This is a genomic window from Amycolatopsis sp. NPDC004625, from assembly GCF_040609695.1.
Classification (GTDB): Bacteria; Actinomycetota; Actinomycetes; order Mycobacteriales; family Pseudonocardiaceae; genus Amycolatopsis.
On sequence record NZ_JBEXKX010000009.1, the window covers coordinates 57,547 to 114,323 of the forward strand.

Consider the following 56,777-nt stretch of genomic DNA (forward strand, 5'->3'; position numbering starts at 1 on the left):
CGGCGGCGACATCACCGCCCGGGTCGGCGTGACGACCGCCCCGCCGTGGCGGGTCGCCGTCGAAGATCCCACGGACAAGACGGCGTTCCTGGCGATCCTCGAGCTGCGCACCGGCGGCGTCGCGACGTCCGGCACGGCCGCCCGCGGCCACCACATCGTCGACCCGCACACCGGCGCCCACCCGGGCGACCTGCTCGCCGTCACGGTCACCGGCCCCACCCTGCTGTGGGCCGACGTGTTCGCCACGGCCGCGTTCGCCCGCGGCGGCGACGACGTCGAGACCTGGGTGGCCACCCGGGCCCCCGGTTACGAGGTCGCCACGCTCGCCCGCGCCCCCTGACGCCGGGCCCGCCCCGGACCCCGCACCCTCCACAAAGGACACCATGACCACCGTCAACGGCCTGCCCGCCCACATCCTCCTCGTGCACGCCATCGTCGTGCTGCTGCCGCTTTCCGCCCTCCTGCTGGTGCTCAGCGCCCTGTGGCCGGCCGCGCGCGCCAAGCTCGCCCTGCCCAACGCGATCCTGTCGGTCGTCGTCGTCATCCTGGTCCCGATCACCACCGACGCCGGCGAATGGCTCGAACGGCGGGTCGCGCGGACGCCGCTGGTGCGCACCCACACCGAGCTCGGCGACACCGCGATCTGGGTGGCGATCCCGGTGGCCGTGCTGGCGCTGCTGGTGTGGTGGCGCGCGCGGGAGACCACGGCGAAGGCCCGCCGCACCTTCCTCGCCCCGGCGTCGACGGCGGTCACCGTGGTGCTCGCGGCGCTGTCCGTCGCGGCCGCCGGCGCGGCGGTCTTCGACGTCTACCGCATCGGCGACTCCGGCGCCCAGGCCACCTGGCAGGGGCAGGTCGGCACCGCGCCGGCGCCGGGCGGGCACTGAGCCCGTAACGGCCGTCGCGTCCCGCGCGACCCATGAGTGCCGGGGCGGATCCGCTGCCGAACGGACGGCCGGCGGGCTGGAGGCACGACCATGCGGAGCCGCGTTACGGCCGATTCGTTGCAGGTCCACGTCGTGGCCGGATCCGCCGTCGTGCTCTTCGGGATCGACCTGCCCAAGCGGGCCACGAAGGGGCTGCTCGGGTTCGCCATCGAGCGCACCGATCCGGCCAAGAAGGAACGCTACTGGCTCCGCGGCATGAAGGTGTTCGAGGAAACGTCACACGGAATTCCCCCGGGCACCTCGGTGAGCCTGCGCGAGCACCCGGTGCAGGGCTTCCAGTGGGGCGACTACACCGCCGAGCCGGACCACGAGTACACCTACCGCGTCGTCGCGCTCTACGGGAAACCGAAGAACCTGGAGGTGCGCCGCGAAGTCTCGGTGACCATCCGCACCGAGCCGGTCGACACGGGAACGCACGCGATCCACTTCAACCGCGGGGTCGCCGCCAGCCAGGCGTACGCGCAGCGGTTCGGGCGGCCGCCGCGGCCCGGCGACCGCAGCGATCCGGCGTACACCTGGCTGTCCCGCGGGCTCGAGGAAGCCCTCGTGAAGTTCGTCGCGTCGGCCACCGGCCCCGGGTTCGCGCTGCGCGGCTCGGTCTACGAGTTCTCCTACCCGCGCGTCCTCGACGCCCTGAAGGCCGCCGCGGACCGCGGGGCCGACGTCAAGATCGTCTACGACCGGCGCGGCCGGGCGAGCACCGACCCGAAGCGCGCCAAGGTGTGGCAGCAGTCGGAGCCGGCCATCGCCGCCGCCGGGCTCGGCGCGTGCATGATCCCGCGGAAGACCAACAGCGCCATCTCGCACAACAAGTTCCTGGTGCTGCTGCGGGACGGCGAACCGCAGGCCGTCTGGACCGGGTCGACCAACATCACCTGGGGCGGCCTGTTCGGCCAGTCCAACGTCGGGCACCTCCTCCGCGACCCCGCGATCGCCGCCGGGTACCTCGACTACTGGACCCGCCTGGCCGCCGACCCGGACTACGACGGGATCCGGCCGGCCGACACCACCGCCACACCCACCCCGGCCACACCGCCCCCGGCCGGGATCTCGCCCGTGTTCAGCCCGCGGACCACCCTGGACCTGATCGACTGGTACGCCGCCCAGGCCGGGCGCGCGCGGAAGTCGTTCTTCATGACCGCGGCGTTCGGCGTGCACGACAAGATCGCCGAAGCGATCGCCGCCGAGTCCGACGTGCTGCGCTACCTCGTCCTCGAAGAGCCGCCCGACAGCGGCGACGTCGAGTTCACCCGCGACCACGACGTCAAGGTCGCCGTCGGCTCGCTGCTGAGCACCGACATCCTCGACCGCTGGACCAAGGAACAGCTGACCGGCCTGAACGTCCACGTCCGCTACACCCACACGAAGTTCATGCTCGTCGACCCGCTCGGCGACGATCCGCTGGTCGTCACCGGCTCCGGCAACTTCAGCGACGCCTCGGTGCACGAGAACGACGAGAACATGCTCGTGATCCGCGGCGACACCCGGGTGGCCGACACCTACCTCGGCGAGTTCATGCGGCTGTTCAACCACTTCTACTTCCGCTACCTGCAGCAGAAGTTCCGCGACGACGACCCCGCGAAGGTCGTCTACCTCGCCCCCGACGACAGCTGGGTCCCGCGCTACTACAAGCGTGACACGCCCAGCTACCGCCAACGGCTGTTGTTCCGCTGACCCGAGGAGGAACCGATGCCGCTGCCCGGCTACGGCGTCCTGATCGGCACGCTGGTCTCGTTCACCCGGGAGGATCCGAACGACTTCGGGTCCTGGTACCACGGCAAGCTGACCGTGCAGGCCCCGCCGGGTGAGTACGAGTGCGCGGTCGACGTGTCGACACCGAGCGGTGTTCCGGTGCAGTACCGCGAAGTCCGCGCGCTCGATGCCGGGCTGTTCTCGGCTGTTTCGGGCCTCGGCCCCGGCTGGCACCCCCTGGCCCGCGACGCGGCTTCCGGCGCGCTGGACTACCTCCGCTCGCCGTTGCTGCGCGGCCGCGGCTGTGTGACGCTGGTCGCGAACCCCGTGGCGGCGCTGGTCAACGCGATCCTGCGCTCGCCGCGGTTCGGCTGGGTCGAGAGCACCGCGGACAACGCGCTGAACCTGCTGGAGCAGCGGCTGAGCGGCTGCCGCCGGGTTTACGTGTTCGGGGCGCCCTACAGCCACGGCCTCGGTGTCCACGACATCCACTACAACCAGGGTGACCCGCCCGGGCAGTTCCAGCACCTCGACGGCATCTGGCAGGACGGCGGCACCGTGATCGAGTCGGCGGCCGGCGAGCTTTCGGCGTTCCTGACGAAGTTCAAGACCCAGGTGCTGGAGACCGACGACAACGGCCTGCCCGCCTGAGCGGGTCGCTCCCTCCTTTTTGGACCGTTTCGGCGACAATGGGTGGTATGAACCTGCTGCTGCTCGCCGCCGCGGTCGCGATGGTCGTCCGCTCGCTGGCGGCGGCCCGGCTCGACCGGTGGAACCTCGGGGCGCCGGTCGTGATGGTGCTGGCCGGGGCGGTGGTCGGGCTGGTGAACGAGGACTCGATCGCGGCCGTGCTGAACACCGACGCGGTGCAGCACGCGGCCGAGATCATCCTGGCGGTGCTGCTGTTCGTCGACGCCACCGAAGTCCGCGGCGGCCGCCTGTGGGGCGGCTACCCCGGGCTCGTCGCCCGGGTCCTGCTGATCGCGCTCCCGGTCAGCCTCGCGCTGGCGGCGGTGCTGGGCTGGCTGCTGTTCCCGGATCTGCCGTGGGCGGTGCTGCTGCTGATCGCGGGCGTCACCGTGCCGACCGACTTCGCCCCGGCGGAACGCCTGGTGCGCGACCGGGCGCTGTCGATGCGGGTCCGCAGCGTGCTCAACGTGGAAAGCGGCTACAACGACGGAATCGTCTCCCCGCTGTTCCTGTTCGCCCTCATCCTGGCCGGCGACCGCACCCAGGAACGGTCCCCGCTCGACGCACTGGCGACGGCCCTGCCCTTCGCGGTCAAGGCCGTCGTGGCCGGGGTCGTGCTCGGGTCGGTCCTGGCGTGGCTGCTGGACCGCGCCCACCACGCGGGCTGGATCACCCCGCAGTCCGGCCGCATCGCGGTCCTGCTCGCGCCCCTGCTGACGTACACGGCCACGGTGGCGATCGACGGCAACGGGTTCGTCGCCTCGTTCGTCTGCGGCATCGCCTTCCGCTACGTGCACCGGCTCCGCAAGGCCCGCCGCGTCCACGAAGGCCACGGCGACCGCGCGGAGGTCCGGGCCGACGCGCTGAGCAAGGACCTGCACCTGCTGGAGGACGTCACCACCCTGCTGACCACGACGATGTGGTTCGTCGTGGGCATCGCGACGGTCCTGGCGTTCTCGGTGGGGGTCACGTGGCAGGTGGTGGTGTTCTGCGCGGGCGTGCTGACGGTGGTCCGGGTGGGACCGGTGGTCCTGTCCCTGCTCGGCTCGAGGCTGTCCGCCCGGGAGCGGCTGCTGGTGGGAGCGTTGGGCCCGCGCGGCACGACGACGATCGTGTTCGGCCTGCTGGCGTTCAACCGCCTGCCGGAGGGGCCCGCGGCGGACACGATCCTGGTGATCACGGTGGTGTGCGTACTGGGCAGCGTGGTGCTGCACGGCATGGGCGCGAAGCCGGTGATGGTCCTGGCGAACCGGCGTTAGCGGCGGGGTCCGCCTTCGAAGACCTCCGCCGCGAACGCCAGCAGGTACGGCAGCGACACCCGCGCCGTCCGCCAGGTGTGCCCCAGCCCTTCCTCCACGCGCACCTCCGCCCGCTGGCCGCGCGCCCGGAAGCCCTCCGCGAGCCGCCGGATCCCTTCGACGTCGCCGGGCGCCTCCGCCCCCGCCGTCAGGATCGCCGACACCGGGCTCGGGAACCGCATCGTGCGCAGGTAGTCCCGAGGCGTGTTCGCCGCCAGCAGGGCCGGGTCCTCCCCCAGCCGGTGGCGGTTGTCCGGGACGTCGTACGGCATCGCCAGCAGCAGCGCGCCGAACTCGTCCCCGTGGTGCAGGCCGATGTTCAACGCCGCGAACGCGCCGCCCGACATGCCACCGAGGGCTCGGTGGGCGCGGTCGGGCCGGGTCCGGTAGCGCCGGTCGATCACCGGGACCACGCTGCGGGTCAGGTAGCTCTCCAGCTTCGGGCCGCCCGGGACGTCGAGGCCCTCCCAGTCGCGGCGGGCGCGGCCGGCGGTGAGGTCGACGCTCACCACGATCATCGGCGGCAGGGCCCCGAGGCGGGCGAACTGCCGCAGCGTGCCCGGTGCGTCGCCGGCCGCCAGCCAGTCCTCCGGGCCGCCGGGGTTGCCGTGCACCAGGTACACCACCGGGTACCGCCGGTTCGCGTTCGCCGCGTCCGCGTAGCCCGGCGGGAGCAGGACGTAGTTGCGGCCGCCCGGCACCGCGTTCGCCGGGTCGGCGACCACCATCCGCTCGACCGCCGGGCCGTCCGGGCCGCCCAGCCGGATCTGGCGGGTGCCCGGCATCGAGCCGTCCTCCTCGAACACCCGGCCCAGGTCGCGCAGCGGGCCGCCGCCGCGCTGGAGCAGCAGCACCAGGTCCGTGCCCGACCGCACGTAGCCGACGTGGCCGTTGACCGCGGTGAGGGTGGCGAGCAGGACGCACACCGTGGTCACCGCGATCCCGCACCGGCGGGCGGCCCGGCGCCGGCGCACCAGGAAGGTGACCGCCACGCACGCGACCGCCAGCGCCGCGCACGCAAGCCAGATCCAGGGCGATTCGAGCGGGCCCGGCTCCCGGGCGTGCCGGACCACCTCGTCGGGGACCGGCACGCTCAGCACCGCGACCCGCTCACCACTGCTCGCCGTCGTCCCAGCCGACCGGGTCCCCCCAGCCGTCGCCGTGCTGCTCCTCATGCCCGCCGAACGCCTCGTTCAGGCCCTGGAACAGCAGCGCGCCGCCGGCCACCCCGACGGCCGCGGCCGCGGCCGTCTTCAGGAAGCCGCCGCCGGAGCGGCCCGGCGGCCCCTCGGCCGGCGCGGCCTGGTCGCGGTGCTGCCCGAACGCCCGGGACAGGAAGCCGCCACCCGCGGCCGGAGCGGGCGGCGGGGTGGCGGCCGGCGCCGCCTGCAGCGCGGCGATCCGCGCCTGGGCCGTCCGCAGTGCGTCCTCCTGCACCAGCACGGCCTGCACGAGCAGGTACAGCGCGTCCGGCTGGGCGCCGACATGGTGCGCGATCAGTTCGGCGGCCTGCGGGTCCTTCGGCACCGGCTGGGCCTGCCGCAGCCGCTGCGCCAGGCCGAGGATCAGCTCGCGGTCCTGGTTCTCCATCGGGAACTCCTTTCCTCGCCGTCCATGCTCGGCGCGGGGCACCCCCGCCGGACACCGGTGACCCGGCCCGAACTCCCCGCCACCCGGCTGCCGATGTCCAGCCGGTCGGCGGGCCCCCGGTCGCCGGGTCCCGGCTGGCGCGGCCCGGCCGGTCCCGGTGAGACTGGGCGCATGGTTCGAGTGATCGTCGTCGACGACGAGGAGCTGGTGCGCTCCGGATTCCGCCTCATCCTGGAGGCGGCGGGCGACATCGAGGTCGTGGCGACCGTGACCGGCGCGGACGCGGTCAAGGAGGTCGGCCTGCACGCCCCCGGCGTCGTCCTGCTCGACATCCGGATGCCCGACGTCGACGGCCTCACCGTGCTGCGGCAGCTGCGCGGCCTGCCGAACCCGCCGGTCGTGGCGATGCTCACCACGTTCGACTCCGACGAGTACATCGCGACGGCGCTGCGTTCGGGCGCGGCCGGGTTCATCCTCAAGGACACCGCACCCGAGCAGCTGGCCCAGCTCGTCCGCACGCTGGCCGCCGGCGGCGTGGTGCTCTCGCCGAAGGTCACCCGCACGGTGGTGGACGGCTACCTCGACTCGGGCGCGGGGTCCGCCGCGGCGGCGCAGACCGGCCGGCTGTCCGAGCGCGAACAGGCCGTCCTCGTGCTCATCGCGGACGGACTGTCCAATGCGGACATCGCGAAGAAGGTCCACGTCAGCGTCGGCACGGTCAAGGACCACGTGTCCGCCATCCTCACCAAGCTCGGCGTCGGCAGCCGGGTGCAGGCGGCGCTCGTCGCCCAGCGCGCCGGGTTGCTCGAGAACCGGCCGTCGTGACGCGGTGGCAGGCGCTGCTCGCCGACGCCGGCCTGATCGCCGTCGCCGCGCTCGACGCCGCGTTCAACCAGCCCGGCGAGCCGGTGACCGTCGGCGCCGCGGTCCTGGCCGTCGGGGCCCTGCTGGTCCGGCGCCGCCTGCCCATCCCCGCGTTCGTGCTCACCCTGCCCGCGCTCGTCCTGGTCGGCTCGATGATCGCGGCGCTCGTCGCGCTCTACAGCGTCGCCGTCCGGTACTCCTCCCGGCCCCTGCTCGCGGCCTGCGGCACGGTCGCCGCGGTCGGCTACTTCTTCCCCGGCCTGGAGCTGCCGTATTCGCAGTCCGACGCGGTGCTCACCGCCATCTACGCGACGATGACCGCGGCCGCGCCGATCTTCTTCGGCCGGCTGGTCCACGCGCGCCAGGAGCTCGCGCTGCGGCTGGCCGACATCCGGGCGGCGCGCGAGCACGAACGCGAGCTCGACGCGCAGGCGATCCTGGCCAAGGAACGCAACCAGCTGGCCCGCGAGATGCACGACGTCGTCTCCCACCAGGTCAGCCTGATCGCCGTGCAGGCCGGCGCGCTCGGCGTCTCCACCGCCGACCCGCGGGTGAAGGCGGCGGCCGAGAACGTCCGGCAGCTGTCGGTCGGCACGCTCGACGAGCTGCGGCACATGGTGAACCTGCTGCGCGCGTCCGGCAGCCGGACCACCGGGCTGACGCCGCAGCCGACACTGTCCGATCTGGACCGGCTGATCGCCGGCAGCGGCATCGAAACGCGGCTGACCGGCGCCGCGCCCGAGGGCATCGACACGGCGGTCCAGCGGACCATCTACCGGACCATCCAGGAGGCCCTCACCAACGTCCGCAAGCACGCCCCGGGCAGCACGGCGACGGTGGCGTTCGCGCACGACGACACCGATCTGGCGGTCACCGTCACCAACACCCCGCCGACCCGCCCGACGCTGGCGCTGCCCAGCGCCCGCCACGGGCTCGTCGGGCTCCAGGAGCGCGCCGCGCTGCTGGGCGGGACGGTCCGGGCGGCCCCGGCGGGCGACGGCGGGTTCCGGCTCGAGCTCCGGCTGCCCCGCGCGCAGCCCGGCCGTTAACATGCGCCGTGATCACGGCGGTGGCCGTGCCGATCGGAAGGCCGGGATGACGGGCGAACGCGAAGTCGAAGCCGCCGAGCAGTGGTTCCGGCGGCGCGGGCTGCCCGCCGTCGTCCGGGGCCGCCCGGCGCGGCTGCTCGTGCGCACCACCCCGGCCGTCGCGTTCATCGCGGCCTGGCAGCTGCTGACCGCGGTGCTGTCCGCAGTGGACGGTGAGACGGACGCGGAGTTCGACCGGCTGCTGGAGAGCGACGTCTTCGCGCTCGGCTACACCGCCCTGCTGGTGGGCTTGGTGGTGCTGCCCGCCCTGGGTTCCTGGCTCACCGCCCGGTGGGTGCGGCGCAAGCTGGCCGGCCGCGGCGGCGCGGTACCGGCCGCGGTGCTGGCGGGCGGGTTCGTGTTCGCCGTGCCGGTCGCGGACGGGATCATCGCGGGCGACTCGGTCCCGCTCGGCCTGGTGACCCAGCTGGCCATCCTGGCCGGCCTGTTCGCGGCGGCGTTCGCCGGCGTGGGTTCGATCGTCGGCTGGGCGCTGCGGGCGGCGTTCCGCCAGACGCAGCTGCTGGGCGAGCTGACGAGCCGGGCCCTCCCGCTGCTCCTGCTGTTCACCGTGTTCGGCTTCTTCACCACCGAGATCTGGCAGGTCGGCGCGGCCCTGCCGCGGCAGCGGATGTGGCTGGTGGTCGGGCTGTTCGCCCTCGTGGCGGTGGTGTTCCTGCTGGCGATGCTGAAGGACGAGGTCTCCCGGCTCACGCAGTCGCGGACGGTCCCGGTCGGCCTGGAGAAGCTGCGCGACACCCCGCTCGCGTCCTTCACGGCGGACGGCGAGCGGGTCCCGCTGACGAAGCTGGAACAGGCGAACATGATCCTCGTCCTGGTGCTGACCCAGGTGCTGCAGACGCTCGTGCTGGCGACGCTGGTGTTCGTGTTCTTCGTGGTGTTCGGGATCATCGCGGTGCAGCACTCGGTGATCAAGGCGTGGATCGGCCGCGACCCCACGAGCGGGACGCTGTTCGGCATCCAGCTGCCGATCCCGCAGGAGCTGCTGCAGGTTTCGCTGTTCATCGCGGCGTTTTCGGGCCTGTACTTCGCGGCGTCGACGGTGACGGACGCGAAGTACCGCAGCGCGTTCTTCGACCCGCTGGCCGACCACCTGGCGGTGAGCCTGGTGGCCCGGGACCGCTACCTGGCCCGGCTCGCTCAGGCGTGACTGTGCGCTCCTCCCCCGTGCGGCAGCGGCGGCGCCTGCCGGGCGGGCGCCGGTTGCTCGCCCGGGACCGTGAACGTGCGCTCGAACTGCAGGAACGGCCGTGTCGGCGGGGCCGGAGCCACCTGCGGGCGGCCGGAGCGGAACGGGTAGGTCCGCAGCTCCGGGTTCGTCCGCGGTGACGGCGCCTTCTGCTCCTTCGTCGGCACCCCCGCGTACCGCAACCGCGGCAGCAGGCGCTCCTGCTTCATGATCACGCTGTGCGGTGCCACATACGCGTATTCGCCGATTTCCGCGCCGTACAACGGAACCGTGCCGTGGGACAGCGTCGAATGCGCGCCGACGTACACGTGGTCGATCTTGAGCACGCGGTCCTCGAACGTGTGGGCCTGGAACATCGCGCTGACCGTCGCCCCGTCGCCGAAGTGCAGCATGTCCGGGTCGACGACCTGGGCGAATCCCTCGCCGAGGACCACGCGCTTGCCGATGCGCATGCCCGTGCGGCGCAGGTACAGGGGCAGCATCAGGGTGCCCTCCAGCGCCGAAAGCACGCCGCTCGCGATGACGCCCCAAGCGACGTACAGGAAGTCCCAGCGGCTGCACCAGCACGACCACAGCGGGTGCACCCCCGGTTTGACCCGGCCGAGCAGCCCCCACTTGAGGGCCAGGACGATCAGGCACGGCAGGATCGCCGTCAGCACCGCCACGATCGCCGCGCCCGGGAAGACGAACGCGGCCAGCGGCAGCACCCGCACCGCGTAGGCGGTGAGCGCGAACCACGCCGTCAGCACGGCCAGCGGCACGACCGGCAGGGCGAACCGCAGCCACTCCCAGAACACCCGGGTGACCACGCGGGCGAACGACGGGTCGTGGGTCAGGCTGCGGTCGGTTTCGACGATTTCGCGGCGCGGCAACAGGATCGGCGAGTGGCCGAACCACGACGTGCCGGGCCGCATGATGCGGTCGTCGGCGACGGTGCAGACGCCGATCAGGATGTCCGGTGGCAGCCGCTGCCCGCCGGGGATGACCGCGTGGTTGCCGAGGAACGTGTCGTGCCCGAGGCGCACCCGGGCCAGCGTCACCGTGCCCTGCTGGATGCGGGGGCCGCCCAGGTAGATGCCGTCGGCGAAGAACGTGTCCGGCCCGATCTCGACCAGCTCCGGGACGACGTCGATGATCGTGCTGATCTCGCAGCCGCGGCCCACCTCCATCCCGGCCCAGCGCAGCCACACCGGCCAGAACAGCCCGCCCGAGAGCCAGTTCCCGGCCGTGGTGACCAGCCCGGTCTTGAGCGACACCCGGATGTAGGCGAGGCTCCACCGGCTGATCACGCCTTCGCGGACCTGGCCGAGCAGCCGCGCGCTGATCGCCTCCAGCCACACCCCGGCCAGCAGCGAAAGGCAGGCCGACAGCGCGAACACGGCCATGAACTGCCCGTGCGCCCACGGCTGCGTGAACGCCGCGAGCACGTCCGGGTAGGTGATGCCGAAGGCCAGCACCAGGGCGATCGTGACGGCCGAGAACGGCAGGGCGAACAGCCAGCCGAACGCCGCCCGGGCCGCGATGGTCGCCAGGCCGTGGGCGAACGGCGAGAGCAGGCTGCCCGCGACGACCGGGACCGGTGCCCGCGGCGCGGGCCCGGCGTCGTGCGCGGGGACGCCGTCCCAGCGGCGGCCGTCGGGCACCGCGGTGCCCGGCGGCAGCGAAGACAACGCGGTGAGCCAGGCGCCCCGGCCGAGCCGGGTGTTCGGGGACATCCCCGCGCGGACGTCCACCGTGGCCCCGCCGGCCACGGTGATCCGGCCGATCGTGAGGTGCCCCTCGGCCAGCTGGACCGTGCCCAGCGAGGCGTCCTGGCCGATGGTGGCGTCGTCGCCGATGTCGAGCAGGTCCCAGCCGCCCTGCACGACGTCGACGCCGCGGTGGATGTGCACGCGCTTGCCGATGCGCGCGCCGAGCGAGCGCAGGGCCATGTTCTGGAACTCGGTGCCGGCGATGGTCCCCCACGGCACGAACCGCAGCAGGTGCCGCACGATCCACAGCCGCAGGTGGAAGCCGCTCCACACCGGCACCCGCATGGGTTCGAACCTGCCGATGAGCAGCCGTTTCGCCCGCACGGCGAAGAACACCGCCACCGGCGTCCAGCCGAAGCCGGCCACCAGCAGCGCCACCGGGGCCAGCACGATCAGCGGGACCAGCCCGATCCGCTCGGCCAGCCAGGGCAGCACGACGAACGCGGCGAACCAGCCCAGCGGCGCGGCGATCGCCAGCTCGGCGAGCAGCCACGCCGCCTGCGCGAGCGTGATGGCGACGGCGCTGCGCGCGGGCGCCGCGACCGCGTCCAGCTCGTCGTGGGTCACCGGCGCGGCGAGCTTCGCCAGCCCGGACACCGTTCGCGCGCTGTAGACGTCGCGGACCGCGATGGCCTCGGTGAGCGGGTTGCCGCGCAGCTTGGAGATGAGCATCGCGGCCTGCAGCGAGCTGCCGCCCAGGTCGTCGAAGAAGTCGTCCTCGAACCCGACGTCGGTGGTCTCGAACACCTCGCCCAGGGCACCGGCGATGAACTGCTCGAGCTCGGTGCCGGTGGTGGTCTCGGCCGCGTGGCGCCGGGCGGTGGCGAGCACGGGCAGGTCGGTGCGGCGCAGCTTGCCCCCGGCGCTGCGCGGCAGCGTCTCCACCTCGCCGAAGACGGCGGGGATCATGTATACCGGCAGGGCTTTCCGCAGGTGGTCCTTGAGCTCGGCGGGGTCCGGCAGGGCGCCGGGACGCTCCGGCACGAGGTGCGCGGCGATCACCTGGCCCGCGCCTTCGCCCTGGACCCGGCAGGCGGCCTCGCGCACGCCGGGGTGGCGCGCGAGGGACGCCTCGATCGCCTCCAGCTCGATGCGGTAGCCGCGCAGCTTGACCTGCGAGTCGATCCGGCCGTGGTAGAAGAGCGTGCCGTCCGGCCCGGCCGACACGAGGTCGCCGGTCCGGTAGAGCCGGCCGAGCCGCGGGTGCTGCGGGAACTTCTCGGCGGTGAGCTCCGGCTTGCCGTGGTAGCCGAGCGCCAGCCCGGCGCCGGTCATGCACAGCTCGCCCTTTTCGCCGGGGCCGACCGGTTCGAGCCGGTCGTCGAGCACCAGGGCCCGCATGCCGGGCACCGGACGGCCGATCGCGACCGGCTTGCCCGGTTCGACGTCCGCGCGCAGGCACGTCACGGTGCACTCGGTCGGCCCGTAGCCGTTGACCATCCGGCGGCCCGGCGCCCAGCGCTCGGCGACGTCGGGGGGCAGCGCCTCCCCGCCGACGTAGAGCAGCCGCAACTGCGGCAGTTCACGCCGAGGGTCCTCGCACGCGGCCGCGCGCAGCAGCGTCGGGGGCGGGCAGAGGACGGTGATCCGTTCGTCGCGCAGCCACGGCACGAGGTCGGGGCCGAGGCGGGCCGTTTCGTCGTCCATCACGACGGCGGTGGCCCCGCACGCCCACGCCATCCACGCTTCCTCCACGGAGGAGTCGTAGGCGGGCGACGAGCCCTGGGCCACCCGGTCGCCGGGCCCGAGGCCGAACTCGGCGACGTCGGAGCGGATCAGGTTGACCACGCCCTGGTGCCCGACGAGCACGCCCTTCGGCTTGCCGGTGGTCCCCGAGGTGTAGATGACGTAGGCCAGGCCGGCCGGTGCCGCCGGGGCGATCACCGGCTGCGCCGCGGGCTCGGCGGTGCCGTCGATGCGCTGCACCGCGCCGCCGTACCCGGCCCGGACGGCCCGCTCGTGCCCGGCGCGGTCGGTGATCAGCAGCGCGGGCGCGGCGTCGGTGAGGATGTGCCCGAGCTGTTCGTCCGGGAAGGACGGATCGACGCAGACGTAGGCGGAGCCGGCCCGGAGCACGCCGAGCTGGGCGAGGTAGAGGTCTTCGGTGGTGCGGGACAGCAGGATCGCGACGATGCCGGGGCGCCGGACGGCCCGGTGCACCGCGCGCGCCACGATCGCGGACCGGCGGTGCAGGTCGCGGTAGGTGGCGGTGCGCCGCGGCCGCCCGCCCGAGGGCGGGACGTCCACGGCGACCGCGTCCGGCCACCGCCGGGCCGACTCCTCGAAAAAGCGGTGGAGCAGGGCCGGGCCGGCGTCGCGCGGGTGGGGCGCCTGGCTCACGGGCACACCCCGGCGGGTTCGGCGATCCGGCCGTCCAGCACCGCGAGCAGGTACGGCGAAAGCAGCGCGCGGAGGCTTTCGCGGCGTTCGGGCAGCAGGTGGCGGAAGCCCTGGATCGTCCCGTCGCAGCCTGCGGACCCGCACTGGCAGGAGAACGGCTCGGCCATGTCGTACTCGGTGCTGGCGTAGTGGAAGGTGATCTCCGACCACGCCGGGATCGGCCGCAGGCTCAGCACCGACCGGCCGCGGATCACGGCCGTCGGCTCGCAGGCGTGGTTCATGAACCGCCAGTAGTACCGGTCCAGCACCTCCTCGAGCGGACAGCCGGCCGGCATGTCGACGTGGCTGGCCGCGTCGAGCTGGACGGTGAAGCGCGTCGGCGTGGCCGTGATGTCGCCTTCGAGGGTGAACAGCAGCGCGCGGGCGGGCACCGCCTGGTTGGTGACCAGCCGGTACTCGCGGTCGTTGCGGACGACGGCTGCCCGTCGCGTGTCCTCAGCCATCCGTGACCTCCTGGGAAGTTGACCCGAACACCGGAGGCCACGTCGGCCGCGCCCGGAGAGTTCAGCTCCCCCACCCGGCCCGCTCTCAGGATCTTCTCAACGACGCTCTGGTAGCTGCGGCCCGGCCGACCCCGGCGTGCGAGGATCGCGGGGTGTCTGCGACTTCCTCCCGTGCCCGCTCGTTCTGGGACGACGCGGTCGTCTACCAGCTCTACGTCCGTTCCTTCGCCGACAGCGACGGCGACGGCGTCGGCGACCTCGGCGGGGTGATCGGGCGGCTGGACCACATCGCCGGGCTCGGCGCCGACGCGATCTGGCTCAACCCCTGCTACCCCTCGCCGCAGGCCGACCACGGCTACGACATCGCCGACTACCGCGGCGTCAACCCCGAGTACGGCACCCTCGAGACGTTCGACCGCCTGGTCGCCGAGGTTCACGCGCGCGGGCTGCGGATCCTGATGGACCTGGTCCCGAACCACTGCTCGGAGCGGCACCCCTGGTTCACCGCGGCGCTCGCCGCCGGGCCCGGCTCGCCCGAGCGCGCGCGGTTCGTCTTCCGCGACGGCCGGGGCGACGGGCCGCCGAACAACTGGCAGTCGGTGTTCGGCGGGCCGGCCTGGACCCGCGTCACCGAACCCGACGGCACGCCCGGCCAGTGGTACCTGCACCTGTTCACCCGCGAGCAGCCCGACTTCGACTGGCGCAACCCGGAGGTCCGGGCCGAGTTCGACGACATCCTGCGGTTCTGGTTCGACCGCGGCGTGGACGGGTTCCGCATCGACGTCTGCCACGGGCTGATCAAGGACGCGGCGCTGCGCGACTGGGAGGGCGGCGGCTACAACGCCCACAGCTGGAACCAGCCGGAGGTGCACGAGATCTTCCGCCGCTGGCGCGCGCTCACCGCGGGCTACGACCGCGACCTGCTGCTGGTCGGCGAGGTCTGGGTGCCCGACCCGGGAGACCTCGACGCCTACCTGCGCCCGGACGAGCTGCACCAGGCGTTCTCGTTCGACCTGCTCGTCCAGCCGTGGGACGCGGGGGCCCTGCGGGGCGCCGTCGAGCGCGCGGCGGCCCGGACCGCGGTGCACGGCGCCCCGGCGGCGTGGACGCTGGCCAACCACGACGTGCACCGGGCGGTCACGCGCTACGGCATCGTCCGTCCCGAGCCCGCGCCCCCGAGCAACGACGCGTTCGCCGCCCTGATGCGCCCCCGCGGCGAGGTCGACGCCAAGCTGGGCGAGCGGCGCGCCCGGGCCGCGCTGCTGCTGGTACTGGCCCTGCCCGGCTCGGTGTTCCTGTACCAGGGCGAGGAACTCGGCCTGCCGGAGGTCCAGGACCTCCCCGACGAGGCCCGCCAGGACCCGGTGTTCCACCGCAGCGGCGGCCGCGAGAAGGGCCGCGACGGCTGCCGGGTCCCGCTGCCCTGGTCGGCGGCCGCCCCGGCGTTCGGGTTCAGCACGGGCACGCCGTGGCTGCCGCAGCCGGCGTGGTTCGCCGGCTACGCGGCGGACGTCCAGGACGAGACGTCGACGCTGCACCTGTACCGCCGCGCGATCCGGGCGCGGCGCGAACTCGGCCTCGGCGGGCCGGGCGCGGTGGAGTGGCTCGGGACGGGCGAGGACACCGTGCTCGCGTTCCGGCGCGGGGACGTGGTGTGCGTGGTCAACACCGGGGCGACGGACTTCACGCCGCCCGCGGAGTGGGGTGACACCGTGCTGCACAGCGGCGAACCCGGCGTCGTGGCCGCGGACACGGCGGCTTGGCTGGTGACCGCCCGGTCGTAGGGCGGCAGGTCAGGACAGGAAGCCGCCGTACGGGCCCGTGCCGATCGCCGCCTTCTGCCGGGCGTCGAAGTGCGTGTCCGGACAGCGGTAGAACGACGCCGACATCGGGGCGCCGTCCGTTCCGGCGGCGTCCGGCAGGCCGAACGCGTGCCCGAGTTCGTGCACCATGCCGCCGTACCACCGGTTCAGCGGGCCGCCGAGGCCCGCGGCGCCGTCGGCGTCGTGGCCCGGCAGGAGCACCCAGCCGTTGCCGCCGCCCCCGCCGCCGGGTCCCTGCGCGCTGATCTCGGCGACGTTCGGCCACCGGCCGTCCGGGGCGTCCAGGTCGAGCCGGCGGCGGAGTTCGTCCTGCATGTTCGTCACCTCCCACCAGTACCGGTCGGGCCCGGCGGGCGTGGTCTCGTACCACCGGCGGGGGTGGTCGCCGGTGACCACCTCGACGACGGGGTCGCCGAGCCGGAACGTCCGGCCCGGCTCGTGCCGGTAGTACGCCTGCGCTTCCCGCACCACGGCCGCGATGCCGTCGGGTGGCGCCGGTCGAACGGCACGTCGGCGGGCCGCAGCCAGAAGACCCGCACGGTCTGCGGCGGCGGTGCCGCGGAGGGCGCGGACAGGACCGCCGTGGCGAGCAGCACCGGCCCGAGGAACGCACGCAGCATGACACCCCCACCGAAGGCTAGAGAAAGCGCTTCCCGTGGAGACCGGCAAGAGCGGATGCCCACTGCACGTAGATCGGCCGCCCCCGCCGGGCAAGCACGGGAAGATGGCCGGCCCGGGGCGGAGAACCTGGCCGGCGGTCACCCACAGGAGTGGTCTTCGGTCCGCGGCCGCGGACCGCGCTCACCCGGCGGGCGCGGGCTTCCCCGGCTCGAGGCCGAGCGCCGCGACGAGGTCGGCCACCCGGTGGTGCGCTTCCAGCGGGTGGCGCAGCCGGCCTTCCGGGTGGATCTTGTAGTGGTTGCGCCGCCCGACGCGCTCGCGTTCGAGGTAGCCGCCGGCGATGAGGTCGGCGAGGATGAGCTGCACGCCGCGTTCGGTGATCCCCACCCGCGCGGCGATGTCGTGCAGCGTCCGGTCCGGATCCGCGGCCACGCACAGCAGGACGTGCGCGTGGTTGCTGAGGAACGTCCACGAAGCCATACCGGCCACAGTAGACGTCCGAACTTGACAGACGAAGTGGAGTTCGTCATTCTGGTGGCAGCGGAGGGGAGTACCCGCCCGGTCCGGCATCGTCAGTACGGCTGCTCCAGAGCAGCCCGGTGCCGGCGTCACCTTCGGGTGACCGGGGAGACCTCCGGTTCGTCACCGAACCGGAGGAGTGTGTCGTGACTGTCCCGCTGTGGGCCTGGGCCGCCGTGCTCGGCGTCATCCTGGCCATGCTCGCCATCGACCTCGCCGCCCACCGGAAGACCTCCGTGGTCGGCGTCCGCGAAGCGCTCGCCTGGTCCGCCGTCTGGGTCGCGCTGGGGCTCGCCTTCGGCGCGGTGGTCTGGTGGGTCTGGGGCGCGGAGTTCGCGGGCCAGTACTTCGCCGGCTACGTCATCGAAAAGTCGCTGGCGGTCGACAACGTCTTCGTGTTCGCGATCATCTTCGGCTACTTCGCCGTCCCCCGCGAGTACCAGCACCGCATCCTGTTCTACGGCGTCATCGGCGCGCTGGTGTTCCGCGCGGTGTTCATCGCCGCGGGTTCGGTCCTGATCGCGAGCTTCGCCTGGATCCTGTACGTGTTCGGCGCGTTCCTCGTCATCACCGGCATCCGGATGGCGCTGCACCGCGACGAAACGGTCGACTACGGCAACAACCCGGTGCTGCGGGTGTTCCGCCGCCTCGTCCCGACCACCGACGGCGACCACGGCGGCCGGTTCCTGGTGCGCCAGGCCGGCCGCTGGGTGGCGACGCCGCTGCTCGCGGTGCTGGTGCTGATCGAAGTGATCGACGTCGTCTTCGCGGTCGACTCGATCCCGGCGATCTTCGCGGTGACCCAGGAGCCGTTCCTCGTGTTCACGTCGAACGCGTTCGCGGTACTGGGCCTGCGGGCGATGTACTTCCTGCTCGCCGACGTCATGCACCGGTTCGTGTACCTGAAGCTCGGACTGGCCATGGTGCTCGTCTGGGTGGGCGTGAAGATGCTGCTGCTGGACGTCTGGAAGATCCCGACGGCCCTGTCCCTGGGCGTGGTCGCGGCCATCCTCGCGACGGCGATCGGCGCCAGCCTGCTTCGCACCCGGAATGCGCTGGCACAGAAGGAAACGAGCTGAGCGGCAGGCCGGTCGCCACGGTGCGATACCGGCCGCCCCGCCCCCGGGCCCGTCCGGAAAGGACCCCATGACCCACCCCGCCGCCCCATCCGCCTCCGGAGAGCTCACCGAGGGGCTCACCGGGGTGGCCGGGTGGGCCGTCGGGCTGATGGAATCGCTCGGGGGGCCCGGGGCCGCCCTCGTCGTCGGGCTCGACAACCTCTTCCCGCCCCTGCCCAGCGAACTCGTCCTCCCCCTCGCCGGCTTCGCCGCCGGGCGGGGTGTCTTCGGCTTCGGCGCCGCCGTCTTCTGGACCACCCTCGGGTCCGTCGCCGGCGCCGTCGTCGTCTACCTGCTCGGGCGGCGGCTCGGGCACGAGCGCACCCGGCGGCTCGTGAGCCGGCTGCCGCTGGTCCGGGCCGCCGATTTCGACCGGACCGCCGCCTGGTTCGCGCGGCACGGCGGCAAGGCCGTCTTCCTCGGCCGCCTGGTTCCCGTGTTCCGCAGCTTCGTCTCCGTGCCCGCCGGCGTCGAACGGATGCCGTTCGGGCGGTTCCTGCTCTTCACCACGGCCGGCAGCCTGATCTGGAACACCGGGCTCGTCGGCGCGGGCTATCTGCTCGGCGGGCACTGGCCGCGGGTCGAGCGGTACGCGGCGTTCTTCCAGTACGCCGTCTTCGCCGGGATCGCCGTCGCCGCCGCGGTTTTCGTGGTCCGCCGGGTCCGCGCACGACGGCGCGTCTAGGGTTCCGGCATGACCGAAGCCCGGCCCGCGGGATCCGTGTCCGCCCTGCGGGAACGCGTGTACGCCACCCTGGTGGGCCTCTCCACCGTGCTGCTCCTGCTGAACTACGCGGGCAGCACGACCGCCGGCGAAGCCGTCGCCGACGTCGCGGCCGCGATGGGTGCGCTCGGCCTGGCCGGCGGGTTCGCCGACGTGAGCGCGCACCGGATCACGCACGGCACCTTCCCCCGCGGGGACGACCTCCGCCACATCCTCGCCGCCACCGGGCACGTCGTCGAGACCGCCCTGCTGCCGGTCCTCAGCGTCGGCGCCGCGGCGCTCGGCTGGCTGCCGCTGAGCGCGGCCCTGTGGATCGCCGCGCTCTCGCTGGTGCTCACCATCGCCGCGCTGGCCCTGGTCGCGACACGGCGGACCGCGGTCCGGTGGCCGGTCAAGCTGCTGCTGTTCGTCGTCGAGGTGGCGATCGCGCTCGCCGTGGTCGCGGTGAAGCTGCTCGCTCACTGAGCGAGCCGGGCCGGCAGGCCGGCGGCCGTGACGAGCCCGGGGCCGTGGAACTTCACCGCCCGCGAGAAGCGGCCGTCCCGCACCGTGAACACCCACAGCCCGTCGGGGCCGTCCGGGCGGTAGCTGCCCGCGGCGGGCTGGCCGTTCGCGCGGGTGGGCCGCAGCCGCGCGGCACCGCCCGGGGCCGAAAACGCGCGCTCCAGGAACGGCAGGCACACGTCCACGCCCCGGAACCACACCGGGTGCGGCACGGCTTCGAGGCTGAAGTCGTCGTGGATGACGGCCCGCAGCGCCGCGGTGTCCTCGGCCTCGAACGCCGCGATGTAGCGGTCGAGCAGCGCACGCTCGTGCGCCGGCCCGGGCGGCGGCCGGTCGTCCGGGTCCAGTTCGCCGAGCGAGCCGCGGGCCCGCTGCAGCAGGCTCTTCACCGCCGGGACGCTGACACCGAGGGTGGCCGCGATTTCGCCGGCCGGCCACGAAAGCACCTCACGCAGCAGAAACGCCGCCCGCTGCCGCGCCGGCAGCCGCTGCAGCGCCGCGACCAGCGCCAGCCGGACCGACTCGCGCCGCACGACGACCTCGCCGGGGTCGCCGAGCACCGCGTCCGGCAGCGGCCCGAGCCACGCGACCGAGTCGTCGGCGAGCACCCGCGCGCCGGGATCGTCCGACGGCGCGCCGAGGCCGGCGGGGAGCACCCGCCGGCTGCGGTGGTTCAGCTCGGTCAGGCACGTGGTGGTCGCGATCCGGTAGAGCCACGTCTTGAGCGAGGACCGCTCCTCGAACGCGGCGAGCCCGCGCGCGGCCTTGAGCCAGGTTTCCTGGACGGCGTCTTCGGCGTCCTGGTAGGACCCGGTCATCCGGTAGCAGTGCGCGACCAGCGCCGGGCGGAGCGAGCCGAACTCGGCCTGCAGCCACTCGGTCCGGGAGATCGCTTCGGAAGACACACACCCTCCTGTTCGTCGGGGACATCGTCGGTCAGCGAAGGGAATCCCGCAGCTCCTCGAGCGCCCCGCGCATCGCCGCCAGGCCGCCGCGGTAGAACCGTGGCCCGTAGGACACCCTGGCGACCCCCAGCGCCGCCAGGGTGGCCGGGTCCAGCGCCGGTCCCGGGTTCCCGTTGACCGGCCCGGGCACGCCCTCGACCAGCCGAGCGACGTCGCCGGCGTGCGACATCCCGATCGGGTACACGCAGTCCGCGCCGGCCGCGCGGTAGGCCCGGCCGCGGCGGATCGCCTCGGCGACCCGGTCCGGTTCCGGGATGCCGCTCGGCGGCAGGAAGACGTCGATCCGGGCGTTGACCACGAGCGGGACGCCCGCCGCGTCGGCGGCCGCGCGGACCCCGGCCAGCCGGTCCGCCTGCGCCGCGGTGCCGGTGAGCCCGCCCGCCCGGTGGTCGGTGTCCTCGAGGTTGCAGCCGGCGGCGCCGGCTTCGAGCAGTTCGGCGACCAGCTGCTCGGGCGCCAGGCCGTAGCCCGCCTCGGCGTCCACCGTCACCGGCACCGGTACCGCGCGGGCGATCAGCGCGGCGGCGGCGAACATCTCGCGCCACGGCGCTTTCTCGCCGTCCTGGTGGCCGAGCGACTCCGCCACCGCGACGCTGGACGTCGCCACCACCGGGAACCCGGCCTCGACGACCAGCTCGGCACTGGCCTCGTCCCAGGCGTTCGGCAACACCAGCAGCTTCCCGTGGTGCAGCGAGCGCAGCAGCTCGGCGTGGGCTTTCGACTCCGGCACGGTGTCACTCCTCATGTTCGCGACTCGGGATGAAACAGCCGGCCAGCGCCCCCGCGGCGGCGAGCACGGCGCTGAGCACGGCGGCGGCGGTGAACCCGCCGGTGAAGGCGTCGCGCGAGGCGTAACTGCCCGCCAGCGAGAACCCCAGGACCAGCACCGCGACCCCGAACGCCCCGCCGAGCTGCCGCATCGCGCTGAACGCGCCGGACGCCTTGCCGAGGAACCGCGGGGCGACCGACGTCAGCACCGCGCTCTGCGCGGCCGGCAGGCACATCGCGATCCCGGTACCGGAAAGCACCAGCGGCGCCGCGATCGCCCAGTAGCCGACGGCGGGCCCGGCGGCCAGCGCGATCCACAGCATGGCGAGACCGTGCAGCCCGAGCCCCGCGACGACGAACGGCCGTTCGCCGAACCGGCCGACCAGGCGGCCCGCCACCTGCGGGACGACCGCCGTCGTCAGTCCCCACGGCGCCAGCGCGAGGCCGGCGGCCAGCGGCCCGTACCCCAGGCCGTCCTGCAGGAACTGGGCCATGAAGAACACCGCCCCGAGCGCGGACGCCCAGTGGAAGAAGATCACGGCGTTGCCGGCGGCGAACCGGCGCGAGCGGAACAGGTGCAGCGGCAGCATCGGGTGCGCGGCGCGGCGCTGCCAGGCGGCGAACCCCCCGAACGCCGCCAGGCCGGCCACGAGCGGCCCGGTGACCGCCAGGCTGGTCCAGCCGGCCGTGGTGCCCTGCACCAGACCCCACACGACGCCGAACGAGCCGGCGCCGGCCAGCAGCAGGCCCGGGACGTCGATGGCCGGGTCCGGGCCGCGGCTCTCCTCGATCCGCGTCAGCGCGAAGCAGACCAGCGCGATCCCCACCGGCACGTTGATCCAAAAGATCCACGGCCACGAAACGCCTTCGACGACGGCGCCGCCCAGCAGCGGCCCGAGCGGCACCGCCACCCCGCTGACGCTCGCGAAGACCCCGAGGGCCCTGGGCCGCACCTGCGGCGGGAACGCCGCGCCGAGCAGGGCGAGCGCGAGCGGCATGACGAACGCGGCCCCGGCGCCCTGCAGCACCCGGCCGGCGACCAGCGTTGCCGCGTCCGGCGCGATCGCGCAGACCAGCGACGCCCCCGCGAACACGGTCACCCCGGCGGCGAAGACCCGGCGCCGTCCCCAGCGGTCACCGGCCGCCGCCGCGGTCATGAGCAGCACGGCGAAGCTCAGGCCGTAGGCGTTGACCGTCCACTCGAGTTCGGCGGCCGACGCGCCGAGGTCGCGCCGGATCGCGGTCAGCGCGGCCGCCACGACCAGTGCGTCGAGCACGACCATCGCCGACGCGGCCGCGGTGACGGCCAGCACCCACCGCCGCCGTACCCGCTCCGCGGCCGGCCCCGCCCGCCGGGGGGAAGTCCTGGTGCCCACCGATGTCTCCTCCTGCTCCGGTCACCGGCGTCCGCCGCTTCCGAAGACGTAGACACCGCGCGGGGCCCGGAGGAATCGGTGCCCGGCGGACTTCAGCTCGCCGGGACCCGGTCCGCCGGTCCGCCGGCCCTCCTGGCCAGGTGGTCCTGCAGCCGGGCGTGGCGGAACTGGTAGACCGCGCCCGCCTGGCGGAGGATCCCGCGGCGGTAGGCGTCTTCGAGGAACGCGGCCGTCGCCCACGGCAGCCGGCCGGTCAGCGGCAGCCACACCCGGGTCACCACCAGCCACTGGCCCCACGCGGTGAAGGCGAACACGTACGCGACCGCCCCGCCCGCGCCGCCGATCAGGCCGACGGCCAGCCCGCCCGAGAGCGTCCAGACCAGCGGCCCGACGACGTCCTGGAGCAGGTCGACCACGAGCCGGCCGCCGGCCGCGATGGCCAGCGCCAGCAGCGGCCCGAACGCCAGCACCTGGCGCAGCACGGTCGTGCGGTTGGCGCGCAGCAACGTCAGCGGGCTGACCGCCGAGCCGATGTCGAGCGGCGTCTCCAGCACGGCGACGAGCCCGAACGTCGCCCCGGCGGCGAGGCCGAACACAAGCCCGCTCACCAGCGTGGTGACCAGCGCCGTCTCCACCAGGACGCCGATCCCGGGCGCGAACCCGGTCGCCGCGGCGCGGGACAGCACGGTCACCGGGCCGTAGCCCAGCCCGACGACGAACCCGCCCAGCAGCCCGGCGCCGAACCGGCCGGCGAAACGGCGCAGCAGGCCGCCTTCGGGCCGTCCCGTCCGCCCGCGCAGCCGGACCTGCATCCGGGACGGCTCGAACACCAGCCCGCCGTAGACCACCATGATCCCGTGGACCAGGCCGAACGCCAGGCCGACCACCGCACCGACGAGCAGGCCGTCCAGCAGCCCGGCGCCCAGCCCGGGCAGGAGGCCCAGCCCGGCGATGTCCACCGGCAGGAAGTAGAGCCAGTCGGCGACGGCGACGGCGAGCATGGCCGAGAGCACGACGGCGAGGATCCGCGACGACCGGCGCAGCGAACCGCCCAGCCGCCACCACGCCAGGTCGTGCGTGCCGAGCCGGTCGAGGTGGCGGGCGAGGTGACCGAGCCAGCGCCGGGCCCGCGCGGGATCCCACCGCGGCCGGTCCCGGTACACCGTCGGCACGAAGCTGCCCAGCAGGTGGTCTTCGACGGCCTCGGCGGTCGGGAACCGTTCGGTGTCCAGCAGGACGGCGGGGTCCTCCCCCGGCGCGTCGCTGTAGACGGTCCGGGCGAGCACGACCATCAGCGGGGTGCTGAGCACGGCGGCGAGCGCGGGCCCGGCCTCGCCGAGGACGGGGTCCCACACCGTGCCGGGGCCGCCGGCCGGCGCCGGGCGGCGGGTCGTGCGGGGCAGGTAGCCGCGCACGTCGTCCGGGGTGAGGTCGGCCAGCTCGACGCCGGCGGCCGCGGTCAGCACGTCGGTCGCCGCGACCGCGGCGGCGTACTCGGCCGGGCGGCTGGTCAGCACCAGCGGCAGGGTGGTGCTGTTGAGCGCCTCCAGCGCGGCGCGGTGCAGGCCGTCGGCGATCTCGTCGAAGCCGTCGAGCACCGGCAGGACGTGCCCCGCCTCGACCAGCGCGGCGGCCAGCGTCGACCCGCCGGGCGCGGCCGCGGCCAGCCCCGGGTAGTCGCGCAGCAGGCCCTCGATCAGCCAGTCCCGCAACGCCGTCGTGCCCGGGTCCCACGAACCGAGGCCGAAGAGCACCGGCACCGGATCGCCGGGCGCGCGGGCGCGCACCCGGTCCAGGACGAACCGCAGGGTCAGGACGGTCTTGCCGGACCCGGCGCGACCCAGCACCACCAGCCGGCCGGACGGGATCCGGCGGTAGGTGGCCGCGATCGCCCCGAGTTCGCCGGTCAGGTCCAGCGCGTCCGCCGTCGCGCCCGCCGGGACGCGGCGGACGTTGGCCCAGTGGTCGGTCAGCCGGGCCGGCAGCGGCCGCCACCGCACCGGCAGCGGGAACGGGTCGTGGATCCGGCGCTGCTCCTCCTCGCGCTGCCACCGCCCGGCGACGGCTTCGGCGAGCCGCTCGGCCGCCTCGGCCGGCTCGCCGCGGGGCACCGGCCGCACCACGGCGGCTTCCGGGACCTCGCCGGGGTCCGGGGTGCCGCCGGTCGCCACGGCCAGCAAGCGCCGCCGGTCCGCCGGGGCGAGGTCCAGCGCGTCGGCGAGCAGCTTCACGGTGCCGAGCCGGGGGTCGGTGCCCTCGTCGCGTTCGAGGCGCCCGACGGTCCGCACCGCGATCCCGGACCGCTCCGCCAGTTCGTCCTGCGTCATCCCGGCCTGCCGGCGCAGTTCCCGCAGCAGCGCCCCGAACCCGCTCGTCACTTCCGCGCATCCCCCCAGCAGCGGCGTTTCGTCCCGTCCGACCCTAGCGTGCCGACCGGCCATATTCGGCCGGTCCGCGTCCTGGCGCCCTGACCTGCGCGAACCGCACGCTCACGGCGGAACAGGACACGGAAGAGGGGATCCGCCATGGAAAGTCACCCAGTGCGCACCGCAGCCCTGGTGGCCGGCTTGGCCGCCGTCACGGCCTTCACGGCCCCGGTCGCGGCCGCCGAAACCGGGCCACCGCACCTCGCCGACGGCTTCGGGCTGACCGTCACCGAGCAGCCCGCGTGGGTGGCCGGCCACCCCCGCACGTTCACCTTCGCCGTGCACTCGGACCAGGTGCCCACGCCGTCGCTGCTGCCGGGCCAGCCGCCCGGGCAGCACGTCGTCATGGTCACCCTGCCCGAAGGCTACGACGGCAGCACCCGCTACCCGGTGCTGTACGCCCTGCACGGCAACGCCGACCTGCCCAACACGCAGCGGAACCTGGAAAGCGCCGAATCGGCGACGCGCTCGGCGCCGCTGATCACCGTGCAGCCCAACGGCGGGCGCAGCTGGTACTCGAACTGGGCCAACCCCGGTGCGCTGGGCACGCAGAACTGGGAGAACTTCCACCTCGGCCAGCTGATCCCGTTGATCGACGCGAACCTGCGGACGATCCCGGCGCGGACCGGCCGCGCGATCGCCGGGCATTCGATGGGCGGCTTCGGCGCGGTGCACTACGCCGAGCACCGGCCGGACCTGTTCGGCTACGTCGGCAGCTTCTCCGGCGGGCTCGACCTGCAGAACCCCGAGCAGCGCGCGGTGGTGGCCGAGACCGCGCTCGACCCGGCGTCCGGCACGCCGACGACGTCGGTGGACGCGATCTTCGGGCCGCCGGTCTGGCCGTTCGACGGGATCTGGACCGCGCAGAGCCCGGCCCAGCACGTGGCGGCCCTGCGTGGCATGGGCGTGGCCCTCTACACCGGCAACGGCGGCGACCTGACCGTCGACCCGATCCAGGCGGTCGTCGAAAACCGGGCGCGGGAGACGAACCTGGTGACCGCGGCCACCCTGACCGCCGAGGGCATCCCGTTCACCTTCGCCGACTACGGCGACGGCAGCACGTGGGCGCCCGGCTGCACCGGCAAGCACAACCAGCAGCCCTGCCTGCAGGCCGACCTGGACCACTTCGTCGGGCTGCTGATGCGGACGCTCCGGCACCCCTGACCTTCCGGGCCGGGCGGTGACGGGGGCCGCCCGGCCCGGAAACCCCTTCGAGGAAGGAGGCCCGATGGCCGCGAACTACCGGTACTGGTGCGGCGAATGCTCGTACCGGACGCCCTGGCAGACCGAGTCGCAGGGCGCCGCGACGCAGGCCGGCCACTACGCCCGGCGGCACGGGCGGACGCTGCCCGGCGGCCGCGTCGAAGTCCGCGCGAAACGCACCGAAGGCGGCGGGTGCGTGTGGCTCGTCGCGCTGCTGTTCCTGGTGCTGCTGCTGGCGTCGACGTGCCGCGGGGAGGCCCGCGGCGCGCCGTGCGTCCCGTGTGCTCAGCCGACCGAATCGGCCAGCCTGGCCGCCAGCCCTCGCACGTGCTCGAGCAGCTCCGGCGGCTCGTGCACGGTGAACGCGAACCCGAAACCCGCCACGTAGACGGCCAGCTCGTCCAGGGAATCCGAGCCCGCCCGCAACGTGCAGCTGCGCTCGTCGATCGGCTCCAGCGTCCCGGTGGTGGGGGCGACGCGCTCCGCCGCGGCCGCCGCGCCGACGTGCAGGGTGAAGCGGCCCTGGTAGCGGTAGGGCGAGGTCGAGATCGCCCGGGACGTGTACCCGGCGGGGTCGGGCGGCGGGGTGCGCGGGGTGAACCGGGGTCCGGTGGGCGTGCGGGGCCGGAGGCGGTCGACGCGGTAGGTGCGCCAGTCTGCGCGATCGGTGTCCCAGCCGACGAGGTACCAGCGGCGCCCGGTGTGGACCAGCCGGTGCGGTTCGGTCGTGCGGAGGCTCCCGGTGCCGTCGTGCGCGCGGTAGTCGAAGCGCAGGCACAGCGCATCGCGGACGGCGGCGGCGATCGCGGTCAGGGTGTCGGGGTCGGCGGTCGGGCCGGGCCCGGCCATCGGCACCGTCGCCGCGCTCAGGGCCTGGATCCGGTGGCGCAGCCGCGACGGCAGCACCTGTTCGAGCTTGGCCAGCGCGCGCACCGACGTCTCCCCGATGCCGGTGATCGAACCGCCGGCCGCGGTGCGCAGGCCCATCGCGACCGCGACGGCCTCGTCGTCGTCGAGCAGCAGCGGCGGCAGGTCCGCGCCGGCGCCCAGCCGGTAGCCGGGCGTGCCCGCGGTGGCCAGCACGGGGTAGCCGAGAGCGCGCAGCCGTTCGATGTCGCGGCGCACGGTGCGCGGGGTGATCTCCAGCCGCCCGGCCAGCTCGGTGCCGGACCAGTCGCGGCGGGTCTGCAGCAGCGAGAGCAGGCGCAGCAGCCGCGCCGAGGTTTCCGCCATGTCACCGAGTCTGCCCGCCACCTAGGACCGAAACCGACCTAACCGGTTCCTAGGGTCGTTCTCATGACCACCACGATCCGGCCCTTCACCATCGACGTCCCCGACGCGGTCCTCGACGACCTGCGCGACCGGCTCGCCCGCACCCGGTGGGCGGCGGACCTGCCGGGCACCGGCTGGAGCCGCGGGGTGCCGGCGAGCTACCTCAAGGGGCTCGCCGAACACTGGCGCGACGGCTACGACTGGCGGGCGCACGAGCGGCGGCTGAACGGGTTCCCGCAGTTCACCACCGAGATCGACGGGCAGGACATCCACTTCCTGCACGTCCGCTCCCCCGAGCCGGACGCGCTGCCGCTGGTCCTCGTGCACGGCTGGCCCGGCTCGATCGTGGAGTTCCTCGACGTCATCGGGCCGCTCACCGATCCGCGGGCCCACGGCGGCGACCCGGCGGACGCGTTCCACCTGGTGATCCCCTCGGTGCCCGGCACGGCGTTCTCCGGGCCGACCCGCGAGACCGGCTGGGACACCGGCCGGATCACCCGGGCGTTCGCCGAGCTGATGAGCCGGCTCGGCTACGACCGCTACGGCGCGCAGGGCGGCGACACGGGCGCCGTCATCGGCCCGGGGCTCGGCCGGCTCGCCCCGGACAAGGTCGTCGGCGTGCACGCGAACGGGCTCGCCGCGTTCACCGCACCGGCCGCCGGGACCGAGCTGACCGAGGCCGAGCGGGCGCGGCTGAAGCAGGTCGAGTACCTGCGGACCGAGCAGTCGGGCTACGTCGCGGTGCAGACGACCCGGCCGCAGACCCTGGCCCACGGCCTGCACGACTCCCCGGCCGGCCAGCTGGCGTGGATCGTCGAGAAGTTCCGCGAGTGGACCGACCCGGCGGCCGAGCTGCCGGAGGACGCCGTGGACCGGGACCTGCTGCTGACCAACGTGATGCTCTACTGGGTGACGGGCACCGCGGGCTCTTCGGCCAACTGCTACTACGAGACCGCGCACGCGGGCGCCTGGAGCGCGGGCGAGCGATCACCGGTGCCGACCGGGGTGGCGGTGTTCCCGACGGACGTCTCGATCCGCGCCACCCTCGAACGGGAACACACCATCGTGCACTGGTCGGAGTTCGGCCGCGGCGGCCACTTCGCCGCGATGGAGGCGCCCGACCTGCTGGTGGCCGACGTCCGGGCGTTCTTCGGCAAGCTGCGCTGACCCGGTCTGTCCAGTGTGGACGCACGCGCTCGGCCCGCCCCGATCGGCGGGGCGGGCCGGGCGCGGCGGCCCGCGATCCACGCCCCGCCCGGCCGGAGCACCGGCCCGGCCCTCGATCAGAGCGAAACCTCCACCTCCATCCCCATGATCCGGGTGACCGTCCGGCGCCGCAGCCATCCCCGGGCCGGTGAGCCGTCCCGCACCTCGCCGAGGAATGCCTTGCGCTGCGCCGAAGTCGCCGATCGCCAGCGCAGGGCGAGCACCGGGCGGACCGGTGCGATGAACGCCTGCACCCGTTCGTGGGCGCCCGCGATCCGGGCCTCGTATTCGCGGTCCGGCCGGTAGGCCAGTTCCAGGTCGATCAGGGGTGCCGCGCCGCCGGTGTGGTGGTGGCAGCGCGACAGCATCCGCGCGAGCTCGTCCATCGCGCCGCGCACGCGGCAGGGCATCTGGTCCTGCCAGCGGCCGAGCCGCGGGACCGGCGAGGGTGCGGCCGTCACCTCGTCCGCGAGCACGACCAGGGCCCGGACCGCCGATCCGGCGAGCTCGACGCGGATCCGCCTGCTGTTCGCGTCGACGAAGAAGCGCGGCACGCGGCCGGCCACGACGGTGCCCGACCGCAGCCGCACCCAGTCCTCGACGGCGTCGGGTGACGGGCAGGCGGACACGAACGTGAACGCCAGCTCCTCGCCGGCGAGGTTCATCGTCACGGGGAACAGGGAACCGAGGTCGTGCACGAACGCCGAGCCGATGACGAGTGCGGCGCGGGAGCCGCCTCCGGTCATCGCCTCCTCCTCCCGGGCTACACCTGCAGGTCCGCTTCGATCCGTTTGAGGTAGTGCCGGGCCAGCGCCAGGTTCGCCCGGTCGCGGTCCAGCACCAGGTACAGGAACAGGGAGCTCCGCGCGCCGACCGTGTTCATCAGCCGGATCAGGTGGTACTGGCGGTGCAGGGTGATCAGGATGTCCTCGATGGAGTCGTTGAGCGCCAGCGAGGACATCACCCGCAGTTTCGACCGCACGACCTCGGTGTTCCCGGCCGCCGCGACCTCCAGGTCCAGCCATTCTCCGCCGCCGCTGGTGCCGAGGGACATGCCGCTTTCGTAGTCGACCAGCGCCACGCCGACGGCGCCGCTGATCGACATGGCTTCCTTGAGTGCCGTGTCGATGTTCATCATCATGCTGCATCCTTTCCGTGAAACGAGTGGCCGTCCTGCTACGCGGCCAGGATCGAACCGATCCGCTCGATGACGGGCCGCGATTCGAAAAGCAGCCGCCCGACGTTCAGCCCTTTGTCCCCCAGCACCACCATCAGCGCGAGCCGCCCGATGGCGTAGACGGCCATGTACCCCTCGCTGCCGAACACGACGGTCTGGCGCAGCGTGCCCTTGCCGGTGATTTCGGCGGCCTGGCGGGCGATCCCGAGGTCGGCCGCGGCGAGCGCGGAGATCTTCGCCGGATCGATGTCGTCGGCCGCATCGGCGATGATCGGAATGCCGTCGACCGCGGCCAGGACCGTATCGGTCACCCCGGCGACACTTTCCCGCAGGGTACGCAGCTCGCCGGCCAGTGCTTCGAAGTCCAAGACTTTTTCTTTCTGCTCCGGAATTGCGGAAGACGAGTGCGGCGACTCTACCGTCGCGATTACTCCCCGCCAATCGGCGTTCGAGTACCACCCCACCGTTTCACTCGATCGAGTGAAACGATTCCTGCGCTGTAACAGAAAGAAATTGACGAACGTCGATCATTTCCGCCGGGCATTCGGCCGATCGGCGGCTCACACCATGGTCCGGAACCGGGCCGGCCCCGGGCGGTGGGCCCGGGGCCGGACGTGTCAGCGCAGCGGCTCGAGCGCCTTCGCCAGCGGTTCGAGCACGGCCGGGGTGTGCGGCGGCGGCAGGTAGACGATGGCCAGGTCCAGCCCCACCGCCCCGAGGGCCTCCGCTTCCGCGGCGACCTTCGCGTAGTCGAGGTCCGGCCCCAGCCGGACGTGCGAGGACAGCGTGATCTCGGCCGGGTCGCGCCCGACGTCCGCGCAGTGGCGGTGCAGCACCTCACGCTTGCGGGTGAACTCCTCCGGGGTGCCGCCGACGAAGTTCCAGTGCTGCGCGTACTTCGCGGTCGTGCGCAGCGTGCGCTTCTCACCGCTGCCGCCGATGCAGATCGGCGGGTGCGGCCGCTGCACGCCCTTCGGTTCGCACCGCGCTTCGGTCAGCTTGTAGTGCTCACCCTCGAAGGTCGTGGTCTCCTGCGTCAGCAGGCCGACGAGCACCTCGCACGCCTCCTCGAACCGGTCGCTGCGCTCCTTGACCGAGCCGAGCTGCATGCCGTACGCGCCGGACTCCTCTTCGTTCCAGCCGGCGCCGACGCCGATCTCGAGCCGGCCGCCGGAGACGATGTCGAGGGTGGCCGCCATGTTCGCCAGCAGCGCCGGGTGGCGGTAGTGGATGCCGCTGACCAGCGTGCCGAGCCGGAGCCGCTTCGTCGCCTGGGCGAGCGCCGTGAGCGTCACCCAGCCCTCGAGGCAGGGGCCGGCCGAATCGGAGAAGATGGGGTAGAAGTGGTCGAAGGTCCAGCCCGACTCGAACAGCTCGATCCCGTCCGCCGCCTGCCAGACGGCGAGCACGTCGGCCCATTCGGTGTTCTGGGGCGAGGTCTTGATGGCGAATCGCATGATCTTCAGCGTAACCCCGGAGCTGCTCCAGAACGGCCGGTCGGCGGGCCGTCGCTCCGGTTTTGTCGGGGGTGCCCGGTAACGTCCTGGGGCGTGAACGCTCAGGAACGCATCCGGGACCTCGCCGACCGCATCACGGTGCTGCGCGACGCCTACTACCGCGGGTCGCCGCTGGTGGCCGACGCGGAGTACGACGCGGTCGAAGACGAGCTGCGGAGCCTGATCGGGGCCCACCCGGAGCTCACGCCGGACCCGAACCCGCTCGACCAGGTCGGCGCGCCGGCGGTGCTGCACGCGCCGATCCGGCACTCGCGCCCGATGCTGTCCCTGGACAAGGCGACCAAGCCCGAGCAGGTCGAGGCGTTCTTCGACCGCTTCCCCGGCCAGCCGGTGGTGGTCATGCCGAAGCTGGACGGGCTGTCGCTGGCCGTCGTCTACGAGAACGGGCGCCTGGCCAGGGCCGTCACCCGCGGGGACGGCACGACGGGTGACGACGTCACGGTGCTCGTGCGGGCCCTGACCGACGGGATCCCGGAGCAGGTCGACGCGCCGGGGCGGGTCGAGGTGCGCGGCGAGGCCGTCATGCTGCGCTCGACCTTCGCCGCGTACAACACCGCGCACCCGGACAAACCGCTGATCAACCCGCGCAACGCCGCCGCGGGCACGCTGCGCGCGAAGGACCCCGCGACCGTGGCCGAGCGGCGGCTGCGGTTCTTCGCCTTCGACCTCCACACCGAGCCCGACAGCGCCGCGGCCGACCTCGGCAGCGCGCTGCACGCGCTCGGCTTCACCGCGGCCGACATGCGGCGCTGCGCCGGCGCGGCCGAGGCGCAGGAAGTCATCGGCGAGATCGAGCGGCAGCGCAACGAGCTGGACTACGACCTCGACGGCGCCGTGCTGCGGCTGGCGAGCCGGGACGCCTACGCGGCGGCCGGCACCCGGTCGAGCTCGCCGCGCGGGGCGCTGGCGTTCAAGTTCGCCGCCGAGGAAAAGACCACCGTGCTGGCCGACGTGGTCTGGGACGTCGGCAAGACGGGCAAGATCGCGCCGGTCGCCTGGCTGGAGCCGGTGTTCGTGGGCGGCACGACGGTCACCCGCGCGACGCTGGCCAACCAGGAGGTGATCCGCGCCCGCGGCATCAGGATCGGCGACACCGTGCTGGTGCGCCGGGCCGGTGACGTGATCCCGTTCGTCGCCGGCGTGCTCGACGCCTCGAAGCGCACCGGTGCCGAGCAGGAGATCGTCCCGCCGGACGCGTGCCCGTCGTGCGGGCAGCCGCTGACCGAGCAGGGCAACAGCCGGGAACTGTTCTGCACCAACGTCTCCTGCCCGGCGCAGACCGTGCGGCGGCTGATCCACTGGGCGTCGCGGGCGGCGGCGGACATCGACGCCATCGGCGGCGTCTGGATCGAACGGCTGGCCGAGGCCGGGATCCTGGAGCACCCGTCGGACTTTTACGGCCTGACGAAGGAGAAGCTGCTCGAGTTCGACCGCATCGGCGAGGTGTCGGCGACCCGGATGATCGAGTCGATCGACGCGAGCCGGTCGGTCGGCCTGCGCCGGGCGCTGATCGGGCTGGCGATCCCGATGGCGTCCGAAGGCACGGCCGCCCGCCTGTGCCGGGCCGGGTTCGGCTCGCTGGAGGCCGTCGCGGAGGCGGGCGTCGACGGGCTGGTGGCGGTGGAGGACATCGGGCCGAAGGTGGCGGCGTCGCTGATCGAGCACCTCACCCGGCTGCGGCCCGAGCTGGCGCGCCTGCGGGAGGCGGGGGTTTCCCTCGACGTGCGCGAGGAGGACCTCCCGCCGGTCGTCGCGGCCGGCGCGCCGCTGGCGGGCAAGACGGTGGTGGTCACCGGCTCGATCAGCGATCCCCGTTCGGGCGAGAAGGTCCCCCGCCCGACGTTCCAGCGGCTCTGCGAGAAGGCGGGCGCGACCACGGCGACGTCGGTCTCGGCGAGCACCGACCTGCTCATCACCGGTGCCGACGTGGGCGCGAGCAAGCTGACGAAGGCCGAGAAGCACGGCGTCGAGGTGGTCGACCAGGGCGAGATCTGGTCGCAGCTGATCGCGGCGGGCATCGTGTGAGCGTGCTGTCCCGGTTCACGGACGGGTCACCCGGTCGGGGAAAACGTGCTCGGGCGACACTGAAGGCCGGTAACCAGCCTCGCCCGAAGGGAAGCAGATGACGACGCCGCCGACCGACCTGGCGCGCACCCGCCAGCTCCGCGTGCACGAGTTCCTCACGGCACGGGGCTGGCACCTCGACGGCGACAGCGACCCGGCCGAGGCCTGGTTCGCCGACGACGTCCACGCGGGCTGGCACTACCCCGCCACCTACGGCGGCTGCCGGATCAACGAAGTCGCGGACACGACCCCGGTCCCGTTGCAGGGCTACTTCACCTTCGGCGACGGGGGCGACGAGGTGTTCAGCGTGACGCCGGCGGGCAACCTGCGCGGCAGCGGCTGCCCCGAGCACGACACGCAGGAGCGGTTCTTCGCCCTGACCGCCGAGGGGGCGGTGGACCTGGCGGAGATCGCGGACCTGCTCGACACCCTGGAGCCCCGGGCCCGCTCCCTCGACCCGCGGGACCTGATCGAGTGCCGGTACTTCGGTCCCTGCAAGCGGTAAGCGCCCTACCCAGGAGGGGCCCGCCGGGCCATCATGGGGAGCTCGGCGTCGAGCTCCGGGAGGGTGCCATGCACGTGCGTTCCTACCCCTTCGGTCCGGCCATCGGGCTGGAGATCGATCCGCTCTACGGCCGGTTGCGCGACGAGGAACCGCTGGCCCGCGTGAAGCTCCCGTACGGCGACGAGGCATGGCTGCTCACGCGGTACGACGACGTCCGCATCGCGCTCGGCGACCCGAGGTTCAGCCTCGCGCAGGCGGCCGTGCGGGACACGCCGCGGCTGGGCCCGCAGCGGATGGGCGCGATCCTGACCGACCTCGACCCGCCGGACCACACCCGGCTGCGGCGGCTGCTGGCGCACGCGTTCACCGTGCGGCGCGTCGAAGGGCTGCGCGCGGGTGCGGAACGCCTGGCGAACGAGCTGGTGGACGAGCTGGAGAAAGCCGGCCCGCCCGCCGACCTGGTGACGGCGCTGGCGGTGCCGTTGCCCGGCCTGCTGGTCTGCGAACTGCTCGGGGTGCCCTACGCGGACCGCGACCACTTCCGGGAGCTGGCCGCCGCGTTCATGTCCGTCACCGCGCTGACCGACGACGAGAAGCTCGCGCGGCTGGGCGAGCTCGCCGGCTACCTGGCCGGGCTCGCCGCCCGGCGCCGGGAGCACCAGGAAGACGACCTGATCAGCGCCCTCGTCGTCGCCCAGGAGGAAGGCGACCGGCTCACCGCCGACGAGCTCGTGCAGCTGACCGTGATGCTGCTCGGCGCCGGGTACGACTCCACCGCGTGCCAGATCGTGAACTCCGTCGTCGCGCTGCTCCGGTTCCCCGGCCAGCCGGCCCTGCTGCGGAGCCGGCCGGAGCTGGTGCCCGGCGCCGTGGAGGAACTGCTGCGCTGGGTCCCGGCGCAGGAGGCCGCCGACATCCTGCCTCGCTACGCGCTGGCGGACGTCGAACTCAGCGGCGGCACCGTGCGCGCGGGCGAACCCGTGCTTCTGGCGAAGCACGCGGCCAACCGCGACCCGCGCCGGTTCCCCGACCCCGACCGCCTCGACGTGACCCGGGACGCCAAGGGGCACCTGGCGTTCGGCCACGGACCGCACCACTGCATCGGGGCCCAGCTGGCGCGGATGGACATCCAGGTGGCGGTGGCGGCGCTGCTGACCCGGCTCCCGGGGCTGCGCCTCGCCGTGCCTGAAGACGACATCGAGTGGCGGGCCGGGATGGCCATGCGCGGGCCGGTCGCGCTGCCGGTCACCTGGTAACGGCTTCGGCTCGTCAGGGAGGACTGCGGCCCGCCCTTGCGCGGCCTAGGCTGGGGACGCCTGACCGATCAGAGGAGTTCGCCACCGCCGTCGTTGCTCCGCGAAAGGGTCCCCGCCATGTCGCAGCAGGTGAACCACGAAACTTCGGCCGCGGGCGGGGTGAACCGGCGCAGCGTGCTCGCCGGCCTCGCCGGCGGGATCGCCTCCGCCGGGCTGATCGCCCAGCCGGCCGCCGCCGAGTCCACCGACGCCGCCGCGCGGCCGCCGGAGCGCGATCAGCGCGTCGAGGCGCTGCTCAAGCAGATGACCCTCGCCGAGAAGATCGGCCAGCTCCAGCTCGTCGGCGACGAAACCACCGCCCGGGCCGCCCTCTCCGGTGGCCGGCTCGGCGGGGTCTTCTCCGTCGTCGGGGCGGCGAAACTGAACGCCCTGCAGCGCATCGCCGTCGAGCAGACGCGGCTGAAGATCCCGCTCGTCTTCGGCCTCGACGTCATCCACGGGTACACCACGAACTTCCCGATCCCGCTCGCCCAGGGCGCGAGCTTCGACCCCGCCGTCGCGGGCACCGACGCCACCGTCTCGGCCAAGGAGGCCCGCAGCAGCGGCATCCACTGGACGTACGCGCCGATGATGGACGTCACCCACGAGCCGCGGTGGGGACGGATCGCGGAAGGCTACGGCGAAGACCCCTACCTGGCGACGCAGTTCGCCGTCGCCAAGGTCCGCGGCTACCAGGGCAACGACTACTCCGCGCCGGACCGGGTCGCCGCCTGCGCCAAGCACTTCGTCGCCTACGGCGGGGCCGAAGGCGGGCGCGACTACAACACCGTCGACGTCTCGCTGCAGCGGCTGCACAACCTCTACCTGCCGCCGTTCAAGGCCAGCGTCGAAGCGGGCGTCGCGACCGTCATGGCGAGCTTCAACACCATCAGCGGCGTCCCGGCCCACGGCAACGGGTACGTCCTGCACGACGTCCTCAAGGGCACCTACGGCTTCCGCGGGTTCGTGGTCAGCGACTACACCGGCATCGAGGAACTGATCCTGCACGGCCTGGCCGGCGACGGCGCGGACGCCGCGGCGGCCGCCCTGCCGGCCGGTGTCGACATGGAGATGGTGAGCACCAACTACGCCCGCTTCGCCGAGCGGCTGCTGGCCGAGCGCCGGATCACCCGCGACCAGATCGACGACGCCGTCCGCCGGATCCTGCTCGTGAAGTTCCGGCTCGGCCTGTTCGAGCGCCCGTACGTCGACGAGGCGGCCGAGGTGAAAGCGCCTTCACGGGCCGCCTTGGCGGCGTCGCGGCAGGCCGCGGCGCGGTGCATGGTGCTGCTCAAGAACGACGGCCCGGTGCTGCCGCTGGCGAAGACCGTCGGCTCGGTGGCCGTCGTCGGGCCGCTCGGCGCGGCGACCTACGACCTCAACGGCACCTGGGCGGGCCTCGGCACCGGCGCGTCGACGACGCCGCCGGTGACCGTCGTCGACGGGATCAAGGCCGCGGCGCCCGGCGCGACCGTGAGCTACACCCCCGGCTGCACCGTCGACGGAACGGACACCGGCGGGTTCGCCGCCGCGCAGCAGGCGGCGCGCGCCGCCGACGTGACGGTGGTGGTGGTCGGCGAAACCGCCGCGATGAGCGGCGAAGCGGCCGCCCGCAGCAGCATCGACCTCCCCGGCGTGCAGCAGCAGCTGGTGGCCGCGATCGAGGCGACCGGGAAGCCGTTCGTGGTCGTGCTGGTCAACGGCCGCCCGCTGACGATCCCGTACCTGCACGACAACGCCCCCGCCATCCTCGAGGCGTGGGCCCCCGGCGTGCAGGGCGGCCACGCGGTCGCGGACGTGCTGTTCGGCGTGGTCAACCCGGGCGGCAAGCTGCCGGTGAGCTTCCCGCGCGCGGTCGGGCAGATCCCGATCTACTACAACCACGAGAACACCGGGCGTCCCGCCGACCCGGCCAACAAGTACACGTCCAAGTACCTGGACCTGGCCAGCGGACCGCTGTACGAGTTCGGCCACGGCCTGTCCTACACGACGTTCCGCGTCGACGGCCTCCGCCTGTCGGGCACCCGCCTCCCGGCCCGCGGCGGCCGCATCGACGTCACCGCCACGGTGACGAACACGGGCGGCCGCGCGGGCGACGAGGTCGTCCAGCTCTACCTGCGCGACCCGGTCGCGAGCATCGTCCAGCCGGTCCGCCGCCTCCGCGCCTTCCGGCGGGTGACCCTGGCCGCGGGCGCGTCGACGACGGTGTCGTTCCCCCTCACCCCGGAGGACGTCGGGTTCTACGACAACACGGCCCGGTTCCGCGTGGAGCCGGGCAAGATCGAGGTGTACGTCGGCACAAGCTCGGCGGCGACGCTCTCGGCGAGCTTCACGGTGGTCTGACCGTCCTCGTAACGGACCACGGCAAAACGGCGACCTCAACACATGTTCGAGAGGCTCACCGACCGCGCGCGGCGGGTGGTCGTCCTGGCCCAGGAAGAGGCCAGGATGCTCGACCACGACCACATCGGCACCGAGCACCTCCTGCTCGGCCTGCTGCACGAGGGTGAAAGCGTCGCCGCCCGGGCGCTGGGGGCGCTGGGCGTCGGGCTCGAAGGCGTCCGCGAGCAGGTCGGGGAGATTCTCGGCCAGGACCAGCGGGCGCCGAGCGGGCACATCCCGTTCACGCCGCGGGCGAAGAAGGTGCTGGAGCTGTCGCTGCGTGAGTCGGATGAGCTCGGCCACGCCCACATCGGTCCCGAACACCTCCTGCTCGGCCTGCTCCGCGAGGGCGACGGCGTCGCCGCGCGGGCCCTGGTCAAGCTCGGCGCCGACCTCAAGCGGGTCCGCCGTCAGGTGTCGCAGCTGATGTCCGACGACAAGGACAGCGCCAGCGAGCCCACGCCGCCCCTGGAGATCGAACAGTTCGGCCGCAACCTCACCACGCTCGCCCGCGGGGGCAAGCTCGACTCGGTCGTCGGGCGCTACGAGGAGATCGGGCGGGTCATGCAGGTGCTGTCCCGCCGGACCCAGAACAGCCCCGTGCTCGTCGGCGAGCCCGGCGTCGGCGCGGCCGACGTCGTGGAAGGTCTCGCCCAGCTGATCGTCACCGGCGAAGTGGCCGAAACGCTGAGGGACAAACAGCTGTGCACCCTCGATCTCGGCTCCCTGACGGCCGAGCGGACCGAGGCCCTCGGGAAAGCCGTCAAGGACGTCCGCCTGCGCGGTGACGTCATCCTGTTCGTCGACGGCATCCACACACTCTTCGGCGCCGATGCCGACGCCCGGCTGGCGGACGCGCGATCCTTGCTCAAGCCGATGCTGACCGGCGGCGGACTGCAGGTCATCGGCGCCGCCACCGCCGACGAGTACCACCGGTACATCACGAAGGACCCGGTCCTCGACCGCACCTTCCAGCCGATCCAGGTCGGCGAGCCGACACTCGAAGACGCCGTCGAAATCCTCAGGGGTGTCCGCGACCGGTACGAGGCACACCACCGCGTTTCGATCACCGACCTGGCTCTCGTCGCAGCGGTCACCCTGGCCGTCCGGTACGTCTCGGACCGGCCGTTGCCGGAGAGCGCGGTGGACCTGCTCGACAAGGCCGGTGCCCGGCTGCGCATCCGCCGGGCGGCCCGGAAGAACGTGCGCGAGTTCGACGAGAAGATCGCCGACGTGCGCCGGCGAAAAGAAGACATGATCGACGCGCAGGACTGGGAAGGCGCCGCCCGGCTGCGGGACACCGAGAAGCAGCTGCTCCACGAGCGGAACACGCACGAGAACCAGTGGCAGACCGACGACCTCGACGTCGTCTCGGAGATCGACGAGGACGACATCATCCAGATCGTCGCGGAGGACACCGGGGTTCCCGCCGAGTCGGTCCGCGAATTCTGGTCACCGGATGCGTACGAGGAACCGTCCGGCGACGAGAACGCCTACCACCTCCTGAACGACCAGCCCGTCGCCGACGCCGCCGGCGACCTCCTCGGCGCCACCGAAACCGCGCGCGGGATCGCGTCGATCCTGACCCGCACGCCGTCGCCGTTCGTGATGGCGATCGACGGCGGGTGGGGCACCGGGAAGAGCACCCTGCTGCGCCAGATCGAGGCCGCCCTGCCGGAAAACCCCGATCTGGTCAAGGTTTCCTTCAACGCGTGGACGGCGCAGGCCGGCAACGCGCTGGACGCCCTCATCAAGTCCGTGATCGTGAAGCTGGACGCGCGGCTGCTGCGGCGCTGGATCCGCAAGCTGTCGAAGAGCCGCCACACGCTCGACCTCCTCCGTCTCGCGTTCTCCGTCGCGATGCGGTTCTTCGGCATCTCGCGGCTGGCGGACGAACTGTGGGCCAAGCTCGAGGTGAACGCCAAGTCCCGCAACGAAATGCGGGACTGGATCCAGAAGATCCTCGAAGACTGGACCAAGGACGCCAAGCTGCGCACCGGCCGCACCCTGGTGGTGTTCGTCGACGACCTCGACCGCTGCTCCGACGCCGTCGTGGTGCAGATCTGCGAGGCCGTGAAGCTGTACCTCGCCACGACCGGGGTGATCTTCGTGATCGGCTGCGACCTGTCCGTGCTCGCCCGCGGCGTCTCGACGTCGGCCCGCGGCGGCGAGGGCGAAGGGCGGACCTACCTGGAGAAGATCGTGCAGGTGGTGTACCGCATCCCGGTCCCGGACCGGACGAGCACCGTGCAGCTGGTGCACAGCTACGCCCAGCAGGCGGGCGTCGGCGGGTTCGTGGACGAGACCGTCACCAAGATCCTCGTGGAGCGGACCGAAGGCAACCCGAGGCGGATCAAGCGGATCATCAACAGCTTCGTCCTGCAGCAGAAACTGAGCCCGGCCTGGCGGAAACCCCCGCTGGGCAGCGGCAGGCTGATCATCGTGATCATCCTCCAGCACCTGTACCCGGCGGTCTACGAATCACTCGTCAGCACCCAGACCGGCACCGACCCGATCGGCGAGTTCCTCGACTACGCGGCGGTCCGCGGCCGCGTGACCGACCCTCCGGGAGCGAGCGACATGTGGTGGTCCACCGCCGGCCGAGTGTTCCGCCGCCACGGCATGATGCTCCCGGGCCGCACCCCCGAGCGGCGCGATGAGCTGATCATGACCCTGGAGCGCCTGGAGCGTTCCCTGCCCGCGCACTACGCCGAGCTGGCCGGCAACGAAGCATTGACGACGCTGTTGCGCGAACTGGGCGACCTCGAGACGCGCTTGGCGGTCCGCGCCCAGCTGGTCAGCCGCCCGCTGAGCACCGGCTCGTTCCCGGCGGAGTCCCCAGGCTCGGCAGCGGACGGTCCGTGGCCGCCACCCTCGTCACCTTCGCCAGGAACGGCGCGAACGGCCGCGACGTGAGGACCTTGTCCAGCACACGACGCAAGCTCAACCCGAACCGGCTCTGCGGGTACGCGAACGGCACGATCCAGCGCGGCAGATCCTGGACGTCGTCGACCAGCGGACGCATCCACTCGTCGTAGGCGGCGAACGCCGCCTCGACGTCGGAGTCCGTTGTGGACAGACACGCCGCGAGGACGTACCCCGCGGTGAGTGCCAGTGACGCGCCGCCGCCGCCCATCGGGGTGACGCACCAGGCCGCGTCGCCGGCGAGGCAGACCCGGCCGCGGTGCCAGGCCGGCATGCGGATCTGGGTCAGGTTGTCGATGTAGACGTCGTCGGCGGTGTCGAACGCGTCCAGGACGCGCGCTGCTTCCCAGCCGGCGTCGGCGAACCGGGCGCGGGTGCGGCCGAGCGCGTCGGTGCGGTCGAGGTCCGTGAGGTGCTCCGCGGGGGCGTAGGCCAGGATGGCGCGCGTCGTGCCGTGGTTGTCCGGGCGCAGGTGCACCTGGCGGCCGCCGGTGGTGGTGTACCAGCGCCAGCGGTCGTCGTCGCCGTCCGTTCGCGGGATCGTGCCGAACACCATGGCGACCCCGAGTTCCCGCCGTTCGACGAGGTCGCCGAAGAGCCGGTCGCGCGTCGCCGACCGGACGCCCTCGGCGACGACCAGCACGTCGGCCCGCAGCACCCGGCCCGATTCCGTGGTCACCGTGACCGCGTCGGCGTCCTCCGCGACGTCGGCGATCGTGTCGCCGTAACTGATGCCGACGCCGTCGGGCAGGTGGTCGAGCAGGGTTTGCGCGAGATCACCGCGCAGGATCTCGAGTTCGGCGGTCGCGCCCTCGGGGTCGGACGGCAGCTCCGCCCGCACCCGGCCGGTGCCGTCGACGAAGACCGTGCCGGTCTCCGTGGTGTTCTGCGCCTTGACCGCCTCGATCAGGCCCATCCGCCGCAGCACGTCCCGGGCGACGCCCCGGACGTCCACGTTCTGCCCGCCGTCGCGGAAGGCCGCGGCCCGCTCCAGCACGGTCACCTCCCACCCGGTCCGCCGCAGCCAGAAGGCCGCCGACAGGCCGGCGATGCTCGCCCCCGAGATCACCGCATGTCGTGTGCTCATCCCACTCCCGCCGTCAGGTAGCTTCATGGCCAAGTTACTTCACTGTGAAGGAGTCGGCATGACGGCGCCGGACCCGCTGACCACCGCGTGGACGTCCGCCCAGGTCGAGGTGATGCACGCGCTGCGGGACTGGGCCCTGGGCTTCGCCGAGCTGAACCGCGGCTTCGCCGCGTGGATGCGCCTGCCGGCGTCCGACGCCGACGCCCTGGGCCGGATCATCTGGGCCGCCGAGGCGGGCTCGCCGCTGTCCCCGGTCCAGCTCGCCCGCGGGATCGGCATGACGACCGGCGCGACGACGGCCCTGGTGAACCGCCTCGAAGCCGCCGGCCACGTCGGCCGCAGCCGGGAGCACCCCGACCGCCGCCGGGTCACCCTGCGCCCCTCGCCCGAAGCGCGGCACCGGGCCCGCGAGTTCCTCGCCGTGGCGGGCACCGGGATCGCGGCCACGCTGCAGGCCGCGGATCCGGCGGTGCTGCGGGCCACCACGGAGTTCCTGGGCCGGATGACGGCGGCCGCCGCCGGGTGATCACGCCGCGCACTGGACGAGACCTTCCGGATGATCGACGCGGCGTGGAACGCGGGCGCCTTCGCCTACATTGGACGGCATGATCTCGACCGCCGAGAAGGCCACGCTCCTGCAGGAACTGCACGCCGCGCCCGAGTTGCTGCTCGTCGTCAACGTCTGGGACGCCATCACCGCCAAGGTCGTCGCCGAGACGCCCGGCACCCAAGCGCTCGCGACGCCCAGCCACGGCATCGCCGCCTCGCGCGGCTACCCCGATGGGGAGAAGATCCCGCGTGACGAGATGATCGCCGAGGTCGCCCTCATCGTGCGGCACGCCGGCGACCTGCCGGTCACCGCCGACCTCGAAGCCGGCTACGGCGACCCGGGCGGCACCGTGGCCAGGGCGATCGAAGCCGGCGCCGTCGGGGCCAACCCCGAAGACCGGATGAAGCCGCTGGGCGAAGCGGTGAAGGCGGTCGAAGCGGCTGTCGCGGCCGCCCAGTCGGCCGGCGTCGACTTCGTCCTCAACGCCCGCACCGACGCGTTCCTCAAGACCGACCCCGAAACGGCCCTGGCCGAAGCCCTCACCCGCGGCCGCGCGTACCTCGACGCGGGCGCGTCGAACTTCTTCGTGCCGGGCAAGCTGGACGAGAGCCAGGTCGCGCGGCTCGTCGAGGAGCTCGGCGAGCGGAAGGTCAACCTCATCGGCATCCCCGGCTCGATCCCGCTGGCCCGCGCCCAGGAACTGGGCGTGTCCCGGGTTTCCTACGGCCCGTGGAGCCAGAACGTGGCTCTGACGGCCCTGGCCAAGCTGGCCGAGGACGTCTACGCCGGCGGCGGGCTTCCCGCGGACACCCGCAAGCTCAACTGACCCGGCTTCAGCGCCTGCCTCGTCGCCGTGCCACGGCGAGCAGCGTCAGGCCGGCCGCCAGCAGGGCGACGAGCGTGGCGGCCTGGGCGGGCAAGGCGCCGATGCCGGTGCCGGCCAGGCCGCCGTGCGGTCCGGGGCCGGCCGGCGGTGGTGTCGTTCCTCCCGGGGTGCCCGACGTCGGCGTGATGCTCACCGAACCGGAAGGCGATGCCTCCGTCGAGGTGGACGACGTCGAGGTGGCGCTCGAAGAACCCGTCGTCGGCGAAGACGAGGTCGCTGTCGAGGTCGCAGTCGAGGTTGAGGTCGCAGTGGAAGTCGAAGCCGTCGTGGAACTGGTCGGCGGCCGGGCCCCGCACTGCGCCTCGACTTCGCCCAGCCGCAGTGACGTCAACGGGCCGTCGTACACCGTTTTCCCGTCCTTGTCCTTCAGCACCGCCGTAACGTCGATGTCCAGCCACGCCCGCGCGTGATCCTGCCGGCTCTGCGCCGCCGGGTCCTGGAACGGGGTGACCACGACCGTCAGCGTGCTCTTGCCGATCTCGGGATCACCCAGCTCGGCCCCGGTCACGCTCACCTCGTTCCGGCCCGCGCGCACCAGGTGCCCGAGCACCGAAATCACGCCGCTGTTCGTGCGGTTGTAGGCCAGCGCCCACGGGCCCACCGGCGGCGGCACGCATTCGGCGTACGAATCGAGCGAAGCCACCCGCAGGAACGGCTTTCCCCCGACCTTCACCTCCAGCGCCGTCAACTGCGCCTGGGCCCAGTTCTTCGCCGGGTCGGCGGACGTCCGGGTCTCCTTCGTCGCGACGCTGATCCTGCTCAGCATCCCGTCCGGATCGCCGAAATCCCCGTTGTCGGTCTCCCCCGCGGCGGACTCCGCCACCCCGTACCGCCCGGTGTAGGCGTCGAGACCCAGCGCTTCGACCGGTGACGTCGTCAACCGCACGAGCGTCGCCGCGGCGGGTGCGGACGAGCGGGCGCCGGGTGGTGCGGCCAGGGCGAGCGTCACGGCGCCCGCGGCGACGGCCAAGGCGGTCAGGACGTGGGTTACGCGCAGCGATGGCACCGGTCCAACAAAACACAGCTGATCATCGCGGACGACCGGTGTCGCTGGTTCGGTGGCGGTGATCAGCCGATGGTGTGACGGGTGTGACCTTGGCCACCGGCCCCCGCGCGCACCGCCGTCGTCCTCGGGAAACCCGGGACGACCAGGCGGCACCGGGGAAATCTGCGTACGTTGGCATCGGAATACGGGCCGCGGGCCGTATCGTCTGTGACCAACCGCTTAGTAGGCTCGCGGGCACGAGCCCGCTTCTCAACGACGAGGAGGTCCCCGTGACCGATTCCCCTTCCCGTGTCGCCGTGGTCACCGGTGCCGGCCGCGGCATCGGTGCCGCCGTTGCCGCTCGGCTGGCCGATGACGGCTTCGCCGTCGCGCTGCTGGACCTGGACGAGGCCGGCGTCAAGCAGGGTGCCGAAGCGATCGTCGCGAAGGGTGGCAAGGCCGTCGGCGTCGCCCTCGACGTCGTCGACGCCGAGCAGGTCGAGGCGGCCGTCACCCGGGTCGCCGACGAGCTCGGCCCGCCGGTCGTGCTGGTCAACAACGCCGGCATCACCCGGGACAACCTGATCTTCAAGATGACCGAGCAGGACTGGGACTCCGTGCTCGGCGTGCACCTCAAGGGCTCCTTCCTGATGACCCGCGCGGTGCAGAAGTACATGACCCAGGAGAAGTACGGCCGGATCGTCAACCTCTCCAGCACCTCGGCGCTCGGCAACCGCGGCCAGGTCAACTACTCCGCCGCCAAGGCCGGCATGCAGGGCTTCACCAAGACCCTCGCCATCGAGCTGGGCAAGTTCAACGTCACCGCCAACGCCATCGCGCCGGGCTTCATCGCCACCGACATGACCGCGGCGACCGCGGAACGGATCGGCATGAGCTTCGAGGACTTCAAGGCCGCCGCCGCGTCGCAGATCCCGGTGCAGCGCGTCGGCACGCCCGACGACATCGCCCACCTGACGTCGTTCCTGGTCAGCGAAGGCGCGGGATTCGTCTCGGGCCAGGTCGTCTACGTCGCCGGCGGACCGAAGGACTGAGGCCGATGCGCGAGTTCGAGAACCTGGACGCCTTCGCCGCGGCGGTCGGCGAGCACCTCGGGTACAGCGAGTGGGTGAAGGTCACCCAGGACCGGGTGAACCTGTTCGCCGACGCCACCGACGACCACCAGTGGATCCACGTCGACGAGCCGATGGCGACCGCGGGGCCGTTCGGCGGCACCATCGCCCACGGCTTCCTGACGCTGTCGCTGCTCTCGGCGTTCGGCCCGAAGATCTACCGGGTCAACGGGATCAGGATGGGCATCAACTACGGCCTCAACAAGGTCCGCTTCCCGCAGCCGGTCAAGGTCGGCTCGAAGGTGCGCGCCGGGGCCGAGCTGGTGGAGGTCACCGACATCCCCGGCGGCAAGCAGGCGGTGTCGAAGTGGACGGTCGAGATCGACGGCGAGGCGAAGCCCGCCTGCGTCGCCGAGTGGGTCACCCGGTTCCTGGCGTGACCACCCGGCCGGGGTGCGCCCCGGCCGGGCCCGCTGTACTACATACCGACTAGTCGGTATGCTGCGTCGAACGCTTGGAGGAGGCACGATGAGCCGCACCGACCCGCCGGGTCTCGACCTGGACCGCCTGCGCGCCCACCTGGACGCGCACCGGCCCGGCCTGGCCGCCGGGGAGCTGACCGCGGACGTCGTGGAGGGCGGCCGGTCGAACCTCACCTACGTGGTGGGCGACGGCCGGTCGCGCTGGGTGGTGCGCCGCCCGCCGCTGGGGCACGTGCTGCCCACCGCGCACGACATGAGCCGCGAGTTCCGGGTGATCTCCGGCCTGCGCGACACCGCCGTGCCGGTGCCCGAAGCCCTGCTGCTCTGCGAGGACGCCGACGTCGTCGGGGCGCCGTTCTACGTGATGAGCTTCGTCGAGGGCACGCCGTACCGGACCGCGGACCAGCTCGCGCGGCTCGGCGCGGACCGCACCCGCGCGATGGCCGACGCGCTGGTCGGCACGCTCGTCGACCTGCACGCCGTCGACCCGGCCGCGGTCGGGCTGGGCGATTTCGGCCGCCCGGAGGGCTTCCTCGAGCGGCAGCTGCGGCGGTGGAAGAAGCAGCTCGACGCGTCCCGCAGCCGCGACCTGCCGGGCGTCGACGAGCTGCACGACCGGCTCGCCGCGGCGGTGCCGGTGTCCGGGCCGCCGTCGATCATCCACGGCGACTACCGGCTGGACAACGTCCTGGTCGACGCCGGCGACCGGATCTCGGCGGTGCTCGACTGGGAGATGTCGACGCTGGGCGACCCGCTGACCGATCTCGCGCTGCTGGTCGCCTACGCCGAGCGTGACAAGGTTTCGCTCCCCTTCGTGTCCAACGCCAGCTCGGCGCCCGGCTACCCGAGCACCGACGAGGTCGTCGCCCGCTACGCCGAGCTCTCCGGCCGGGACGTCTCGCAGCTGAACTGGTACGTCAGCTTCGCGTTCTTCAAGCTGGCCGTGATCCTGGAGGGCATCTACTACCGCTTCAGCAAGGGCCAGACGGTCGGGGCGGGTTTCGAAGGCGTCGGGGCCGGGGTCGCGCCGCTCGTCGCGCACGGCAACGAGATTCTCAAAGAGGAGAAGTAAATGGACTTCGCGTTCGACGAGAAGACCGAGGAGCTGCGCGGGCAGCTCCTCGAGTTCATGGACTCGCACATCTACCCCGCCGAAGCCGTGTTCGAGCAGCAGCTCGCCGAGCGCGACGACCCGTGGGCCATCCCGCCGGTCGTCGAGGAGCTCAAGGCCGAGGCGCGCAAGCGCGGGCTGTGGAACTTCTTCCTCCCCGGCGAGCACGGCGCGGGCCTGACGAACCTGCAGTACGCGCCGCTGGCGGAGATCACCGGCCGCAGCATCCGGCTCGCGCCGAGCGTGCTCAACTGCGCCGCGCCCGACACCGGGAACATGGAAGTGCTGGCCATGTTCGGCACCGACCAGCAGCAGAAGCAGTGGCTGGAACCGTTGCTGAACGGCGAAATCCGGTCCGCCTTCGCGATGACCGAGCCGGACGTCGCCTCCTCCGACGCCCGCAACATCGAGACCGCGATCCGGCGTGACGGCGACGAGTACGTCGTCACCGGCCGCAAGTGGTACATCTCCGGCGCGATGAACCCCGCGTGCAAGATCTTCATCGTCATGGGCAAGACCGACCCGGAAGCCGCGCCGCACAAGCAGCAGAGCATGATCCTGGTCCCCCGCGACGCGCCGGGTGTCACGGTCAAGCGCGGCATGCACGTCTTCGGCTACGACGACAGCGACCACGGCGGCCACGCCGAAGTGCTCTTCGAGGACGTCCGCGTGCCGGTGGAGAACCTCATCGCCGGCGAGGGCGACGGGTTCGCCATCGCCCAGGCCCGGCTCGGCCCGGGCCGCATCCACCACTGCATGCGCGCCATCGGCATGGCCGAGCGCGCGCTGGAGCTCATGTGCCGCCGCGCGATCTCGCGCGAGGCGTTCGGCAAGCCGATCGCCCAGCAGGGCGTCGTGCAGGACTGGATCGCCGAATCGCGCGTCCGCATCGAGCAGCAGCGGCTGCTCGTGCTCAAGACCGCGTGGCTGATGGACACCGTCGGCAACCAGGGCGCGCACACCGAAATCCAGGCCATCAAGATCTCGACCCCCGCCGCGGTCGAGTGGATCCTCGACAAGGCCGTGCAGGTGCACGGCGCCGGCGGCGTCAGCCAGGACTTCCCCCTGGCCGCCATGTGGGCCGGAAACCGCACGCTGCGCCTGGCCGACGGACCGGACGAGGTCCACAAGCGCTCGCTGGCCCGGCGCGAACTGAAGAAGTACCTCTCGGAGGGCGCGAAGTGACTGTCACCGCCGAAGACCTGACCCGCCAGGCGACCGAGTTCCTCGCCTCGCACGACCCGAAGACGACCGACCGCATGGACTTCCTGCGCGCCCGGTTCGACGCCGGGCTCGCCTGGATCCACTTCCCCGCCGGGCTCGGCGGGCAGAACGCCCCGCGCGCCCTGCAGTCCGTCGTGGACGCGGTGTTCACGGACGCGGGCGCGCCGGACAACAACCCGCGCCGGATCGGCATCGGCCTCGGCATGGCCGCGCCGACCATCCTCGCCTTCGGCACACCGGAGCAGCGCGAGCGCTTCCTGCGTCCACTGTGGACCGGCGAGGAGGTGTGGTGCCAGCTGTTCTCCGAGCCCGGCGCCGGTTCCGACCTCGCCGCGCTCGGCACCCGGGCCGTGCGCGACGGCGACGACTGGGTCGTCACCGGCCAGAAGGTGTGGACGTCCGGGGCGCACGAGTCGCAGTGGGCGATCCTGGTCACCCGCACCGACCCGGACGTGCCCAAGCACCAGGGCATGACGTACTTCCTGTGCGACATGACCGCGCCCGGCGTCGAGGTCCGGCCGCTGCGCCAGATCACCGGCGAGGCCGAGTTCAACGAGGTCTTCCTGACCGACGTCCGGATCCCGGACACCCAGCGCCTCGGCGCGGTCGGCGAAGGCTGGAAAGTCGCGCAGACCACGCTGATGAACGAGCGCGTCGCGATCGGCGGGCACGTCCAGCCGCGCGAAGGCGGCCTGATCGGGATCGTCGCGAAGACCTGGCGCGAGCGGCCCGAGCTGCGCACGCCGGAGCTGCGCGACCGGCTCGTGCAGCGCTGGGTCGAGGCGGAAACGCTGCGGCTGGCCGGCACCCGGCTGCGCCAGCAGCTGACGGCGGGCGCGCCCGGGCCGGAAGGTTCGGCCATGAAGGTCGCGTTCTCCGAGCTGAACCAGGCCCTCACCGGCCTGGAGGTCGAACTGCTCGGCGAAGAGGGCCTGGCCTACGACGACTGGTCGTTCCGGCGCCCGGCGATCGTCGACTTCACCGGCCGCGAAGCCGGCTACCGCTACCTGCGCGCGAAGGGGAACTCCATCGAGGGCGGCACCTCGGAGGTCCTGCGCAACATCATCGCCGAGCGCGTGCTGGGGCTGCCCTCGGAGCCGCGCGTCGACAAGGACGTCGCCTGGAAGGACCTCCCCCGATGAGTGACCTGCTCTATTCCGACGTCGAAGAGGACCTGCGGGCCTCGGTCCGGGACCTGTTGAAGGACAAGGCGGGCGCCGAAGCCCTGCTGGCGCGCGTGGAGACGGCCGAGCCGTACGACCTGAAGCTGTGGCGCACGCTGGCCGACGAGGTCGGCGTGGCCGGGCTCGCGGTGCCGGAGGAGCTGGGCGGCCACGGCGCGTCGGCCCGCGAGGTCGCGGTCGTGGCCGAGGAGCTGGGCCGCTGCGTCGCGCCGGTGCCGTTCCTGGGCAGCGTGGTGCTGGCGACGACGGCGCTGGTGCACGCCGGTGCGCGGGACTTCGTCGGCAGGCTGGCGGCGGGCCAGGCGATCGGTGCGCTGGCCGTGCCGCTGTCGACGGCCCCCGGCGCGGGTTTCCCGTCGTCGGTGACGGCGTCCGCGGACGGCACCCTCACCGGCCGCGTGGGCACGGTGGCGGACGCGTCGGTGGCGGACCTGCTGGTCGTCCCGGCCGCCGGCCCGGACGGCCCGGCGCTGTACGTCGTCGAGGCGTCGGCGGCGACGGTGACGGAGCTGGTGTCGTTCGACCTGACGCGGCGGGTGGCCGACGTGACGCTGTCCGAGGCTCCGGCCACGCTGGTCGCCTCGGGCCCGGAGGCCGCCGCGGCGCTGGAGCACGCGCTGCTGTTCGGCGCGGGCATCCTGGCCTCGGAGCAGACCGGCGTCGCCGAGTGGGCCCTCACCGAGACGGTGAGCTACCTCAAGGGCCGGTACCAGTTCGGCCGCCCGGTCGGCGGGTTCCAGTCGCTCAAGCACCGGCTGGCGAACCTGTACACGGACCTGGTGCTCGCCCGCGCGGCGGCCCGCAACGCGGCGGACGCGCTGGCCACCGGCACCGACGTGCCGATTTCGGTGGCGGTCGCCCAGGCCCGCAACGCGCCGATCGCCGTCCGCGCGACGGAGGAGGCCGTCCAGCTGCACGGCGGCATCGGGATGACGTGGGAGCACCCGGCGCACCTGTACCTGAAGCGCGCGAAGGCGGACGAAATCGCCCTCGGCACCCCGGGACGGCACCGCGCCCGGCTGGCGGACCTGCTCGACCTGCCCGCCTGAACACCGGCGGAAACGGCCCGGGACCCGGGCCGTTTCCGCGGTGTGCACCACATTCGGCCGTGCCGGACCGGGCCATGGCTGCCGTACCCTGGCTCCCATGGCGCAGGCCGTCCAGAGGCACCTCAACCAGGCTCTGATGCGCATTCCCCGGCGGGCGGAAAGCGCCGACCGCTCGACGCTGGCCGCGACCTACGTCGCCGCCGGCTCCTTTTCCGCGATGATCAATTCGGCCGATCACCAGATCCTTTTCGGCCGCCGCGGTACCGGAAAGACGCACGCGTTGCGCCACCTGCAGGAACTCGCCGAAGGCACCGGCGACCTGGCGATCCACCTCGACCTGCGGACGATCGGCTCCACCGGCGGCCTGTACGCCAGCACCGCGCTGAGCCCCGCCCAGCGCGGCACGCAATTGCTGGTCGACACCCTCGAAGCCGTCCACGACCGGCTTTTCGCGCTGGCCGTCGACGGCGATTTCCCGGACGCGTTGCTGCGCGGCCTCGACGCGGTGGTGTCCGCCGCCACGGAAGTGGAAGTGATCGGCGAAACCGAACAGGAACAGACATTCGGCGACGCCGTGGAACGGGAACACTCGGCGGAACTGTCGGTCACCCGCAACGGCGGCGCCCGAGCCGGCGCGCGGCGCAGGACGTCGGCGACGGCGTCGAGCCGGCGCAAGCGCACCGGCGTCGAGCAGCACCGCGTGCTGTTCGGCCCGCTGAGCCGGGCCGTGCAGGCCGTCGCGGACGGCGTCCGGCCCGCGCGGCTGTGGCTGTTGCTCGACGAGTGGAGCAGCGTGCCGCTCGACCTGCAGCCGTTCCTGGCCGACCTGCTGCGCCGCAGCGTCCTGCCGGTCCGCGGCATCACGGTGAAGATCGCCGCGATCGAGCACCGCGCCCGGTTCTTCGTCCCGCTCGACGACGACTACCTGGGCATCGAGGTCGGCTCGGACGCGGCGTCCGCCGTCAGCCTCGACGACGCCCTGGTGTTCGGCCGGTCGCCGGAAGCGGCCCAGGCGTTCTTCCGGGAGCTGTTCGGCAACCACGTCCGGCCGATCCTCGCCTCGATGCTGCGGACGCCGGTGCCCGGCGCGTTCGTCGACGCGGCCTTCGACGGCGGCGCGTTCGGCGAGCTCGTCCGGGCCGCCGAGGGTGTCCCGCGCGACGCGATCAACGTCGCGGCGCTGGCCGCCCAGCACGCGCACGACGAGAAGATCACCCTGGCGCACGTCCGCCGGGCCGCGCGGGACTGGTACCTGCGGGACAAGCAGTCGGTGATCAGCCGCGACGACGCCGCCGACCGGGTGCTGGGCCTGCTGGTGGACGAGGTGGTGGGCCGCCGCCGGTGCCGCACGTTCCTGCTGCCCGCGCGGGACCGCCCGGCCGTGATCGACACGCTGTGCGACGCGCGGCTGCTGCACATCCTCGAGCGGGGCGTGGTCGACCCGCGGCGCCCGGGCCGGCTGTACGACGGGTACGCCATCGACTACGGCTGTTACGTCTCGCTGCTCGCCGGGAACCGCCGCCCGGCCGACGTCTTCTCGGTCGACAAGGCCGTGGTCGACCTCGAGCGGCTGGGGTCTTCATGAAGAAACTTCAGTTTCTCCGCGCATTTTCGCTCATCTGAGCGAGATTTTTGTGAGCCAGGCCACTCCGAGCGCAAACGTGTGACAAAAGTGCCCTTATCCCCATGGTTCTCGTGGGTGGTGCGGATCTAGCCTGTGCGCCATGGAATCAGCCGTCGCCCCGACGGACGCCGCCGCGCTGGAGGAAGTGACCATCACCGTCGGCGGCCACCACCACACCGCGCTCGCGGCCGGGCCCGAGCCGGGCGAGCTCGTGCTGCTGCTGCACGGCTGGCCCGAGTTCGCGGAGTCCTGGACGGAGCAGCTGCACGCCCTCGGCGAGGCCGGCTACCGGGCGCTGGCGGTGGACCAGCGCGGCTACGCGGCGGGCGCGCGCCCGGACGGCGTCGAGCACTACACGCTGGATCTCCTGGTCGGCGACGTCCTGGCGTTCGCCGAGAGCCAGGGCGCGGACCGCTTCCACCTGATCGCCCGCGACTGGGGCGGCATGGTGGCCTGGGTGTTCGCCGCGGCCCACCCGGACCGCCTCCGGTCCCTGACGGTGCTGTCGACCCCCCACCCGGCGGCCCTGCGCCAGGCGGCGGCCACCGACGACGGCCAGTTCCACGACCTGGGCTACATCCGCTTCTTCCGCCGCGAAGAGGGTAAGGCCGAGAAATACCTCTTACGCGACGAAGCCGCGCAATTACGGGCTGTCTACAATCGCCGCATTCCCCGCACGGTCGTCGAGCGCACGGTCGAGCGCCTTTCCGAACCGGGCGCATTGACGGCGACGTTGAATTGGTACCGCGGAGCCACGAACGACGAGTTCGACATCCCGGCGGGCCGCATCACGGTCCCGACGCTGTACCTGTGGGGCCGCGAGGACCCGTACCTGAGCCAGAGCGCGGCGGAGCTGACGGTCCACCACATCGACGCGGAGTACCGCTTCCAGATCGTCGAGGGCGCGAGCCAGTGGATGGCGATGGAGGCGCCGGACGAGGTGAGCGCACTGCTGCTGGACCACGTCCGGCAGCACTAGCCCACCGGCGGCCGCAGCGCGTCCAGCAGCAGGTCCGCGTAGTGGTCGCCGATCTGGCGGGCCGTCAGCGAACCGCTCCGCCGGTACCACGACCCCAGGTGGTGCACCGACCCGAAGTAGAAGTCCACCACCACGTCGGCCGGCTTGTCGGTGCGGAACTCGCCCGACCGCTGGCCCTCCTCGACCAGGCCGCGGAACCGCTCGTGGTACTTGCGCCGCTCCGCGCGGACCGCCTTCTGCTTGTCCGGGGACAGCTGGTGCATCGACTGCAGGAAGATCGTGTTGTCGTCCAGGTTGTCGATGCTCGACACCACCACGTCGGACGCCGCGGCCGCCAGGCGCTCGCGCAACGGCGCGTCCGACGATGCCACGCTCTCCAGCTGGCGGGTCTGCTCGCGCAGCACCCGGGCGTAGATCTCGTAGAGCAGGTCGTCCTTCGAGCCGAAGTAGTGGTACATCGCGCCCTTGGTGACGCCCGCCGCCTCGACGATCTCCTGGACCGAGGTGCGGTCGAAGCCCTTCTTCGCGAACAGCTTCGTCGCGTGCTCCAGCAGCCGCCGGGGGACGGCGGCCTGGTCGTCGCCGGTGGCTTCGCCCGGCTTGCGGGTGCTTGCTCGGGTCACCGCAATACCCCCTCTCAGGACGCACCAGGATAACGCCACGACAGGAACCGCCGCGGGTTGTCCACCAGCATCGTCGTGATGTCCGCTTCGGACACGCCGCGCTCCCGCAGCGCCGGCAGCACCTCGCGGGTGATGTGCAGGTAGTGCCAGTTCGGCGCGATCGACGGCAGCTGCGCCGACGGGAGCCAGTCGATGTAGCAGGACGCGTCGTGCGAGAGCACCATGCTGCCCGCGTAGCCGCGTTCGCACAGCGCCGCCACCGTGTTCACCCGGTCCTCGAACGGCAGCAGCAGGTCCAGGCCGAACCGGTCCATGCCCAGCAGCGAGCCCCGGTCGGCCAGCTCCGTCAGGTAGCCCAGGTCCGTCGAGTCGCCCGAGTGCCCGAGGAGCACGCGGGTCAGGTCGACGCCTTCGGACGCGAACACCTCCTGCTGTTCCAGGCCGCGCCGTGTGCCGGCGTGCGTGTGCGTCATGATCGGCGCGCCCGTTTCGGCGTGGGCGTGCGCCACCGCTCGCAGCACCCGTTCGACGCCCGGGGTCACCCCGGGTTCGTCGGTCGCGCACTTGAGCAGGCCGGCCTTGACGCCGGTGCCCGCGATGCCGTCGCGCAGGTCCCCGACGAACATCCCGACCAGCGGGTCCTCCCCCTGCAGCAGCGTGCCCGGCCCGCGGAAGTGCAGGTAGTGCGGCACGTCGTTGTAGGTGTACAGCCCGGTGGCGACGACGATGTTGACGTCCACCTCGGCCGCCACCCGCTGCACGCGCGGGATGTAGCGGCCGAGGCCGATCACCGTCGGGTCGACGATCGTGTCGATCCCGGCCGCCTTGAGCTCCTTCAGGCGCCGGACCGCCTCCGGGACGTGCTCGTCCTCGCGGAACCCTTCGTGCTCCGGGTAGTTTTCGGCGAATTCGGGGCTGAGCACGAAGAGGTGCTCGTGCATCAGCACCCGGCCCAGCGCTTCCGGCGCGATCGCGCCGCGGACGGTCTCGACCATCAGCCCCGCGCTCGCAGTTCCCGGCGCAGGATCTTGCCGCTCGTGGTCTTGGGCAGCTCGTCGAGGACTTCGACGGTCCGCGGGTACTTGTACGCCGCGAGCCGCTCCTTGCACCAGGCGACCAGTTCCGCCGGATCGGCGTTCGCGCCGGGAGCCGGGCTGACGTAGGCCTTGACCGTCTCGCCGCGGTAGTCGTCGGCGATCCCGACGACGGCGGCCTCGCGGACCGCCGGGTGGGTGTACAGCACGTCTTCGACCTCGCGCGGCCAGACCTTGAACCCGGACGCGTTGATCATGTCCTTCTTGCGGTCGACGACGTAGACCCAGCCGCGCTCGTCCATGAACCCGATGTCGCCGGTGAGCAGCCGGCCGCCGGGCAGGGCCTCGGCGGTGGCGTCCGGGCGGTTCCAGTAGCCCGAGACGACCATCGGGCCTTCGACGGCGATCTCGCCCGCCTGGCCGAACGGCAGCTCCTCGCCGTTCTCGCCGAGGATCCGGACGATCGTGTCCGGCACCGGCAGGCCGATCGAGATCGTGCCCGACGCCGGGTCGATCGGCGCTTCGAGGGTGCCGGGGACGACGACGCAGCCGGCCGTCGTTTCGGTCAGGCCGTAGCCGTTGTGGATGTAGTGGCCGGTCTTCGCGCGGAACGCCTCGACGACGGCGGGCGGCAGCGCGGCGCCGCCGGAGTACAGCAGCGCGAACGAGTCGAAGTGCGCGCGGCTGAACGACGGGTGCGCCATCAGCGCCATGTAGGCCGTCGACGGCCCGACCGTGTACGACGGCTTGTGCTCCAGGAAACTGTCGAGTACGACCCCCGGTTCGAAGCGGTAGGCCAGGGCGAGCGTGCCCTCGATGTCGATCGCGGACCCGAGTTCGCAGACCATGCCGGTGATGTGGAACAGCGGGGCGAGCCCGAACAGCGTCGAGCCCGCGGGCAGGCCGCTGAAGGAGCCGAGCCCGGCGGCGTTGGTGCCGATGTTGCCGTGGGTGTTGGTGGCGCCCTTCGGCGTGCCGCTGGTGCCGGAGGTGTAGCTGATCAGGGCGGTGTCGCCGAGCGCGAAGGCGGGTTCCGGTGGCTTCGGACCCGGCGTGGCCGCGGCTTCGAGGAGCTCGGTCGCGCCCGGGGTCGCTTCCCGCTCGACCTTGGCCAGCACGCGCTCGTCGTCGCGGGTCTGGAACTCGAGTTCGCTGGTGGTGAGGGCGATGCCGACACCGTTCGCGGCCGCCGTCTCGCCGATGTAGGCGTTCCAGCCGCGCTGCGAGCAGACGACTGCCTTGACCCCCGCGTCGGTGAACACGTGCGTGAGCTCGCGTTCGCGGTACATCGGGTTGACCGGCACCACGATCCCGCCGGCCTTCCACGCGCCCAGCAGGGCGACGACGAACTGGGGGATGTTCTGCAGCACCAGGGCGAGCCGGTCGCCGCGGGCGAAGCCGTGGGCCGTCAGGTACCGCGCGACGCCGTCGGAGAGCTCGTCGACCTCGCGGTAGCTCAGCCGCGCGTCGAAGTACGCGATCGCGGCCCGGTCCGGGACGTGGTCCACGGCCCGGCGGAACGCCTCGGGCAACGTCGTCGGCTGCGCCGGTTCCGCGTCCCGCACCCGCTCGTCGTAGCTCGCGAGCCAGGGCTTCGCGTCGTACCAGCTCATCCAGTGACCTCCTTTGGACACCGACCGGTCGGTATGCCGACGCTAGGAGGCCGCGGCGGTCCGCGTCAAGCCCGCCCGGGCACGCCGAAATGGCGCACGACAATTCTCGTGCGCCGAAAAAGCGGTAAAACAACGCGGCCAGATGCCACCGTCACAGGGGTACACGTACCTCGGTTCGAAATGGTTCAGATCTTCTTTTCCGACCGGATCACACTGGACAAACCCCTGATCGGGAGGCCACCATGGTCGTCGGCGACCGGACAGGTCCGCCCCATCCGAATACTCCGCCGTATCCCCCGAACACGGCGGAGCACCCATATGTTCACGCTAACTCACGTACGAAAACGGAGTCATTCATGCCTGCTTCCGGTGGACGACACCGCCTCTCCAAGCGGACGAAGATCGCGACCGGGGTCTTCGCCCTCGCGATCGCGGGCGGCGCACTGGCGGTCGCCACGACCTTCGGTGACCCCGGCGCCGCCAACGCCGCCTCAGGCGGTCAGGCGGCGGTCGGCCAGATCAGCTGTCCCGACGTGGCGAGCAAGCTCCCCGCCATCCCCGCCCAGGCCCAAGCGGAGGTGCAACGCAACCTCGACCTGCTCAACACCCAGATCGGCGAAGCGAACAACCGCCTGAAGACGACCGTCGGCCAGGGCGGGCCCAACTTCGTCCAGAACGCCATCCTCGGCCCGCTGGCGGACAAGCGGAAGTCCACGATCGACCGCATCGCCATCTCGATCGGGCGCCGGGCCGAGAAGCCGCAGGGCCTCGACAGCCTGGCCACCTGCTCGGTGGGCGGGCAGGCCGGCACGGGCGCGGGCGGCGGCGCCCCGGCTCCGGCGCCGGCCCAGGGCAACGGCGGCAAGGGCAACGCCGGGCAGAACGGGAACACGGGCAACACCGGGAACGCCGG

Annotated in this window: 50 protein-coding genes and 1 pseudogene (2 of these 51 only partly in view); 31 read left to right on the top strand and 20 right to left on the bottom strand. The window is 72.8% G+C overall.

The window, feature by feature from the left end; translation table 11 throughout:
• The 5 genes from ABZW17_RS12580 to ABZW17_RS12600 all read left to right on the top strand — a co-directional run.
• Positions 1–340, top strand: partial view of an FAD:protein FMN transferase gene (locus ABZW17_RS12580; protein ID WP_354812624.1) — the 3' portion only. 398 nt of this gene lie to the left of the window's left edge; 340 of the gene's 738 nt are visible here — the last part of the coding sequence; its start codon lies off the left edge, out of view; the stop codon is at positions 338–340.
• A gap of 43 nt (positions 341–383) precedes the next feature.
• Positions 384–887: a DUF2231 domain-containing protein gene (locus ABZW17_RS12585; RefSeq protein ID WP_354812626.1), complete on the top strand. Its 504-nt coding sequence runs from the start codon at positions 384–386 to the stop codon at positions 885–887.
• Positions 888–977: 90 nt separating this feature from the next.
• Positions 978–2,621, top strand: coding sequence for a phospholipase D-like domain-containing protein (locus tag ABZW17_RS12590; protein ID WP_354812628.1), 1,644 nt, complete (start codon positions 978–980; stop codon positions 2,619–2,621).
• A 15-nt stretch (positions 2,622–2,636) separates the two neighbouring features.
• Positions 2,637–3,290 (top strand): DUF2278 family protein, encoded by a 654-nt coding sequence (locus ABZW17_RS12595; protein WP_354812630.1) that lies wholly within the window; start codon positions 2,637–2,639, stop codon positions 3,288–3,290.
• A 47-nt stretch (positions 3,291–3,337) separates the two neighbouring features.
• Entirely contained in the window at positions 3,338–4,588 is a 1,251-nt protein-coding gene (locus ABZW17_RS12600) for a cation:proton antiporter (protein ID WP_354812632.1), read from the top strand.
• Here the strand turns inward: ABZW17_RS12600 and ABZW17_RS12605 are convergent.
• Positions 4,585–5,718, bottom strand: a complete 1,134-nt coding sequence (locus tag ABZW17_RS12605) for an alpha/beta hydrolase-fold protein (protein WP_354812634.1) — start codon at positions 5,716–5,718, stop codon at positions 4,585–4,587. The genes ABZW17_RS12600 and ABZW17_RS12605 overlap by 4 nt on opposite strands.
• Before the next feature lie 19 nt (positions 5,719–5,737).
• Positions 5,738–6,217 carry a DUF2076 family protein gene (locus ABZW17_RS12610; protein ID WP_354812636.1) on the bottom strand — a complete coding sequence of 160 codons (480 nt, stop codon included), beginning with the start codon at positions 6,215–6,217 and terminating at the stop codon, positions 5,738–5,740.
• Between the two features lie 171 nt (positions 6,218–6,388).
• Between ABZW17_RS12610 and ABZW17_RS12615 the strand changes: the two genes are divergently transcribed.
• From ABZW17_RS12615 to ABZW17_RS12625, 3 genes are read left to right on the top strand one after another with little or no spacing between them, the layout of a single operon-like run.
• Positions 6,389–7,042 (top strand): response regulator transcription factor, encoded by a 654-nt coding sequence (locus ABZW17_RS12615; protein WP_354812638.1) that lies wholly within the window; start codon positions 6,389–6,391, stop codon positions 7,040–7,042.
• A complete protein-coding gene (locus ABZW17_RS12620; RefSeq protein WP_354812640.1) occupies positions 7,039–8,130 on the top strand; it encodes a histidine kinase in 1,092 nt (363 codons plus the stop codon). The genes ABZW17_RS12615 and ABZW17_RS12620 overlap by 4 nt, the downstream gene beginning before the upstream one ends.
• 46 nt (positions 8,131–8,176) lie before the next feature.
• Positions 8,177–9,340 (top strand): hypothetical protein, encoded by a 1,164-nt coding sequence (locus ABZW17_RS12625; protein WP_354812642.1) that lies wholly within the window; start codon positions 8,177–8,179, stop codon positions 9,338–9,340.
• On the opposite strand, the gene ABZW17_RS12630 is transcribed toward ABZW17_RS12625, so the two are convergent.
• Together ABZW17_RS12630 and ABZW17_RS12635 are read right to left on the bottom strand one after the other, a co-directional pair.
• Positions 9,331–13,470 (bottom strand): amino acid adenylation domain-containing protein, encoded by a 4,140-nt coding sequence (locus ABZW17_RS12630; RefSeq protein ID WP_354812644.1) that lies wholly within the window; start codon positions 13,468–13,470, stop codon positions 9,331–9,333. The two genes, ABZW17_RS12625 and ABZW17_RS12630, sit on opposite strands and share 10 nt — an antisense overlap.
• Positions 13,467–14,003 (bottom strand): annotated as a pseudogene (locus ABZW17_RS12635) (hypothetical protein); the annotation flags it as partial. The gene ABZW17_RS12630 and the pseudogene ABZW17_RS12635, both read right to left, overlap by 4 nt.
• Before the next feature lie 122 nt (positions 14,004–14,125).
• Between ABZW17_RS12635 and ABZW17_RS12640 the strand changes: the two are divergent.
• On the top strand, positions 14,126–15,757 hold the full coding sequence (locus ABZW17_RS12640) for a glycoside hydrolase family 13 protein (protein ID WP_354812646.1): 1,632 nt from the start codon (positions 14,126–14,128) through the stop codon (positions 15,755–15,757).
• A gap of 9 nt (positions 15,758–15,766) precedes the next feature.
• On the opposite strand, the gene ABZW17_RS12645 is transcribed toward ABZW17_RS12640, so the two are convergent.
• Together ABZW17_RS12645 and ABZW17_RS12650 are read right to left on the bottom strand one after the other, a co-directional pair.
• Positions 15,767–16,267, bottom strand: a complete 501-nt coding sequence (locus tag ABZW17_RS12645) for a hypothetical protein (protein WP_354812648.1) — start codon at positions 16,265–16,267, stop codon at positions 15,767–15,769.
• 330 nt (positions 16,268–16,597) lie between these two features.
• Complete coding sequence (locus tag ABZW17_RS12650; protein ID WP_354812650.1) at positions 16,598–16,897, bottom strand: winged helix-turn-helix domain-containing protein; 300 nt, start codon at positions 16,895–16,897, stop codon at positions 16,598–16,600.
• A 185-nt stretch (positions 16,898–17,082) separates the two neighbouring features.
• Here ABZW17_RS12650 and ABZW17_RS12655 point away from each other — a divergent pair, with 185 nt between their 5' ends.
• The 3 genes from ABZW17_RS12655 (at position 17,083) to ABZW17_RS12665 (ending at position 19,243) form a co-directional block, all read left to right on the top strand.
• Entirely contained in the window at positions 17,083–18,015 is a 933-nt protein-coding gene (locus ABZW17_RS12655; protein ID WP_354812652.1) for a TerC family protein, read from the top strand.
• A 67-nt stretch (positions 18,016–18,082) separates the two neighbouring features.
• Positions 18,083–18,739 (top strand): DedA family protein, encoded by a 657-nt coding sequence (locus tag ABZW17_RS12660; protein ID WP_354812654.1) that lies wholly within the window; start codon positions 18,083–18,085, stop codon positions 18,737–18,739.
• A gap of 9 nt (positions 18,740–18,748) precedes the next feature.
• Positions 18,749–19,243: a hypothetical protein gene (locus ABZW17_RS12665; protein ID WP_354812656.1), complete on the top strand. Its 495-nt coding sequence runs from the start codon at positions 18,749–18,751 to the stop codon at positions 19,241–19,243.
• Here the strand turns inward: ABZW17_RS12665 and ABZW17_RS12670 are convergent.
• From ABZW17_RS12670 to ABZW17_RS12685, 4 genes are all read right to left on the bottom strand, one after another.
• Positions 19,237–20,187 carry an RNA polymerase subunit sigma-70 gene (locus tag ABZW17_RS12670; protein ID WP_354812658.1) on the bottom strand — a complete coding sequence of 317 codons (951 nt, stop codon included), beginning with the start codon at positions 20,185–20,187 and terminating at the stop codon, positions 19,237–19,239. The two genes, ABZW17_RS12665 and ABZW17_RS12670, sit on opposite strands and share 7 nt — an antisense overlap.
• Positions 20,188–20,218: 31 nt before the next feature.
• Positions 20,219–20,977: an isocitrate lyase/phosphoenolpyruvate mutase family protein gene (locus ABZW17_RS12675; protein ID WP_354812660.1), complete on the bottom strand. Its 759-nt coding sequence runs from the start codon at positions 20,975–20,977 to the stop codon at positions 20,219–20,221.
• 4 nt (positions 20,978–20,981) lie between these two features.
• Positions 20,982–22,391, bottom strand: coding sequence for a DHA2 family efflux MFS transporter permease subunit (locus tag ABZW17_RS12680; protein WP_354812662.1), 1,410 nt, complete (start codon positions 22,389–22,391; stop codon positions 20,982–20,984).
• 92 nt (positions 22,392–22,483) lie between these two features.
• Positions 22,484–24,769 carry a helix-turn-helix domain-containing protein gene (locus ABZW17_RS12685; protein WP_354812664.1) on the bottom strand — a complete coding sequence of 762 codons (2,286 nt, stop codon included), beginning with the start codon at positions 24,767–24,769 and terminating at the stop codon, positions 22,484–22,486.
• A gap of 162 nt (positions 24,770–24,931) precedes the next feature.
• On the opposite strand from ABZW17_RS12685, the gene ABZW17_RS12690 reads away from it, so the two are divergent.
• Entirely contained in the window at positions 24,932–25,981 is a 1,050-nt protein-coding gene (locus tag ABZW17_RS12690) for an alpha/beta hydrolase-fold protein (RefSeq protein ID WP_354812666.1), read from the top strand.
• A gap of 64 nt (positions 25,982–26,045) precedes the next feature.
• Entirely contained in the window at positions 26,046–26,408 is a 363-nt protein-coding gene (locus ABZW17_RS12695) for a hypothetical protein (protein WP_354812668.1), read from the top strand.
• Here the strand turns inward: ABZW17_RS12695 and ABZW17_RS12700 are convergent.
• The gene (locus tag ABZW17_RS12700; protein ID WP_354812670.1) at positions 26,306–27,253 is read right to left on the bottom strand and encodes a WYL domain-containing protein; all 948 of its coding nucleotides are present in this window, start codon (positions 27,251–27,253) and stop codon (positions 26,306–26,308) included. The genes ABZW17_RS12695 and ABZW17_RS12700 overlap by 103 nt on opposite strands.
• 63 nt (positions 27,254–27,316) lie before the next feature.
• Between ABZW17_RS12700 and ABZW17_RS12705 the strand changes: the two genes are divergently transcribed.
• Positions 27,317–28,459 (top strand): epoxide hydrolase family protein, encoded by a 1,143-nt coding sequence (locus tag ABZW17_RS12705; RefSeq protein WP_354812672.1) that lies wholly within the window; start codon positions 27,317–27,319, stop codon positions 28,457–28,459.
• 116 nt (positions 28,460–28,575) lie between these two features.
• Here the strand turns inward: ABZW17_RS12705 and ABZW17_RS12710 are convergent, their stop codons facing one another.
• The 4 genes from ABZW17_RS12710 to ABZW17_RS12725 form a co-directional block, all read right to left on the bottom strand.
• On the bottom strand, positions 28,576–29,244 hold the full coding sequence (locus ABZW17_RS12710) for a hypothetical protein (protein ID WP_354812674.1): 669 nt from the start codon (positions 29,242–29,244) through the stop codon (positions 28,576–28,578).
• A gap of 17 nt (positions 29,245–29,261) precedes the next feature.
• Complete coding sequence (locus ABZW17_RS12715; protein ID WP_354812881.1) at positions 29,262–29,633, bottom strand: hypothetical protein; 372 nt, start codon at positions 29,631–29,633, stop codon at positions 29,262–29,264.
• Positions 29,634–29,674: 41 nt separating this feature from the next.
• Positions 29,675–30,043: a roadblock/LC7 domain-containing protein gene (locus ABZW17_RS12720; RefSeq protein ID WP_354812883.1), complete on the bottom strand. Its 369-nt coding sequence runs from the start codon at positions 30,041–30,043 to the stop codon at positions 29,675–29,677.
• Positions 30,044–30,292: 249 nt separating this feature from the next.
• The gene (locus ABZW17_RS12725; RefSeq protein ID WP_354812676.1) at positions 30,293–31,132 is read right to left on the bottom strand and encodes an LLM class F420-dependent oxidoreductase; all 840 of its coding nucleotides are present in this window, start codon (positions 31,130–31,132) and stop codon (positions 30,293–30,295) included.
• A gap of 93 nt (positions 31,133–31,225) precedes the next feature.
• On the opposite strand from ABZW17_RS12725, the gene ligA reads away from it, so the two are divergent.
• The 5 genes from ligA (at position 31,226) to ABZW17_RS12750 (ending at position 40,354) form a co-directional block, all read left to right on the top strand.
• Positions 31,226–33,217: an NAD-dependent DNA ligase LigA gene (gene ligA, locus ABZW17_RS12730; protein ID WP_354812678.1), complete on the top strand. Its 1,992-nt coding sequence runs from the start codon at positions 31,226–31,228 to the stop codon at positions 33,215–33,217.
• 97 nt (positions 33,218–33,314) lie between these two features.
• Positions 33,315–33,761: a hypothetical protein gene (locus ABZW17_RS12735; protein WP_354812680.1), complete on the top strand. Its 447-nt coding sequence runs from the start codon at positions 33,315–33,317 to the stop codon at positions 33,759–33,761.
• 68 nt (positions 33,762–33,829) lie between these two features.
• Complete coding sequence (locus ABZW17_RS12740; RefSeq protein WP_354812681.1) at positions 33,830–35,017, top strand: cytochrome P450; 1,188 nt, start codon at positions 33,830–33,832, stop codon at positions 35,015–35,017.
• A gap of 117 nt (positions 35,018–35,134) precedes the next feature.
• Positions 35,135–37,399: a beta-glucosidase BglX gene (bglX, locus tag ABZW17_RS12745; protein WP_354812683.1), complete on the top strand. Its 2,265-nt coding sequence runs from the start codon at positions 35,135–35,137 to the stop codon at positions 37,397–37,399.
• 42 nt (positions 37,400–37,441) lie between these two features.
• The gene (locus ABZW17_RS12750) at positions 37,442–40,354 is read left to right on the top strand and encodes a P-loop NTPase fold protein (protein ID WP_354812685.1); all 2,913 of its coding nucleotides are present in this window, start codon (positions 37,442–37,444) and stop codon (positions 40,352–40,354) included.
• Here the strand turns inward: ABZW17_RS12750 and ABZW17_RS12755 are convergent.
• Positions 40,236–41,450: an FAD-dependent monooxygenase gene (locus tag ABZW17_RS12755; protein WP_354812687.1), complete on the bottom strand. Its 1,215-nt coding sequence runs from the start codon at positions 41,448–41,450 to the stop codon at positions 40,236–40,238. The two genes, ABZW17_RS12750 and ABZW17_RS12755, sit on opposite strands and share 119 nt — an antisense overlap.
• A gap of 58 nt (positions 41,451–41,508) precedes the next feature.
• Here ABZW17_RS12755 and ABZW17_RS12760 point away from each other — a divergent pair, with 58 nt between their 5' ends.
• A complete protein-coding gene (locus tag ABZW17_RS12760; RefSeq protein WP_354812689.1) occupies positions 41,509–41,976 on the top strand; it encodes a MarR family transcriptional regulator in 468 nt (155 codons plus the stop codon).
• A gap of 79 nt (positions 41,977–42,055) precedes the next feature.
• Positions 42,056–42,826 carry an isocitrate lyase/phosphoenolpyruvate mutase family protein gene (locus ABZW17_RS12765; protein WP_354812691.1) on the top strand — a complete coding sequence of 257 codons (771 nt, stop codon included), beginning with the start codon at positions 42,056–42,058 and terminating at the stop codon, positions 42,824–42,826.
• Between the two features lie 7 nt (positions 42,827–42,833).
• Here the strand turns inward: ABZW17_RS12765 and ABZW17_RS12770 are convergent, their stop codons facing one another.
• Positions 42,834–43,892: a hypothetical protein gene (locus ABZW17_RS12770; RefSeq protein ID WP_354812693.1), complete on the bottom strand. Its 1,059-nt coding sequence runs from the start codon at positions 43,890–43,892 to the stop codon at positions 42,834–42,836.
• A gap of 269 nt (positions 43,893–44,161) precedes the next feature.
• Between ABZW17_RS12770 and fabG the strand changes: the two genes are divergently transcribed.
• The 8 genes from fabG (at position 44,162) to ABZW17_RS12810 (ending at position 52,594) form a co-directional block, all read left to right on the top strand.
• Positions 44,162–44,923 (top strand): 3-oxoacyl-ACP reductase FabG, encoded by a 762-nt coding sequence (gene fabG / locus ABZW17_RS12775; protein WP_354812695.1) that lies wholly within the window; start codon positions 44,162–44,164, stop codon positions 44,921–44,923.
• 5 nt (positions 44,924–44,928) lie between these two features.
• Positions 44,929–45,381 carry a MaoC family dehydratase gene (locus ABZW17_RS12780; protein ID WP_354812697.1) on the top strand — a complete coding sequence of 151 codons (453 nt, stop codon included), beginning with the start codon at positions 44,929–44,931 and terminating at the stop codon, positions 45,379–45,381.
• An 88-nt stretch (positions 45,382–45,469) separates the two neighbouring features.
• Complete coding sequence (locus ABZW17_RS12785) at positions 45,470–46,495, top strand: phosphotransferase family protein (protein WP_354812699.1); 1,026 nt, start codon at positions 45,470–45,472, stop codon at positions 46,493–46,495.
• Positions 46,496–47,719, top strand: coding sequence for an acyl-CoA dehydrogenase family protein (locus ABZW17_RS12790; protein ID WP_354812701.1), 1,224 nt, complete (start codon positions 46,496–46,498; stop codon positions 47,717–47,719).
• Positions 47,716–48,900 carry an acyl-CoA dehydrogenase family protein gene (locus ABZW17_RS12795; RefSeq protein ID WP_354812703.1) on the top strand — a complete coding sequence of 395 codons (1,185 nt, stop codon included), beginning with the start codon at positions 47,716–47,718 and terminating at the stop codon, positions 48,898–48,900. Before ABZW17_RS12790 ends, ABZW17_RS12795 begins: the two co-directional genes overlap by 4 nt.
• Positions 48,897–49,991 carry an acyl-CoA dehydrogenase family protein gene (locus ABZW17_RS12800; protein ID WP_354812705.1) on the top strand — a complete coding sequence of 365 codons (1,095 nt, stop codon included), beginning with the start codon at positions 48,897–48,899 and terminating at the stop codon, positions 49,989–49,991. The genes ABZW17_RS12795 and ABZW17_RS12800 overlap by 4 nt, the downstream gene beginning before the upstream one ends.
• A gap of 97 nt (positions 49,992–50,088) precedes the next feature.
• Positions 50,089–51,576 carry a hypothetical protein gene (locus ABZW17_RS12805; protein WP_354812707.1) on the top strand — a complete coding sequence of 496 codons (1,488 nt, stop codon included), beginning with the start codon at positions 50,089–50,091 and terminating at the stop codon, positions 51,574–51,576.
• 139 nt (positions 51,577–51,715) lie between these two features.
• Positions 51,716–52,594 carry an alpha/beta hydrolase gene (locus ABZW17_RS12810; RefSeq protein WP_354812709.1) on the top strand — a complete coding sequence of 293 codons (879 nt, stop codon included), beginning with the start codon at positions 51,716–51,718 and terminating at the stop codon, positions 52,592–52,594.
• Here ABZW17_RS12810 and ABZW17_RS12815 read toward each other — a convergent pair.
• Genes ABZW17_RS12815 through ABZW17_RS12825 form a run of 3 tightly spaced genes read right to left on the bottom strand, consistent with a single transcriptional unit; the run spans position 52,591 to position 55,864 of the window.
• Positions 52,591–53,217, bottom strand: coding sequence for a TetR/AcrR family transcriptional regulator (locus tag ABZW17_RS12815; protein ID WP_354812710.1), 627 nt, complete (start codon positions 53,215–53,217; stop codon positions 52,591–52,593). The two genes, ABZW17_RS12810 and ABZW17_RS12815, sit on opposite strands and share 4 nt — an antisense overlap.
• A gap of 14 nt (positions 53,218–53,231) precedes the next feature.
• Positions 53,232–54,212, bottom strand: coding sequence for a phosphotriesterase-related protein (locus tag ABZW17_RS12820; RefSeq protein ID WP_354812712.1), 981 nt, complete (start codon positions 54,210–54,212; stop codon positions 53,232–53,234).
• Positions 54,212–55,864, bottom strand: a complete 1,653-nt coding sequence (locus tag ABZW17_RS12825) for an AMP-binding protein (protein WP_354812714.1) — start codon at positions 55,862–55,864, stop codon at positions 54,212–54,214. Before ABZW17_RS12825 ends, ABZW17_RS12820 begins: the two co-directional genes overlap by 1 nt.
• A 356-nt stretch (positions 55,865–56,220) precedes the next feature.
• On the opposite strand from ABZW17_RS12825, the gene ABZW17_RS12830 reads away from it, so the two are divergent.
• Positions 56,221–56,777, top strand: the 5' portion of a protein-coding gene (locus ABZW17_RS12830; RefSeq protein ID WP_354812716.1) for a hypothetical protein. It continues 289 nt past the right edge of the window; the window shows 557 of its 846 coding nt (coding positions 1–557); the start codon lies at positions 56,221–56,223; its stop codon lies off the right edge, out of view.

Coding starts and splice junctions, on each gene's coding strand:
- ABZW17_RS12585 (WP_354812626.1), top strand. CDS start 384: ATGACCACCGTCAACGGCCTGCCCGCCCACATCCTCCTCGTGCACGCC.
- ABZW17_RS12590 (WP_354812628.1), top strand. CDS start 978: ATGCGGAGCCGCGTTACGGCCGATTCGTTGCAGGTCCACGTCGTGGCC.
- ABZW17_RS12595 (WP_354812630.1), top strand. CDS start 2,637: ATGCCGCTGCCCGGCTACGGCGTCCTGATCGGCACGCTGGTCTCGTTC.
- ABZW17_RS12600 (WP_354812632.1), top strand. CDS start 3,338: ATGAACCTGCTGCTGCTCGCCGCCGCGGTCGCGATGGTCGTCCGCTCG.
- ABZW17_RS12610 (WP_354812636.1), bottom strand. CDS start 6,217: ATGGAGAACCAGGACCGCGAGCTGATCCTCGGCCTGGCGCAGCGGCTG.
- ABZW17_RS12615 (WP_354812638.1), top strand. CDS start 6,389: ATGGTTCGAGTGATCGTCGTCGACGACGAGGAGCTGGTGCGCTCCGGA.
- ABZW17_RS12625 (WP_354812642.1), top strand. CDS start 8,177: ATGACGGGCGAACGCGAAGTCGAAGCCGCCGAGCAGTGGTTCCGGCGG.
- ABZW17_RS12650 (WP_354812650.1), bottom strand. CDS start 16,897: ATGGCTTCGTGGACGTTCCTCAGCAACCACGCGCACGTCCTGCTGTGC.
- ABZW17_RS12660 (WP_354812654.1), top strand. CDS start 18,083: ATGACCCACCCCGCCGCCCCATCCGCCTCCGGAGAGCTCACCGAGGGG.
- ABZW17_RS12665 (WP_354812656.1), top strand. CDS start 18,749: ATGACCGAAGCCCGGCCCGCGGGATCCGTGTCCGCCCTGCGGGAACGC.
- ABZW17_RS12695 (WP_354812668.1), top strand. CDS start 26,046: ATGGCCGCGAACTACCGGTACTGGTGCGGCGAATGCTCGTACCGGACG.
- ABZW17_RS12700 (WP_354812670.1), bottom strand. CDS start 27,253: ATGGCGGAAACCTCGGCGCGGCTGCTGCGCCTGCTCTCGCTGCTGCAG.
- ABZW17_RS12705 (WP_354812672.1), top strand. CDS start 27,317: ATGACCACCACGATCCGGCCCTTCACCATCGACGTCCCCGACGCGGTC.
- ABZW17_RS12710 (WP_354812674.1), bottom strand. CDS start 29,244: ATGACCGGAGGCGGCTCCCGCGCCGCACTCGTCATCGGCTCGGCGTTC.
- ABZW17_RS12715 (WP_354812881.1), bottom strand. CDS start 29,633: ATGAACATCGACACGGCACTCAAGGAAGCCATGTCGATCAGCGGCGCC.
- ABZW17_RS12725 (WP_354812676.1), bottom strand. CDS start 31,132: ATGCGATTCGCCATCAAGACCTCGCCCCAGAACACCGAATGGGCCGAC.
- ABZW17_RS12735 (WP_354812680.1), top strand. CDS start 33,315: ATGACGACGCCGCCGACCGACCTGGCGCGCACCCGCCAGCTCCGCGTG.
- ABZW17_RS12740 (WP_354812681.1), top strand. CDS start 33,830: ATGCACGTGCGTTCCTACCCCTTCGGTCCGGCCATCGGGCTGGAGATC.
- bglX (WP_354812683.1), top strand. CDS start 35,135: ATGTCGCAGCAGGTGAACCACGAAACTTCGGCCGCGGGCGGGGTGAAC.
- ABZW17_RS12750 (WP_354812685.1), top strand. CDS start 37,442: ATGTTCGAGAGGCTCACCGACCGCGCGCGGCGGGTGGTCGTCCTGGCC.
- ABZW17_RS12755 (WP_354812687.1), bottom strand. CDS start 41,450: ATGAGCACACGACATGCGGTGATCTCGGGGGCGAGCATCGCCGGCCTG.
- ABZW17_RS12760 (WP_354812689.1), top strand. CDS start 41,509: ATGACGGCGCCGGACCCGCTGACCACCGCGTGGACGTCCGCCCAGGTC.
- ABZW17_RS12765 (WP_354812691.1), top strand. CDS start 42,056: ATGATCTCGACCGCCGAGAAGGCCACGCTCCTGCAGGAACTGCACGCC.
- ABZW17_RS12780 (WP_354812697.1), top strand. CDS start 44,929: ATGCGCGAGTTCGAGAACCTGGACGCCTTCGCCGCGGCGGTCGGCGAG.
- ABZW17_RS12785 (WP_354812699.1), top strand. CDS start 45,470: ATGAGCCGCACCGACCCGCCGGGTCTCGACCTGGACCGCCTGCGCGCC.
- ABZW17_RS12790 (WP_354812701.1), top strand. CDS start 46,496: ATGGACTTCGCGTTCGACGAGAAGACCGAGGAGCTGCGCGGGCAGCTC.
- ABZW17_RS12800 (WP_354812705.1), top strand. CDS start 48,897: ATGAGTGACCTGCTCTATTCCGACGTCGAAGAGGACCTGCGGGCCTCG.
- ABZW17_RS12805 (WP_354812707.1), top strand. CDS start 50,089: ATGGCGCAGGCCGTCCAGAGGCACCTCAACCAGGCTCTGATGCGCATT.
- ABZW17_RS12810 (WP_354812709.1), top strand. CDS start 51,716: ATGGAATCAGCCGTCGCCCCGACGGACGCCGCCGCGCTGGAGGAAGTG.
- ABZW17_RS12820 (WP_354812712.1), bottom strand. CDS start 54,212: ATGGTCGAGACCGTCCGCGGCGCGATCGCGCCGGAAGCGCTGGGCCGG.
- ABZW17_RS12825 (WP_354812714.1), bottom strand. CDS start 55,864: ATGAGCTGGTACGACGCGAAGCCCTGGCTCGCGAGCTACGACGAGCGG.